Source organism: Litorivita sp. NS0012-18, assembly GCF_040371945.1.
Taxonomy (GTDB): Bacteria; Pseudomonadota; Alphaproteobacteria; order Rhodobacterales; family Rhodobacteraceae; genus Litorivita.
The window spans coordinates 1-57,671 of sequence record NZ_BAABWS010000006.1 but is presented as its reverse complement, the minus strand read 5'-3'; the positions used below and the strand labels follow the sequence as shown (position 1 = coordinate 57,671).

Genomic DNA, 57,671 nt, shown 5'->3' with positions numbered 1-57,671 from the left:
AACCTCGGCGGCAGGGTCTTGCAACAGCGGACGCAGCCGCTCAAAAACCCCAGCTTGATCCAAGATGATATCTTCGAATTTCACCACCTGATAGGGCAGGCCAGCCGCCTCCAACTGTTGGATCAGCACATGGTAGGACGCCAGTTTTTCGGCATAAAGCGCGGCGGGTTTGAGGCTTTTTCGATCAAGATTTTCGCGCCCTGCGGTCTTCCAATCATACTCCAGAAAGGCGCCAAAAGAGGCCGGCCGAGCCGCAAGGTTTTCATAGGGGTTTTTGTATAGCGACAAAAGCCAAGACGCCGGATGGCGCACATTGAACACCACAGGCACCCCGTCAAAGGCAGAAATATCGTCGAAATAGGTGGCAGTATGTTTCCATGCGTGGGTCGGCGGCACCCCGTCAAATACTGCGTCAATCCGGCGTTGAAATTGCCCCTCGAAATAGGGTTTCAATCGCGCGGGTCCATATTTCGAGGCTTTGCGCCATGCCCATGTGCGGCGCATGAAATCAGGATCGTTTTCGCGCACCACCGACGGCAAAACCTTTGAGGCGCTATTTGTCTCGATCAACTTCTTAAGCGCATTGGTCGAGGTATTGCGTTCGCCAAAAATCTTGATCATGGGCGGGCTTTCTATAGGGGCGCCCCCGAAACGGCGGCAGGGCATTTGAAATATTGTCTCGCACAAAGAGGCGGGAGCCAAAGGCCCCTGCTCTTTGGGTCTTTTGCCATGCCGCAGAGCGGGTTGCACGTTTTCTTGGCCGCAGGTGCCGCAATCAACGCAGGACTGTGGCGAAGTGATCAAAATTGCCGCCGTTTCGCTGTGAATTGCCCTGCGTATAAGGATGCTTCGATCTGGCGCGGCAGGGCGCTTACATCCATCAGGCATAGAAAAGGGCCTTCGAGCATCCGCTCAAAGGCCCTCAGATTTTCAATCCGTTGCGGCGCGGGTTACGCCAGTCCGACAATCCCCGTCGCCGTGGTGCCCGTGGCATGGATGCGAATGGCGCGCACGGGAAACGGAATGCCCGCTGCGACAAAGACATCGCCCACATCACCGGCCACGGTTTGCACCCGCACGATGCCCGCCGCCGCCACATTGATGGCGCGGGTCGCCACGGCCAGATCGGCGCCGTCATCCGGCGTGACGGCAAAGACGCGGCTGGCGGGGCTTTGCAGGCTGGCTTGGTGGTTTTGGAAAATATCGGACATCGGGGCAGGCTCCTTGAAGGTTTGGCCGCACGTCTGGGTCGCGCGGCTGCGGCTTGGATTTGGCCCCGAAAATAGGCCGCAAGGGGTTAAGCGTTTCGCCCATCACCGCGCGGTGGCACCGCAAGCCGTCGCAGCAGGTAGAGCGCCGCCATGCTGCACAGCGCGCCCAAGCCCAGCCAGACACCGCCCGATTGCGCCGTATAGACTGCGCCGCTCAACGGATCAAAACACCGGCCGGCCTCGTTGAAGCAGGCGCGCCATTTATAGGAGAGGTGATAAAAGGCGGCAAAACAGCCCGCCGCCGAGAGGGCAAACAGCAAAACCGCGGTTTTGAGTAGGGCGCGCGCCACCGGATCGCGCCCTAGTAATAGCCATAGCCGTAATTGGCGCCATAGGCCCCGCGCGCATAGTTGCATTTGTTGAGAACGACGCCCATCACATTGGTGCTTTCGGCCACTTGGCGTTCCACCACATCGATCTGCGCGATCGAGGTTTTTTCCGCCTCGACGATGATCAAGGCCGCATCGACCTGATGCAAAAATCCGAAACTGTCATCGGCCCCGTGCAGGGGCGGCATGTCAAAGAGCATCAGATCGGGCGCGTAGCTGTCTTCGATCTGTTCCAGAATGTCGACCGTCTGGCGGCTTTGCAGCAATTCGGACGATTGCGTCACCGCCATATTGTTGAGGCCGAAGGCCAGATTGGCCCCAAGGCGGCGGGCGTGATCGGCAAATTCCACCTTGCCGCGCACCACATCGGCCATGTTATGGGCCGAGGCCTGACCCAAGACCTTGCCCAAGGCCGGACGGCGCAAATCGAAATCCAGCGTGATGGTGCGAAAATCATCCTGACGCCCCAAGGCAAAAGACAGGTTCGCCACAGTGGTGGTTTTGCCCGCCGAGGCATTGGGCGAGACCACAGCCACGCGGCGCCAGCCCTGTTCGCGGATCTGCTGCATCACGCGGGTGCGCAGCAAATCGTAAGGCGCGGCTTCCGATCCGCCGCTGACCGCCAGAACCCGTTTGCGCGCCAAGGCCCGCTCGTCCACATCCAGCGCCGTAAGCGCCTCCCATGCGGCCTCTTTGCCGTAAGAGCCGCGCGAGGCGGCCCCTGCGGAAATGCGCGTGCCTGCGGGGGCGGTGCCGTCCTTGCGGCTGGCGCGGGCTTTCTCCAAAGCGATCTGCAAACGTTCCATTTCGTCTATCTCCTGTCGCGCGTCAGCCGCGGAAGCCGATTTTATCCATGATCCGGTCGGCAATCAGATCGAGAGGTTTGTAATAGGTATGCACGCCGTACAGCATGGCGGGGATCAAGGCACAGACCAGCAAGATCGCCATAAGCAGCCGCATCCGGCGCATCGCCTTTTGTTTGCGCGTGCGCAGGTAGGGGATGGTCACAATCGGGGTGATCCCCAATTTGTTGACCAAATCCTCGGGGCGGCGCACCGAGGTGTTCAAAAGTTCGAGCAGGACGATCAACGCGCCCCCCGCGCCAAGCCCCGCAGCAACCCCCATCGCGGACAACAAAACACGGTTGGGTTTGGTTGGCTGGCTCGGCACTGCGGGCTGTTCGATCACCGTCACCCGTTGCCCGCGCGAGAGGGTTTCGATCCGCTCGCCGGTAGAGGCTTTGGCCAAACGCGCCACGGCACCGTTGTATTGGTTCTGCACGTTTTCGAAGTCACGTTGCAAGGCGGCGATGGCAATGGCATTGGCGGGGGTGCGCGACAATCCGTCGGTGATCCGCGCCAATTCCTCGTCGATCGCGGTTTTTTGCTCTTCGAGCAACTGCGTGCGGGTGTCGATCTCGCCGAGCTGCAAATCGAGCATGGCGCGCGCCGGATCGATCTCTTCGGAGGCCTGCGCGGCGGTCTCGTCACCGGAGGGGTCGTTTTGCTTGGCGCGGATTGTCTCTTCAAGCTGGCTGATACGGGCACTCAAAAGCTTCACCGTCGGGTGCTGCTCGGAGAAGACCAGCCGCGCTTCGGCCAGATCGTCCTTGAGCTCTTCGAGCTTGACCTCTTCGCTGCTGCGCAGATCGCGGGTCGTGGTATCGAGCCGCCCCGTGGCCTCATACATCTGTTCGAGGCGCAGGCGCTGCTCGCGCAGGTTGGTGATCTCGCGGTCAAGCTGCAATTGCCGGTCCTGAAGGCTCGATTGCTGGCTGCGCAGATAGTTCTGGTTCTCCGGCAAAGCATCGGCATTTTCGCTTTTGAATTTCAAAATACGCGCCGACTGGATATCCAGCTCGGCGCCAAGCCGCGCCACTTCTTGCTCGAAGAATTCTTGTGTCTGGCTGGCGCGGTCCGAGCGAAATTGCGCATCCTCTTGCAAGATCAAGGTCAGATATTCATTGAGAACCGCCGCCGCCTTTTGCGCCTGCGAAGCCTCAAAGCTCATCGTCATCAAGGTGGCTTTGTTGCGCCCCGAAGAGCTGCGGATCTTGGTGCGCGCGCGCATCCCGTCGACGATTTGGTCAGGGTTCATGTTCTCTTGATCGTCGAGCACATTGAGCCGTTTGGCGATGTCGAGCAGGTTGTTACGAGTCAAAAGCCGCGTTTCGAACAATTGCAATTGCTCTTCGGGCGGAAGTTGCACCGTGCTTTCGGCCAGATCGCCAGGGATTTGCGAGCTTTCCACCACCAACCGCGTCTGGCTGACATAGGCGGGGGGCAAGGTCATCGCCGCCGTGATTGCAAAGCCCGAGATCAGCCCCGCCACGATCAAGGCCAGCGGCAGGCGCCGGACAATGATCGAAAAATAATAATGTATCGTGGTCATCAGCTGTCTTCCTTCACTTCACGCACGGCGCCGAAAAAGACGCCATCGTCGAGCACGCTTTTGATTGTCGCCTCATTCACCACCGGAGTTTCGGCGCTCCATGCATAAAGCATCGACAGATCGCATAACTGGTTGACCAGACGCGGCACCCCGTCGGTATTGGCATAGACCAAGGCGGCGGCCTCGGGGGTAAATTCCGCCCCCGTGCCGCCCGCGGTGCGCAAACGGTGGGCGATATAATCGGCCACGGTGGCCGCATCCATTTCATTGAGATGGAAACTGGCGGCGACACGCTGCGCCAATTGGCGCATTTCGGGTTTGCGCACGATATCGCGCAATTCGGGTTGGCCGACGAGGATCAATTGCACCAACTCATCCTTATTGGCGTTGATATTGGTCAGCATGCGGATTTCTTCCAGACCTTCAACCGAGAGGTTTTGCGCCTCGTCGATGATCAGGACCACGCGCCGTCCGGCGGCATATTCCTCGATCAAGAAGTCCTGAAAGGTCTGGAACATTTTCACATATTCCATGCCCGCGGTTTCGATCCCGAAGGCATTGAGCACCCATTGCAACAATTCGCCCCGCCCGCCTTGGGCGTTGGAGATCAGCCCGACCGTCAGCCCCTCTTCCATCCGCCCCAAAAGCGCCTGTAGCAATGTGGTCTTGCCCGAACCGACCTCGCCGGTGATCAAGGTGATCGGCGCGCGCGACAAGATCCCGAACTCAAGCACCGAAAAGGCGCGCTGGTGTTGTTTGGACCAATATAGAAAGCTGGGATCGGGCAGGAGAGTGAACGGACGTTCGGTCAGACCGAAAAAATCCGCATACATCGCTTCAGTCGCCATAAGTCAATAAGCCTATCCCGGGGCAGAAAATAACCTGCAATTATGGTCATATATACGGGCAGCAGACTTCGGAATAAAGCCCAAGCCCCGCGTAAGAGGCGCAAATGACACCGGTTTCCCTCACCTTTCGCCGCGCTGCGGAAAAAATGCGCCGCATATCGAGATATTGTTGCCCAGATGGCGATCCGCGCGGCGCAACCCCTCTGTGGCCAAGCGGCAACTTACCCCCGCGTCAGAGCGCGAATTGATTCTGTTATTACCCGCCAGAACGACAACAATCTTTGTAAAATTTGAAGATTATGCCCGTAGTCTGCGCATAATGCCTATTTTAGCCGCAGTGCAGCATTTTCCTGAAAACAGCAAAAGATATTATAAATCAAAAACTTGCCGCATTTTTTGCGCAATTTTAGCAAAAGATTTCATTTACATCGCCTTAAATGCGACCTTAACTTGAAGGTGGAACTCGTCTGCTGATGCTGCCAATCCGACTATGACATGTATCCAAACGGCCCTAAGGCGGGCTGGTAGGATCAGTAATGTAAACCGGACCTGTGGTGCCATTGTGCCCATGTTATCATGTAGACACGACCGCTTTTAAAACTGGATACTTTTTATTATGACCCTTCACCTTCGCCAGATGCCTTTGGTGCCGACCAGCTCTACAAAGCTGCTGCCGCGCCGCGCTGGTCAGACCACACCGCCGCATTTTCGGCCCGATCAGGTCTATGCCAAGCGTTACAAACGCATTTTGGATCTCGCATTTATAACTCTTGCCCTTCTGGTCTCCGGCATTGTGCTGCTGCCGCTTATGGCCGTGATCATGCTTGCCATCGCCTTGGATGGCGGCAAGCCGATCTATACCCAAAAACGTCTTGGACGCGGTGGCCGCGTCTATGAGATTTACAAATTCCGCACCATGGTGCGCAACGCCGATGTGGAGTTGGAAAAACACCTCAAGGCCGACCCCGAGGCCCGCGCCGAATGGGATGCGCATCAAAAACTGGTGGTCGATCCGCGCATCACCCGCGTCGGGCGCTTTCTGCGCAAGACCTCGCTCGACGAGCTGCCACAGTTGCTCAATGTGATTAAAGGCGACATGAGCCTTGTTGGACCGCGCCCGATGATGGCCGACCAACGCGCGCTTTATGAGGGCGAGGCCTATTTCGCCATGCGTCCGGGCATCACCGGATCGTGGCAGGTCTCCGATCGCCATGCCTCGCATTTTGCGGACCGTGTCGGCTTTGACGACCAATATCACACCGACCTGAGCCTGAAGACGGATACCAATATCCTGATGCGGACGGTCATGGTGGTGCTGCGCGGCACCGGTTGCTGAACCGGCTGCTGCGGGTCACTTCGCTTTTTGGCTAACGGCTCTGCGCCGCCTTTGTTTCAAGGGCGGCCTTTGCGTATCTGCGGTGCCGCATTGCACCTGAGCGGCGCGATCGGGCGATATGCCGCGAAATCGCCTTTGAATTTGCGCAGTGTCGCTCACAATCAACACACATAATTGCGAAGACATCCCCGCCATTGACCTAAAGACACTCAGGCGCCTGACTGTTATGCTGCGCCTGTCATTCAAAGACTAGGAATATCGATCTTGAAACGCATTCTATCCGCTCCCGCATTGGCACTTGCGCTGACCTTGTCGCTTGCCGCCTGTGATAACGCTGAAACCCGCGCCCAAAAACATTTTGAGGCCGCGCAAGCCTATCTTGCCGAAGGTGATGGCGACCGCGCCTTGGTCGAGCTGCGCAATGTTTTCAAGCTGAACAGCGAACATGCCGAAGCACGCATCTTGATGGCCGAAACCCTGCGCGAGCGGGGCAACCTCAAAGGTGCCTATTCGCAATATCTGCGCTTGGTCGAACAATATCCGTCTAATCTTGCGGGCAATACGGCGCTGGCCGAAATTGCCTTCCAGACCAACAACCCCAACGAGGCGCGTAAATTCCTCGAAGCGGCCACGGCCATCGACCCCGATGTGCCCGCGCTGCAAGCCATCGGCGTGGCGATGGATTACCGCGATGCGATGCGCAATGATGACGGCACCGGCCGCGCCACCGCCATCGCCGCCGCGCGCAAACTGGTCGAGACCGATCCCGCCTTGCTCAATGCGCGGCAGGTTCTGATTGCCGAACTGATCAATGGCCGCGACTGGCGCGGGGCCCTTGGCGAGGTGGATGCAGGGCTTGCCGCTGCGCCGCTGGAGCGCCCCTTGCACGGGCTGCGCATCAAGCTTTTGGATCAATTGGGCGACAAGCCCGCCGTCGAGGCGCAATTGGTGCGCATGACCGAGCTTTTCCCCGAAGACCTCGCCGTGAGCAGCGCTTTGGTGCGCTGGTATATTGCCGAGGGCAAGGCCGACGAGGCCGAGGACTGGCTGCGCGCGCAGATCCAGCCGGACAACGAAGACCCCGGTGCGCGGCTGACCCTGATCCGTTTTCTGGCCGAGATCAAAGGCGGCGAGACCGCTTTGGCCGAACTGGACGCGCTGAGCAAACTGGACCCCAAACCCGTCGATGTGGCCGCCCATCAGGTGACATTCGATGCGCTGCGCGGCGGTTTCATGTTCACCGCCGGTCAGCAGACCGAAGCGCTGAACCTGATGGAAAGCCTCGTTGCGGGGGCCGAACCGAGCGAGGAAATCGACCGGATCAAAGTCACATTGGCCCGTATGCGCGCCACCACCGGCAATCAGGTCGGCGCCCGCCAGTTGATCGAAGAGGTGCTCGAACATGACCCCGGACAGGTCGGGGCGCTGACCATCAAGGGCGCGTGGCTTTTGGAAGACGACAAGACCGACGAGGCGATCATCACCCTGCGCACCGCGCTTGGCGAGGCGCCGCGCAATGCCGATATCATGACGCTTCTGGCCCGTGTGCACGAACGCGAAGGCAATCACGAACTGATCGGCGAGATGCTGTCTTTGGCGGTGGAGGCATCGGGCCGCGCGCCCAAAGAGTCGCTCAACTATGCGCGCTATCTGATGAAAGAGGCCAAATACCGCTCGGCCGAGGATGTGCTTATCGAGGCGCTGCGGTTGCAAAACAACAATGTCGATATCTTGATGCAGCTGACCCGCGTGCACCTTGAAATGCAAGACTGGGCCCGCGCCGAACAAGACATCCGCCGTCTGGGCCAGATCGGCACCGAAGAGGCCAGCGCCGGCGCCACCGAGATGCAGGCACAGCTGTTTGCCCGCCAGGGCAAGGCCGATGACCTGACCAAATTCCTTGAAGACCGCGCCAATACCGGCGAGGGCGGCGACGGGGCCGCGGCGGCGGTGATCCGCTCGCATATCATGGCCGGCCGTGTGGACGAGGCTTTGGCGCGCGCGCGCGAACTGACCGTGCAAAGCCCCAATGATGCAGGGTCGAAATTCGTTCTGGCCTCGGTTTTGAGCCTGTCGGGCAAGACGGCGGAGGCCGAGACCCTGCTTCAAGAAGTGCTCAAGGACGCCCCCAAGAGCGAGCCGGCATGGACCACGCTTTATGAATTGCAAATGCGCCAAGGCCGCACCGATGAGGCCCGCGCCACATTGGACGCGGCGCAGGTCGCGCTGCCCGACAGCGGCACCTTGAAATGGGTGCGCGCCGGTTTCTTGGAGCGCGAAGGCGACATCGAGGGCGCGATTGCGATCTATGAAGGGCTATACGAGGAAAACAGCGGCGTGCCGGTGGTGGCCAATAACCTCGCCAGCCTGCTGTCCACCGCGCGCGATGATCCCGAAAGCCTAGAGCGCGCCTTTGTGGTGGCCCGCCGTTTGCGCGGCACCACCGTGCCCGCCTTCCAAGACACCTTTGGCTGGATCTCCCACCGGCGCGGCGAATATACCGAAGCCCTCGAATATCTCGAACCGGCGGCCAAGGCCTTGCCGCAAGAGCCTTCGGTGCGGTTGCATCTGGGCCTGACCTATCAATCTTTGGGCCGTCTGAATGAGGCGCGGCGCGAAATTGAAGCCGCCCGCGATATTCTGGCCGAAAGCGGGCGCCCCTATCCGGCGCTGCGCGAAGAGGTCAAAGCCGCCATCGCCGCCCTGCCGCCCGCGCAATAGGCCGCAAGACCTAGGGCGCGCGCACGCGCCGCCTGCCATATCTGGCCCGTCCCTTGACCTAGGGGCGGGCCTTTTGCCTTGGCGCGGGCAGGCCAGAGCCGCGCCAAAGAGCCGATGGCGCGAAATTCATGAGGGTTTTCAGTGCGGCTTTCCCGCTGCACCCCAAAAAATACTGGTATGGGCCGTATCGACAGCGTAGAGAATCCCTTAGGATTAACGAAATCTGATTGATCTGACGAAGATAGAGGGACCACCCATGTATAAATTTGTGATCGCACTCGCCGTGGCGGTGCTCGCACTGGCGGGGATGACGGGCGAAGCGGGCGCCAAGTCGCGCTACTCGATCCAGCCGGGCGACATTCTGCAAATTGAAGTTCTGGAAGATAAAACCCTCAACCGCAGCGCCTTGGTTCTGCCCGATGGCACCATCAGCTTTCCGGTCGTTGGCACCGTGCGCGCTTCGGGGCGCACCGTGGACGCCGTGCGCGCCAATCTGACCGCAGGTCTGGCGGGCAATTTCGCCACCACGCCCAATGTCTATGTCAGCGTCGCGCAACTGGGCGAGCGGGCAGGCCCCGCCGCACCGGCGACCATCTCGATCTACGCCATGGGCGAGGTCGCCAAACCGGGCATGTTCGAAGCCGAGCCGGGCACGACCTTGTTGCAGGCTCTCGCTTCGGTGGGCGGCTTTAGCAAATTCGCCGCTGTCAAACGCGTGCAACTGCGCCGCGCCGATCCCAAAACCGGCATCGAGCAGATCTATATCTTCAACTACAAAGGCGGCGGCATCGCCGGCTCAACCCCGCTTCGGGATGGCGATGTGATCGCGGTGCCCGAACGCAAGCTCTTCGAATAGGGGCATATCATGCGGGGGCAGAGCAGCAGCACAGAGCCTGAGAACAGGCCAGCGACCACCAAGAGCAAAACCAAAACAGCAGCGGGCAGATATCTGGCCGCTGGCAGCATCATCACCGCCCTTGCCGCCACCGGCGCGGGCCTGTCGGCGCAAGAGAACGGCGGGCTGGAGATGACCTTTGGCATCCGCTCCGAACTGCGCGCCACGGACAATGCCGAATTGGCCGTCACATCGGCGGGCAATGCGACCTTCTTTGACACAAGGCTCAGCTTTGGCCTGCGCTCGGTCACGCGCCGCTCGGCGCTGGACTTCGATATGTCCGGCGTGGCGCGGTTTGCAGACCTTCCGGCAGGATCCAACGGCGGCAACGGCTTTGAAGCCCCCGCCGTGCGCTTGGCCTATGCGCTCAACAACCAAAACAGCTCGCTCAAATTGGATGCCGATTACCAGCAAGCCGATTTGGCCTATCTGTCGCCGCTCAATGACGATGTTCTGGCCATTGATGACGCGGGCAATCTGGTGCTGGTCAACGATACGGGCACGCGCACCCGCTATAGCTATGGGGCGACCCTCAAAACCGGTATCAACGCGCCCTTGGGTTTGACCCTGTCGCTCAAGCGCAGCGGCTTTGATTACAAAGACACGGTCTCGGCCTCCTATTACGACAGCGATCGCCTCCGTATCGACGGCAAGTTGCGCTTCACCTTGGCGCCCGATACCGATGCGTTCATGCAGCTTGTCCATACGGATTTCGAAGCCGAAAACGCGGTGCAAACCCACCGCAAAAGCAACAACGTCAGCTTTGGCCTCACCCATGAGATGGATGAGATCACCACCGTTGAGGGCAGCCTCGGCTACGGCGAAACCGTCACCGACACCACGGGCGGTCGCAGCACATCGCAGGGCGTCACCGCCCGTGCCAGCATCACCCGCGCCCTTGCGGATGGCAGCATCGGCGCCAGCTACCGCCGCGAAGTCTATGCCAACGGCAACCGCGACAGCCTGCATGTGACCCGCGAGATGGAATTGCCGCGCGGCGCCTTGGCCTTCGACATGGGCGTGAGCAAATCTGATTTTGGCTCCGCGCAACTGGTCGGGTCAATCACCTACAACCACGCCATGGCCATGGGGCAATTCAACCTCGGCGTCACCCGCAGCGCTTCGACCAATGCCGACAACGAAGACCTGATTGCAACGCGGCTCAATGCCGGATGGCAATATGAGCTGAACGAGACGTCCTCCTTGATGCTTAATGCCGGTTATTTCCAAGTCGAAGATGGCGGCGCGGGCAGCTATTCCACCCGCGATCGCACCAATTTGCGCATCGCCTATAATCACGCGCTGACCGAGGATTGGTTGGTGAGCACAGGCGTCGAGCTGCGCAGCAGCCAAACCGCCGGTCAGCCACAGGCCCGCTCCAAAGCGATATTCTTCAGTCTGGAGCGCGAATTCACGATCCGCCGATGAGCAGGCAGGCGCAAAAGCGGGCCGCAGGGGCCCCGCTTGCGCTTTATGTGATCCTTGGGCTGTGCCTGATCCCCGAATTGGCCTTGATGGGTGCGGATAAGGGGCTTTGGGGCACCTCGCTTTGGCGCAACCTCGTTTATCAATACGGTGCCTTCTGGCCCGGCCTCTTGGACAACTGGCGCGCCAATTATCCGCTGCAATCGCTGACCATGTTTCTCAGCTACGGGTTCTTGCACGCGGGCGTCTGGCACTTTGGCCTCAATATGATGACACTGTTTTCGCTCGGCACGCCTTTGGCCAACGACTTTGGTCAAGGGCGGTTTTTGGCGCTTTATGCGGCGGCAATTTTCGGCGGGGCTTTGGGCTATGCGCTCTTGGGTCAAGGCTCCCAACCCATGGTCGGAGCCTCCGGCGCCTTGTTTGGACTGGCCGCCGCTTTCATCCGCCGCGATTGGCGCGCGGCCCCCGAAGGCAAAGCCGTGCAGGCTCTATTCTTGCCTATTTTGGGTCTGATTGCCCTCAATGTCTTGATGTATTGGACCATGGGCGGACGGCTGGCATGGCAAACCCATCTGGGCGGGTTTATCGCAGGATGGATGGCCGCAGTGTTTCTCGCTCCGCCTGCGCGCAGCGACTAACCGCCGTTTGCCGCCCGCACCTGTGCCTGTGTCTGTGTCTGCGGTTCCGGATCAATCCGCGCCGACGACGCCACACCGCCCGGCATCGGATCGCCATCCTTGCCGACACGGCTGCCACTGCCAAGACGCACGTTGAGGTCCACAAAGGCCCGCGCCTGTTGAAACCGCATCTGCGCGCGCAAATCCTCGGCGGCGGACAACTCTTGTTCGGCATCAATCAAATCACTGAGCGTTGCCTCGCCCGCTTCGACAAGGCGGCGGCGCAAGTTCAACGCATCGCCATAAAGCCCCGTCGCACGCGCCGCTGCGGCCAAAGCCTCGGTGCTGGCACGGTAATCGACAAGGGCATTCTCGACCTCCATGATCGCGCCCAAAACCGTCGAAGACCATGCCAGATGCGCTTGGCGCGCCGCCGAATGACGGGCTTCTACGCGCGCCTTGCCCGTCGCGGGCAGGGCGGGGAACTGGATCGCAGGACCAAGGTAATAGCTGGTCGCGCTGGCGCCGCTCGCCAAAGCATTGACGGTGATCGCACCGGTCAGCGACAGCGTCGGATAAAGCGCGGCGCGGGCGACATCAATTTCGGCAATTGCGCCGTAATAGACCCGCTCGCTGATGCGAATATCGGGACGGTTGCGCAGCAAATCGGCGGGAATACCCACCTCGGGCGAGAGGCTCACGCGAGGTTGCGGCGCGCGGCCAACCGACACGGGCAAATGCCCCGGTGCATGACCGGTCAGCACGGCAATCTCGTTTTGGGTCGCGGTGATGGCGGCGCGCGCTTCGGGCAGGCGCGCTTCGATGTCGGCAACACGGGCGCGCGATCGGGTGATGTCGAGCTTGGTCGCCTCGCTGCTTTGCGCCAAGGCGCGGGTCAACCCGAGCGTTCGGCGGCGCATCGATAATTCTTGCTCGCGCAGGCCAAGCACCTCTTGGCGGTAGCGCAGGTTCAAATAGGCATTGGCCAGATTGTAGATCACCAATAGCTGCGCCGCATCGGCTTCGGCAGCGGCAATCTCATAGCTGGCCATCGCGCTTTTGCGGCTGGCCAGATTGCCGCCCCAAGGGTCTAACATCCACGACAGGCCAAGCGTCTCGCTCGCGGTATCCTTGCCGGTTAATTTGCCGTCCAGCGACACCCGCAAAGATCCATCCGGCGCAGGCACTGTACCCAAAGTCGCGCGCGCCTCGACCACTTTTTCGCGCGCCTCGCGCAGGGAATAGTTTTGCTTGAGCGCCTCGGCAATCAATCCGTCCAGAACCGGATCTTGCAACCGCTGCCACCACATCGCATTGCTCAAAAGCACTGGACCCGAACGGCCGAACTTGCCGCCCGCCTTGCCCGCGCGGCCATAACCATCGCCAAATCCGAAACTGGGCGCGGTGTAATTGGTCGGGGCCAAACAGCCCGCCAGAAGCGCCATGGCAGAGCCGGCCAAAAGCAAACGCCCCAAACGCCGCGACGCGCGGCGCAACGCGCGCGTTTGCACGCCGGACACAAAAGCCCGCACAATGGGGGCCCGAAATACGGGGATCTGGATCATGCTTTGCCTCTCACGCCCCGCCTTTACCGACGGTGGCTTTGGCCCGATCCTGCGTGAGTGGGCATAAAAAGCAAGGAAAACCCCAAGATCTGTCACACATCCCGCGCATTTGTGCCCGCTATGCCGCAATACTGCGGCCACGCGCCAACCCGCAAAACCCATACCAGAGGCGATGTCAGGGCAGCACCTCTACCGCACGCTTCGCAATCTGACGGCCCGCAACCAAAGAGGGGTGATCATCGTCGCGGTAAAGCAAATCCGTGCCGTCATATTGCACACATTGTCCCGCAGCCCCCTGAGCGCAGACAATCGGCGCCGGATCGATCATCCGCGCGCCCTGCGCTTCTAAGGCATCCAAAAGCGCATCCGCACCCTTGAGCCGCGCCATCACGCGATCCGCAGGAATGGAAATTGAGCTGACCTCGCCGCCTTCAAACAGCGCTCTCTTTTGCAAGCGCAACGGCACGGACCACCCGGCTTCGGGAAATCCCTTTATCACCACCAACCGGCCCGATTTCGCCAAATCCGCCAAGCTCTGCACCGAGTATCGGATCACATCCGCCTTGCGATCCGGCCCTGTGGCGAAACCATCCGACGTCACCTGCACCGCACCATCCTTGCCCTTTTCAACGCCGCCAACCCCGTTGTCGAACCGTGTTCCGTCAAGGTTCAAAACCCATCTCGAAAACAAAAAGACCGGCGCGTCAGGCCGAGATAGGCTCGCATCATATGCCAGTTGCATCATGTCCTGACACCGCTGCGACACGGGCATGGGCAACCGCCGCGCGCCCAGCACCGGATAGCAGGCAGGATGGCTAAAACTGATCAACTTATAGCCCGCAACCGCCATGGCCTCGCGCATCGGCAACGAAATTGCCCCCGCGTGGGAATCCCCGATCAAGAGCGCCAATTTCTCACCTTGTGCGGAGTGCAAGCAGCGGCTCACACGGGCCGTATCCGGCGTTGTGTCGATGGCGCATTCATCTGTGTCCCGCCATGGCTCCAAGGCCGCTAAAGCCGCGTTAACCCCAGAGGGGACCGGGCGCGGCATCGACAGCATTGCCGCGCCCATCGCCGCAAAAGCAACCAATCCCACCACAGAAAGACCCAAAATGCGCGATTGTGTCAGCGCCAAACCAGGCCTTTGCGCCGCCACGTATCCTGGAGCACGAAATGGCGCTTCGACATAGCGCCACGTCAGGTACGCCAAGGCCAAAGACAAAATTGCCAATCCGCCCATCAAAGTCATGTCCGGCTCGTTAAATGAGCGGATACGCGCAAAAGCAAACAGCGGTTGATGCCACAAATAGGCGCTGTAGCTGATCAACCCGATGAACACCGGCGCGCGCCGAGCCAAAATCCACCCCGCCGCCCGATCCGCATCCGCAAAGAGCAAGATCAATGCCGCGCCCAGCACGGGCACCAAAGTGTAGATCGATGGAAAGGGCGTGTGTTCATCAAAGGCGAAAATCGCGAAAACGATCAATGCCAATCCGGCGCTGGCCAACCACGGGTCTGCTCCGCCCAAGCTCCGGCGGCGGGCGCTGGAGTGCCAAAAGGCGCAAAGCGAACCGGCCAATAGCTCCCAAGCGCGTGTCGGCAGAAGATAGAAATTCGCATCCGGATAATGGCGCGCGGCCCATTCGCACAAAACCAGACTGACCGCTGCGACCGATGCCGTGCCGATCAGGGCCCATTGCCCGCGAAACCGCCATAACAGAGCCAAAAACAGGGGAAAAATGACGTAGTATTGCTCTTCCACCGCAAGGCTCCATGTGTGGAGCAACGGCTTTTCCTCGGCGTCGGCGGCGAAATAGCCGCTTTCGCGCCAAAACAGCACGTTTGATACGAAGACACAGACCGCGATGATGCTGCGCGCGAATTGCTCGAAGGCGGTGGGCAACATCCACGCCCAAGCAAAGGGCAAACAAGCGAGCATCACGGCAAACAGCGCGGGTAAAATCCGCCGCGCGCGCCGCTCGTAGAACTTCAGGATCGAAAACCGGCCCTCTTGCAACTCGCGCAGCAAAATTCCCGTGATCAGATAACCCGAGATGACGAAAAACACGTCCACCCCGACAAAGCCGCCGCTGAAAATACCAAAACCGGCATGAAATAAAATCACCGGCAAAACCGCGACTGAGCGAAGCCCGTCGATCTCTTTTCTATACACGCTCAAATCCTTCTTGGTCTGCGCACAAACCCGCACGCCCCAACTCAAATCCCGAGGCGATCATATGGCAGCCCCCCCGTGAGGCAACGCCTTTCTCTCTCACGAGAGGGCTTTATTCCTCGCGAAAGGCATGGTCGAGATGGCGTGCCAAAGGATCGAGCAGATAGGCCATGGCGCTGCGGGCAGGGCGCTCTAGATAGCCCTCGACCGGAAGGCCAGGGCGCAGGGCATAGCCCTCCAAGAGCGCCAGTTCAGCGGCGGCAACCTCGACCTCGGCGCTATAGTATATTTGGCCGCTCATACGGTCAGTGCTGGTGGTTGGCGCAATCCGCTCAAGCCGCCCTGCAAGCTGCGGCGCTTCGCGCGGAAGGGCCGCGATGACCAAGCGCGCGGGTTGGCCGATCTCGAGCTGGTCGGCTTGACTGGGATCGACCCGCAGGGTGAAAACCAGACCCTGTTCTTGCCCAACCAATTGTAAAACCGTGGCCCCAGGCGCGATGACGCCGCCCAATGTGGCCTCCATTTCATGCACCATGCCGCCAATCGGCGCGCGGATCGACAATTGCGTCAGCCGCGCCATGGTGTTGAGGATTTGCGGGATCAACTCTTCGATTTCGGCATTGGCGGCGCGCAGTTCGGTCGCCACCTGTTCGGCCACTTCGCGCCGCGCTTGCAATGCGGTGATGCGGGCCTCTTGGCGCGATCCCGCAACCTGCGCCGCAGAGCTTTCCAAACCGGCGATCTGACCCAAAATCTCGGCCTCTATGCGTTGCAGTTCCAGCACCTGCGTGCTGCGCGCCAATCCTTGGTCCGCGAGGCTACGGGCATTGTCGATTTGACGGCGCAGGGTGGCAATTTGATCGCGTTTGGCACGGATTTGCCCTGCCAATCCTTGCAATTGCGCGGTGATTTGCACCTCGGCCTCGGCCAATTGCGCATCGCGCCCGTCAAACAGCGCGCGCCGCGCCGCGAAAATCCGGCGCTGTCCTTCTTCTTCGGCGCTCAGATCAGGCAAGGTAAAGGGCAGGGCGGGGATGTCGAAATCCGGCGTGGGCAAACCTTGATGTTCGCTCATCAATCGCGCCCGCAGAGCCAAAGCCGCCCCAAGCCGTGCCCGCGCAACCTCGAGGCTGGCTTGCAACAATGTCGGGTCGAGTTGCACCAAAAGATCGCCTTTTGACACGCGATCACCGGAGCGCACATGCAAGGCCGCAATGGTGCCGCCTTCGAAGCTTTGCACCACGCTGGGTTTGCCGCGCACATCGATTTGGCCACTCGCAACCACGGCGGCCGAGATTGGCACAAAGCTGGCCCAAAAACCGAGCGCAACGAGCAGCACCAAGGCCGCCACCGCGCCGAACCGTGCGAGCAGGCTTAATTCGGTCTGGAGCTGCGGAACATCTGCGGTTTGCATGGGGTCTCCTGTGCGGGTGAAGTGCGGGCGCGGGCATTGATCGAGGCCATTTCCTCGGCCCATCCGGTATCAATACCGCCCGTATCAATGCGGCCCGTTGCGCTCCGCGAAAGCGTTGCGGCAGGGGATTTGGGCACAAAGGACGGCATGGCCGTGCCCGCCGGTGCCGAAACCCCTGCGGGAGCAAAGGGACGCGATGGCGGCTCATGCGGGGCGCTTTGCGGGGTGGGGGCAGGCGCCTTTCCCTGTGCTGGCCCCTGTGCTGCCCCCTGTGCTGACGCAGCGGAGGCGGCCTGCATCTGGGCGGATTTGCCCACTGCAGGTTTCGCCGCACGCGCCGTCAAGGCCGGATGGGCGGGGCCGGACGGGGCGGCATTTGGACGGGTTTGAGGCGAAACAGGGCCTGTTTTTCCCAAAGGCGCGGCGCGCGAAGCAGGGGCAGCCGATGCGTTTCGCGCCCCCGCCTTACCACCGCTCAAGACCTCTTCTTTGGGGCCGAACTGTGCCACTGTGCCGGATTTCAGCACCATCACCTTGTTCACCGCTGCAATCGCCGAGGGGCGGTGCGCCATGACGATCACTGTGGCCTTGCGGGCGCGCAGGGCACGAATGGCCTGCGCCAATGCTTCGTCGCCTGCGGCATCGAGGTTTGAGTTCGGCTCGTCCAACACGACGATATTGGGGTTGCCATAGAGGGCACGGGCCAAGCCCAGCCGCTGGATTTGCCCGCCAGAGAGTGGTGTCGCGGCCCCGCCAACCATGGTCTCATAGCCCTGCGCAAGGGCCAAGATCATCTCATGCACCCCTGCCAGCTTGGCCGCCTCCATCACCGCCTCGCTTTTGCGGTCCGGTTCAAAACGGGCGATGTTTTCCGCAATCGATCCTGGCACCATCACCACCTCTTGCGGCAAATACCCGATGGCGCGGCCCAACTCTTCGCGCGGCCATTGATCGGGCGTGGCCCCATCAAAGCGGATTTCGCCCGCGTCCGGCGCCCAGACCCCCGCCAAAATCCGCGCCAATGATGATTTTCCCGAGGCGCTGTGCCCGATGACCCCAAGCGCATCGCCCGGATCGAGGGAAAAAGCGACCTGCGTGAGCATCCGCGCGCGGTCCGCCGAGGCGCGCACACCGGAGGGGAGCGGTGCGAATTTGGTCAAACCTTTGACGGTGATCGCGCCGCGCGGCGCGGGCAGGGCGACGCTTTGGGCGCGAGGCGCGGCGCAGGCAAACTCTTCGGACAACCGCCGATGCGCCGCCATCGCATGGCCGATGGTCCGCCATTGGCCGATCACTTGATCCACCGGCGCCAAGGCCCGACCCGAGAGGATCGAAGAGGCGACAATCATCCCCGCCGAAATTTCCTGCTGTAGCACCAAATAGGCGCCCATGGTCAGGATCGCCGATTGCAAGAGCATGCGAAACGCGCGGCTGGCGGCGCTGATCTTTTCGCTGGGTCCGGCGGCGTGTTGATGCGCGCCCAATGTGGTGCGGTGATGGGTTTGCCAGACCTGCGCCACGGCCCCGACCATGCCCATGGCATGCAAGGCTTCGGCCCCGCGCCGCGCGCCTTCGGTAAACTCGCGCTCTGCCGCATCATGCCCCGATGCGGCGCGGATCGGGGCGCGTGTGAACAGTTGCGCAAGGCCCGCCAGTACCGCCACAACCATCGCCCCCGCCAAGGTCAACCACCCCAACCATGGATGCACCACAAAGAGGATCGCCAAATAGAACGGCACCCATGGCACGTCCAAAATCCCCGTCATCGCGGGCCCCGACAAAAAGCCGCGCACCATCTCCAGATCGCGCAACCCGCTTGAGGCGCCTTGCCGCCGCACGTCCAATGTTCGCGCAAATACCGTCTCGCCAAGCGATTGATCCAAACGCATTGCCGCGCGCCCCAGAACCCGCGCGCGCAAGAAATCATAAAGCCCCAAGAAGCCGTAAAGCACGACCACAAGGCCAAAGAGCCCCAAAAGCGTCGGCACCGATCCCGATCCGAGCACACGGTCATAGACCTGCAACATATAGATCGATCCGGTGAGCATCAGCAGACCGACCGCCGCGCTGAACAGCCCTGCAAGCCCCAGCGCAGGCCGGATTTTCCGCAGCGCAGCGGGGTAGGAGGACACCGCCGTTTTACCGGCCCCGCCTGCGGTTCGATTTTGTGCCATGCCCGCCCTTTCGCATTGTGCCAGCCCGCAGCCAAGGGCGGCCCCACCCCCGCAAACACGGGGGAATTCATCACCGCGAGCATAGGCTTCAGAGACATTAAATTTGCTAATAGCCGCCGCGCGGCGGGCCGGTTTTTGCCGAAAATTGATTCGTTTAAACCGCGCTCAAAGCCGCAGCGCGGCGGGTAAAGGCGCTCGAATGCCGCTTTTTTGGGCGAAAAAACGGGGGCAAATTGCCGGAAAAACCGTTTCTTTGGTTAATTGGCCCTTAATTTAAAGGGCAAAACCGCTCTGTGATCTTTCTGCACCCGCAAAATAAACTACGCAGCTTTGATGAAATACCCTTTGGCGTGTGTTGCGACCTAGGGTAAAACAAAGGGTAATCGCGCTCACGAGTTTGGAGCGCAGACAGTTTGAACCGCCTCGCTGCCAGAGGCATTGGAGTATGACATGAAGACATTTTTGAAGACTGCCCTCGTCGCCACCGGCATCGCCGCCGCGTCTTCGGCCTCCGCGCTGACCATCACCGATACGGTGTTTGTCGACACCGGCGCCTCGGCCGGCGACCCCGGCACGATTGCCACCATGACCTTCTACGTTGGTGATGGCACCTATAGCATGTACACAATGGGCCCGACCATCGATCCGATCTTGTCGCTCTACGCGGGCGGCACTGCTTCGGGCACTGCGCTTGCCTTTGATGACGACAGCTGCCCCTATTCCCTGTGCGGCCCTGCCGGCTCCTTCAGCAACTCGCTGATTTCGGGCATCTCCCTGTCCGCCGGTCTTTACACATTGGCCGTTGCCGATTTCGGCTCGCCGGATATGTCCGGCGATGTGGTTTTGACGGTCACCGACGAAGACGTAACGCCGACCGTGCCGCTGCCTGCGGGCTTGCCGATGCTGGCCGGTGCTTTGGCTCTGTTCGGCCTGTCGCGTCGCCGCAAGTAAGCCTTCGGGCCGCGCGCCCGTTGCTATGAGATTTCAAACCCCCGCGTCTTTTGGCGCGGGGGTTTGCTTTTGCGGATATCGCCGCGCCGCCATTCGCCTCGTAATGTAGATTATGTAAAACAACTGCGCCCGCGAATGGCGACCCATCACATGATTGGCTTGGCCCAAGGATCATGCACCCCATATGAATTCGCTATTTCATCAAACGAATACAGTAAATTTTATTTACCAAACCCCCAAAATCCCCCTATAGATGGAGAGTGAATATTAAAGCCTTTTCAAATAAATAGACGAGTTTTGCTATCACCCCGCACCGCATGATAGCCAAGGGCACCCCACCTCAATCGCAGGCCCGCATGACGTGGATCGACATGGCCCGAGGCACAGCCATTATCTTGGTTGTTTTTGGGCATGTGTGGCGCGGCTTGTTCGAGAGTGAGATCATCTCGGATCACGACCTCTTTCGACACGTTGATCAGGCGATCTACCTCTTCCACATGCCGGTATTTTTCATCCTGTCCGGTTTTGTCTTTCGCACCGGCAAACGGCAAACAGCCGGCGCATTTATCAAGGGGCGCGCACTGCGTCTGCTCTATCCGCTGGTGATTTGGTATTACGCCTTTGTAGGCGTGAAAATTCTCATGTCCTCCCACGTCAACACGGCCTTTAGCCTCGACCGCTTGCTCAGCTTTCCAGTACCTTTTGGAACCCACTTATGGTTCCTATACGCGCTCTTGCTGATACAGATCATCTGCATGCCTCTCGCCTTTACCCAAACGCGCAGGCAGATACTGACCTTTTCCCTTTTGATAATCACCACTGCGCTACTGGTTAAATACGGGGTAGGATTTTTCAACATCTGGCTCAATCAGTCGATCTCCTACCTTCCCTATTTCCTGGTTGGTGTCGTCATGAAAGAACTCTCGTCCCGGGACCGGCTGCGGGCGATTACGCCAAATGCGCTCATCCTTTTAGGTGGCGGGGCCTTCTGCCTCGCAGAGCTTCTCCGCTTCATCGACGCCCCCATTGCGGCCCCGTTTTTGATCTTGGGGTTGCCTGCTGCGATCGGGTTTATTTTGCTTGTTGCCGGTGTTTGCGCGCGCTACTCGCAAAGCCTTGCCACCGGCGTTCTGACCCGATTGGGGCGCTCCTCAATGGCAATCTATCTCGCGCATATCTTTTTCACGGCTTTCTCCCGAACCGCGCTCGTGGAAACCGGTGTTGAAAACCTATGGTTTCACCTGCTGATCGGCACGTCTGTGGGCGTGCTCGGGCCTATGCTGCTTGAATTCGCGAGCATTAAAATGCGTTTGAACCGCGTTTTGGGCTTCTAAAGTCCGACGGAGAAGACTCCACAAGCACCTGTAATCAAACGACAAAAAGAACACGCTTTAGAATTTCGCGCAGATCCTCGGCCAAAAAGGCAAAACATCTTCGCCAACTCCTGTGCGAATGCTAATATGTTTTTCCCCACGATCGCCCATATTACGTGCCACAAAGGCCATCGAAATGCCAAAGCCATTGCTTAGGCATGCGACACGCGTCATCACAGCGCCCATATGTAGATCCACACCCCCACCAAAACATGAGCAGACGGAAGAGCCACAGATGAAAATTGCAGTTGCTGGTATCGGCTATGTTGGGCTGTCGAACGCCGTTTTACTTGCGCAGACCCATCATGTGACTGCTGTGGATATTTCGGCCGCGCGGGTGGAGATGCTCAATGCGCGGCAATGCCCGATCACCGATCCCGAGTTGGAAGAGTTTTTGGCACATAAGTCGCTGAACCTGACGGCGACCATCGATCCCAGCGAAGCTTATCAAGACGCGCAAATTGTCATTGTCGCCACCCCGACCAACTACGACCCCGACAATAATTATTTTGACACCTCCAGCGTCGAAGCCGTGATCAAAGCCGTTCTGGAGATCAACACAGAGGCCACGATTGTGGTCAAATCCACCGTGCCCGTGGGATTTATTGCGCAGCAACAGGCCCTCTATGGCACCACCCGCGTGATCTTCAGCCCCGAGTTCTTGCGCGAGGGCCGCGCGCTCTATGACAACCTCTACCCCAGCCGGATCATCGTCGGGGACCAATCCGCACGCGGGCGCGCCTTTGCAGATCTGCTGCTGGAAGGGGCGATCAAAAAGGATGTGCCCGTCCTTTTGACCGATGCCAATGAGGCCGAGGCGATCAAGCTTTTTGCCAATACCTACCTTGCGATGCGCGTGGCGTTTTTCAACGAGCTGGACAGCTATGCCATGGCCGGCGGTATGGACAGCCGCCAGATCATCGAAGGCATCGGCCTCGATCCGCGCATCGGCAATCACTACAACAATCCCTCCTTTGGCTATGGCGGCTATTGCCTGCCCAAGGACACCAAACAATTGTTGGCCAACTATTCCGAAGTGCCGCAAAATCTCATTCGCGCGATCGTCGACGCCAACCGCACCCGCAAGGATTTTCTCGCCGACCAGATCATCGCCAAACGGCCAAAGGTGGTCGGCATCTACCGTCTGGTGATGAAAGCGGGCAGCGACAATTTCCGCCAATCCTCGATTCAGGGCATCATGAAACGGCTCAAGGCCAAGGGCATCGAGGTCGTCGTCTATGAGCCGGTGCTCAAGGAGGATGCGTTTTTCGGGTCAAAAGTGATGCGCGATCTGGAGGCGTTCAAATCCGCCTCCGATGTGATCGTCGCCAACCGCGTGACCGAAGACCTCGCAGGCGCCATCGACAAGGTCTTTACCCGCGATCTGTTCGGCGCGGATTAGGCGCGCACCTCGGCCACCTCAAAGGCCCCTGCCCGCAGGATCGCCGCCGACAAGCGCCCCGTCTTATAGGCGCCGGTATCGACGTTGATATGGCCCATCTGCGCGGTGACGCGCGCCGCAATCACATGGCCATGCACGACCCATATGCCGTCGCTGCGCTGCATCCGCCCGTATCCGGTTTGCCCCCAAACCAGCGCCTCGTCGCTTTGGTCGGTGATGGCGCGCGCGGGATCGGCGCCCGCATGGCTGACCGCGACATTGCCGCTTTGAAACAGATGCGGCAGGGCGGCGAGCCAGTCGATCATCTGCGCCCCCATCTTGGCGCGCAAAGCCTCGGCCAGATCCGCAGGCGCCCCCCCTGCCCCGTCGATGCCAAAGCTCGAAAGCGTCTCTAACCCGCCGTAAGTGAGCCATCCGGCATTGTCTTGCGGATCGGCCAGAAACCGCAGCATCATATCCTCGTGGTTGCCTTTGAGGCATAGGGTTCCCGCGCGCTCGGCGCATAGGCTTTGCAAACGGCGCAAGACCGCCGCGCTGCCGCTGCCGCGATCAACATAATCGCCGACAAAGACGATCCGCGCCTCGGTCGGTGTCAGCCGCGCCAGCATCAAATCCAAAAGATCATCGCGCCCGTGGATATCGCCCACCACGGCAAGCGGCTCTTGCGGCGCCATGCCCTCGGCCGCCTGCGCGCCGCGGCGCATAAAGCGCGCCAGAAGGCTCATCTATCCGCGGCCCTGCTGGCGATCCGCCAGTTGCCGCGCCAGATATTTGCCGTAAGCGGTTTTGCCAAAGGTCTCGGCATGGGCCTGCATTTGCGCATCATCGATCCAGCCTTTGACATAGGCGATCTCTTCGGGGCAGCCCGATTGCATCCCTTGGCGTTCGGACAGGGTGCGCACGAAATTGCCCGCATCGAGCAAACTGGCGTGCGTGCCCGTGTCGAGCCACGCATAGCCGCGCCCCATACGCTCCACCGAGAGCGTCCCGTCGGACAGGTAGCTTTCCAACAGCGTGACGATCTCCAACTCGCCGCGCTCCGATGGGGTCACGGCGCGGGCGCGCTTGGGCGCTTCGCCGTCAAGGAAATAAAGCCCCGTCACGGCATAATTGCTCGGCGCGACATCGGGTTTTTCGATGATCTGCTCGACCGTGCCATCGGGCGCGAATTTCACCACACCGTAGCGTTCGGGATCGGCCACATGATAGCCGAAGACCGTGCCGCCCACATCCTTGCCCCCCGCAGAGGCGAGCATTTCGGGCAGGCCGTGGCCAAAGAAGATATTATCGCCCAGAACCATCGCCGAGGGCGCGCCGTCCAGAAAATCCTCGGCCAGAATATAGGCCTGCGCCAAACCGTCCGGCGAGGGTTGCTCGATATAGGTCAAGCTCAGCCCCCATTGGCTGCCATCGCCGAGCAGGCGTTTGAACTGCGGCTGGTCTTGCGGCGTGGTGATCACCGCGATCTCGCGAATGCCCGACAGCATCAGAACCGACAGCGGGTAATAGATCATCGGCTTGTCATAGATCGGCATCAATTGTTTCGACACCGCAATGGTCAGCGGATACAGCCGCGTGCCCGAGCCGCCGGCCAGAATAATGCCTTTGCGCGCTTGTGTTTCGCTCATGAAATGGCTCCCAAGTCTTTCAATACATCGGTGAGGCCCGCGCGCCAATCGGGACGCGCGAGGCCGAAATCGGCAAGGCTGGCGCAGTCCATCCGCGAATTGAGCGGCCGCGCAGCAGGGGTCGGATAGTCGGATGTGGGGATATCGGCGACCTCGCAAGCCATGCCAGATTGCGCGAAAATCTCGCGGGCGAAATCCGCCCAAGAGACATCAGGCGCGCCGCTATAGTGTCTAATCCCGCTCAACTTCGGGTTTTGGATCAATTGCTCTGCCATGGCCGCGCAGGCCCGCGCGATCCCCGCCGCAGGGGTCGGCCCGCCGATCTGGTCGCCGACGACGGTCAGACGGTCCCGCTCGGCCCCCAGCCGCAGCATGGTTTTGACGAAGTTGTTGCCATGGGCGGAAAACACCCAAGAGGTGCGCAAAATGGCATGAATGCCCCCTGCGGCGCGCACGCCCTGCTCGCCCGCCAGTTTCGTGCGCCCGTAGGCGCCCAAAGGCGCGGTGGGATGATCGGGGGCAAAGGGCGCATCGCCCCCGCCATCGAACACATAATCGGTCGAGATATGCACGAAGGGAATGCCCAGATCGGCGCAGGCGCGCGCCATGGCGGCGGGGGCTTCGGCGTTGACCACCATCGCGGCCGCTTCCTCGGTCTCGGCGGCGTCGACGGCGGTCCATGCGGCGGCGTTGATCACGGCGGCGGGCTTATGGGCCGCAATGGCCGCAGCGCAGGCGGCAGGATCGGATAAATCGGCTCTATCCCTGCCCAAAAACACCGCATCGGGCAAAATCCGCGCCAATTCGCGCGCCACCTGTCCGGTTGAGCCAAAGACCAACATCACGCTTTGCCCAAACGTTCACCAACGCCCTCGCGCGCTTGCAAGGCGCGCCACCACGTCTCGTTGGCCAGATACCAGTCGACAGTTTTCTCCAGCCCCTCTTCGACCGTCACCGAAGGCGTCCAGCCCAATTCGCTGCGGATACGGGTGGGATCAATCGCATAGCGCGCATCATGGCCGGGGCGGTCGGTGACAAATGTGATCTGATCGGCGTAGGAGCCGCTCTGTTTGGGGCGTTTGCGGTCGAGAATATCGCACAGCGCCTGCACCAGTTGCAGGTTCGTGCGCTCGTTCTCGCCGCCGACATTATAGCTGCGCCCCAAGACGCCCTTTTGCACCACCAGCAAAAGCGCATCGGCGTGATCCTCGACATAGAGCCAGTCGCGCACGTTCGATCCGTCGCCGTAAATCGGCAGATCCTTGCCCGCCAGCGCGTTCAAAATCACCACGGGGATCAGCTTTTCGGGGAAATGATAGGGGCCGTAATTGTTCGAGCAATTGGTCAAGACGACGGGCAGACCGTAGGTCTCGGCCCAAGCCCGCACCAGATGGTCAGAGGCGGCTTTTGAGGCGGAATAGGGACTGTTTGGCGCATAGGGGGTCTCTTCGGTAAAGAGCCCCGTCGCGCCCAAGGTGCCGTAAACCTCATCGGTGGAAATGTGATGGAAACGGAAGGTCTCGGGCTTGCCTTGCGCCGTCCAATAGGCCCGCGCCGCCTCGAGCATATTATAGGTGCCGGTGACATTGGTTTCGATAAAGGCCCCCGGCCCGTCGATCGAGCGGTCCACATGGCTTTCGGCGGCCAGATGCATCACCGCATCGGGCTTATGCGCCGCAAATGCCGCATCCAGCGCTGCACGGTCGCGGATATCGGCATGGACAAAGGCGTAATCGGGGCTTTGCGCCGCCTCGGCCACATTGTCCAGACAGGCCGCATAGGTCAGCGCATCGAGGTTGACCACCTGATGCCCGCGCGCAATCGCCAAACGCACCACCGCCGATCCGATAAAACCGGCCCCGCCGGTAATGAGCAGCTTCACGCCCCGCCCTCCCATGTAAAGGGGCTGTCGAACGCAGCCAATCCTTGCGCCGCCGCATCCTTGTCCGAAAGCAGGGCCTCGGCCCCTTCGGGCATCGGCCAGTCAATGCCGCAGCTGTCCCAATGCACCGCGCCGTCACATTCGGGCGCATAGTGATCGGTGCATTTATAAACGATCTCGGTGTCATCCGTGAGGGTCATGAAGCCGTGCAAGAACCCCGCAGGGATCCACAATTGCGCGCCGTTCTCGAAACTCAATTCGGCGCCGGTCCATTGCCCGTAGGTGGGCGAGCCTTTGCGCACATCCACCGCCACATCATAAAGCGCACCGCGCCCGCAGCGCACCAATTTGCCCTGCGCATGGGGGGGCGATTGGAAATGCAAGCCGCGCACCGTGCCGGCGCGGGCCGACAGCGAATGGTTGTCTTGGACAAATTCGGGCAACTCGACCCCCGCAGCAAGGAGGGTTTTGCGGTTCCAGCTTTCGCTGAAAAACCCGCGCGCATCGCCAAAACGGCGCGGGGTCAGACGCAAAACACCTGGCAGATTTGTGCGGTCAATATCCATTATCAATCACTTCGTTAAACCGGTCCCATCAGGGGTAACAACCCGATCTAATGCTGTCACGCAGAAAACCCGCCGCAGTGGCGCGCTGTGATCAACGCGCATCGCCTGCGCGGGCGCACAAAGGTAAGGCCCTGACAAAAAAGCACAATTATAGCGGGCCATCGGGCCGGCGGCGGGTAATGCCGCGTTGCGGCAAAATTATGACGATTCGGTGCCGCGACCGCGGCCAATCGGCATTTATTGCGCCGCCGAACGCCAACAATCATCGAAATTTGGCAATATTGGCCGCGCGAAGGAAACAAAATCGCCTGAAAAATCGCCAAAATTAACGATTCCCCCTTTATTTCATGGGTAAAATCGGCGGAGCCTTGCCGATCCACCGCGATGTGGTATCTTGGGTTAAGCTTTTTTTAATTCATTCGAGGTCGCTGCCATGACACTCTTCACGAAAATCATCGCCCCCGCTCTGCTTGCCCTGAGCGCATCTGTTGCAGGGGCCGCCACTGTGACCGACGTCATCGACTTGCGCGGAAGCGGCGGGCTTGACCACTCCTACTCATACACCTCGAGCGAGGGCATGGGCGTCACCGCCACCGGCCATTACCTCAACAGCGACGGTTCGATCGGCACGCAGGCCTTGGTCGGCCAATACAGCCATGGTTTGGGTGTGACCACAGCCGCCACCACCAGCTGCCATTGGTGGCGCTGCAGCCATACGCCGGACGAGCATTATGTCGACAGCTACGGCCCCGACGAGGTCGTGCAATTCGCCTTTGACAGCGCCGTTTCGATCAGCCGCATCTACTTCTCCTATGTCAGCAGCTGGGATGATTTTTCCTTCTCGGTGATCAGCTCGGGCGGCGGCGTCATGTCGTTCAACGGCAATCTCGACATTCTGGGCCATAACTACGGCTATTATGATTTCTCCGGCCCGCTCGCGATCTCGTCGATCTTCGGCATCGGCGCGGCAGGCTATGGCGATTATTTCAAAATCGCCGCCCTCGAGGTGATCTGGGAAGAAGACGAAACGCCCGCAGTGCCATTGCCTGCGAGCGCGCTTTTGATGATCGGGGCCTTTGGCACATTCGGCGCCATGCGCCGTCGCCGCAAAGCCGCTTGAAACTCTCGCTCTTGAGGGCGATCTCAGCCCTCAAGAGAAATCCAATCCCAAACCGGACAGCAGCCCATATGTGGCCCCAGCGGAGACCGCGAGATCAAACGTGATCTCGCCGCTTGCCGGAACGGTGACGGGTTGGAACACCACTTGGTTCGAAGCGGCATCGCTTTGCGGATTAAGGGTCAAAACCTCGCCCTCATTTAACGTCAAATCGCCCAATCGCGCATCCCATGCCGCGCTATGGCCCGCCACCGCTGTGGCCGTGACCGTATCGCCGACGGCCAAACCGCCAATGGTGATGCGCGCCACATTGCTCCCCTGCACGTAGATATATTTCGACAGCATATCCACATCGTGAAAACGGCTGTCGGCAATACGGGCAAACGCATCGGCGCCCGCCCCGTTGCCACCATTGTTAAAGCTCCCCACACGCAGCACAGAATGCCCATCGACCGAGCCGTCCAAGAATTGCGCGCCGGTAAAGACCGGATACCCCGTGCCATTGGCATAGGCGATGATATTGTTGATCGGGGCGATGGTGGTGGTGGGCGCCGCCCCGACAGAGAACCTGTACATCAATGTCTTGCCTGCGCGGCTGTCCTGCGCCCCCTGCCCCAAGGCCCGCGCGGCCACCTTCGACAGGACATAGCGCGCAAAAGCATGGCCCGCGCCATGGACCCCATCTGCGGTCAACAGATCCGGATTACGCTCGATAAACCCGTAAGGATCGACATAGGGCACCTGACCCGCCGCGCGCCAATCAGGCGCATAGGTGTCGATCAAGGGGTAGATGGCATTTTCATTATAGGGCAACGATCCGTATTGATCCGTGTTCGGATCGGTATTGTCCACATCATTGGGATTGGCCGGATACCCCGCCTCGTCAATCCCGTAAAGCCGCTTGGTCAAAGGCAGGGGCACGATTTTATCCGTGGCGGTGATATTGGACAAAAGGGTGGTATATTGGTTGGTAAATTCCGGCTCTCCGCCAGGATAGGGTCGATGGGCGCTGACATTGTTACCGCCGATATGGGCGATATAGAGGTTGCTGCCCTCACTCGCGGCATGATCGGCTTTCGCTGCGGCCGCCTGATCGATGCCCTGCGCGATCCGGTCGCCCGATTGCGCATAGCTGACCACCGTGCCGGTAAAGCCAAGCGCCGCCGCATGGGCCGCGATATTGGCATTCACCACGTTATCGGTTTCAAACGCCGCTTCGGTGATCGACGCGCCGATGATGATCACCTTTTGCGCGTCCAAAATCCCCGCCAGCGGAGCAAGCGGCTGCGGGCCCGAATAGGACACATCCTGCGCCAAACTGCAGGCCGAAAGCGAATAACCGGATCCAATATCCATACGGGCGTCTCCTCAGAAGCTAGAGCGGTCAACCTGTAACACGCTGGTTAACAACACCTCGCCAGCCCGCGCGCCCTCCCCCTGAGCGCCGCGCCGGCGCCAAAGCAAACAGCGCGAAAACCGCCAGCTGCCATTTCGTGTTGCAATGCCGCCGCCCCTGCCATCAACAGCCCCGCAAAACGGCGGTTTCAATTGCCATTTGCGCGCCGATCTTCTTAGTCTGCCGCAACACGGGATGAATGCAGGCGGGACTGGATTTGCTAAATGTATCGATCATCGGGGCGGGCTATGTCGCCGATCTCTACCTGCGCTCCTTCGCGCTCTATCCCGATATCCGCATCAATGGCGTCTATGACATCGATACCGCGCGGCGCGATGCGTTTTGCGACTATTGGAAGCTGACCCCGATCGCGTCTATGCAGGCCCTGTTCGAGGCCACCGATGCGCAGGGCATAATCCTCAACCTGACCAATCCGCACGCCCATTATGACGTAAGCCGTGCCTGCCTTGAGGCGGGGCATCACGTTTATTCGGAAAAACCGCTGGCGATGCAAATGGATCAAGCCCATGAGCTGACCCGATTGGCCGAAACCAAGGGCCTGCGCATCGCATCGGCGCCCTGCAGCCTTTTGAGCGAGACCGCGCAAACCCTTTGGGCCGCCGTGCGCGAAGATGTCGCCGGAAAAATCCGCCTCGTTTACGCGGAAATGGACGATGATTTCATCCCGCAAGCGCCCTATAAAAAATGGACCTCCGACAGCGGCGCACCTTGGCCCTATGCGGATGAATTTCGCGTGGGCTGCACCGTTGAACACGCGGGTTACTACCTTGCATGGCTCTTGCCGATGTTTGGCCCTGTGCGCACTGTGGTTGCCGCCTCGGCCAACCTTGCCGACAAGGAAATCCCCGCCGAAGAATGTGCGCCGGACTTCTCTATTGGCGCGCTGTTTTTTGAAAGCGGCGTTGTCGCGCGGCTGACCTGTTCGATCCTCGCGCCCCATGATCACGAATTACAGATCATCGGCGACAAAGGGGTGATTTCCATCGATGAATGCTGGAAGAACGACACGCCGGTGAAATACCGCAAACGCTTCACCCTGCGCCGCCGGTTGATGCAGGCGCCCTTTGCCAAAAAACTGCGCCTGCCCAAGGGGGAAACCCATGCCAAATTGGGTCGCAAAGGCGCCGCTGCGATGAATTTCGCGCTCGGCCCTGTGGAGATGTTAGAGGCAATCCGCGATGCACGCCCCTGCCGGATGTCGCCCGATCTGGCGCTGCATATCAACGAGGTGACACTGGCGCTTCAAAACGCGGGAGAAACCGCCGGAGCGGTGCAAATGCAAACCCGTTTCGCCCCCGTTGCGCCAATGGCTTGGGCCGAAAAACTCGCCTAGTTCGGGCGTAATAGAGACTGTTTTGAAGGAAGACCGCCCATGACCAAGACCCCCATCGGTATCATTGGCACCGGACGGATGGCCGCCACGATGACCCGCGCGCTGCAGACCAGTGCAGAGTTCGCGCCTGCTGCGGTGCTCTCCGGCGCCCTGCCCCGCGCCACGGCATTCGCGCAGGCCCTAGATTGCGGTCAAGCATTTGATAAAGAAGAAGAGTTTTTATCTTCGAAGATCAAAGCCGTCTATATCGCCAATGCCAACGGCCAGCACGCCGCATTGGCCCGCGCGGCGCTCATGGCAGGGCTGCCGGTCTTGGTCGAAAAACCGCTGACCACCACGGCAACACAGACCGAAGCCCTATGCGCCCTCGCGGCCGAACGCGGCGTGACCTTGATGGAAAACATTTGGACCCTCGCCCTGCCCGCCTATCGCGCCCTGAAGAGCAATCTCGGGCCCGCGGCGGGGACGCAGCGGATGACATTTGATTTCTCGATGCCCGTCGCCCCCGCCGCCATGCCCGGCCTGTTTGATCCGGAAACGGGCGGTGCGATCCTCGATCGCGCGATCTATGGCTTGGCCTATGCGCAAGATCTCTTCGGCCGCGTCGCCGATGTCCAAACCAACCTGCGCCGCGGCGACAAGAGCGTCGATCTGGGCGCGACCTTATTGCTGACCCATGAGAGCGGCGCGCGTAGCATGATCACCGTGGCGCTTGATATGGGCGGGGCGAATAGCCTATCCGTCTCGAACGGCGGGCGGCACCTGTGCCTGGGCAGCGCCTTGGGCGGTGAGCACCTCCAGATCAGAGACTATTTCAGCCCAACATCGCCCCCCGCTGATGGGATTTACGCGGAAGGGAGGCTGGCCAAACTCAAAGCCATGCCCGCCCTGCGCCGCCTCAAAGCCCGCCTTGGCCACGGTATGGGTGCCTATCACGGTTTCGGGGCCAATATGTATCACCCCATCCTCACCGCCTTTGCACAGGCCCTGCCAAGCGGCGGTCAAAGCCCCTTGGTGCCGCATGATCTGTCAATCGCAGTGGCCCGTTTGATCACGGAGGCGCGCAAGGGATGACCACCACATCAACCGGCGCATCAACCGCCACGCCACCGCTCAAAATCGGCTATCTTTTGAACGCCTATCCGATGACCAGCACCACCTTCATCCGCCGCGAAATCCATGCGCTGGAGGCGCAGGGCCATGATGTGACGCGCTATGCGATCCGGCCATGGGACACCGCCTTGGTCGATCCGCAAGACATCGAAGAACAGGCCCGCACCCAGTATCTTTTGTCAGGGCGCACCAAGGCTTTGCTGGCGGATTTCTTTCGCGAAGCCGCCGCCAACCCGCGCGGCCTTCTTTCAGCGATCAAAGCATGGGGCCGGTTGGTCGGCAACGCCCGCGGCGGCGTCATCCGCCACGCCGCCTATCTCCTAGAGGCCATCTCGCTCAAGCGCGCCGCAAAACGCGATGGCATTGCCCATATCCACGCGCATTTTTCCACCAATTCGGCGGCAGTCGCCCTATTGGCCCATCGCCTCGGCGGGCCAGAGTTCAGCTTTATGGTCCACGGGCCCGATGAGCTGATCGATTGGGGCCCTGCCTCCTTGAAGTTCAAAACCCGCGAGGCGCGGTTTGTCGCCGCCATCTCGCATTTTTGCCGCACACAGGTGGCTTTGGCGGCGGGGTATGATCAATGGGACAAGATCCGCATTGTCCATTGCGGCATTGATATGGGCGAATTCCCCGCATCCACCGCCCCCTTTGGCCCCGATGCGCCCTTTGTCTGCGTCGGGCGGCTCTGCCCGCAAAAGGCACAGCTTTTGATCGTTGAAGCAGCGGCAAAAGTGGCTCTAACACACCCTGATATGCGTCTTGAGTTGATCGGTGATGGCGATATCCGCCCGCAAATCGAGGCGCTCATCGCGCAGCACGGCTTGCAAGAAAACGTCACGCTGTTGGGATGGAAAACCAATGCCGAGGTGCGCGCACATCTGGGCGCGGCACGCGCGCTTTTGCTGCCCAGCTTTGCCGAAGGCTTGCCGGTGGTGATCATGGAGGCACTGGCGCTCGGCCGCCCTGCGATCTCGACCTATATCGCCGGGATCCCCGAATTGGTCGACGGCAATGTCGGCTGGATCATCCCCGCCGGATCGGTGGACGACATCGCACAGGCCATGCGCGCCGCGATGGATGCCGCCCCCGAGACCCTCACCAAGATGGGAGCCGAGGGGCGCGCCCGCGTGATGGCGCATCATGATGCCGGTGCCAATGCCGCGCTTTTGGCCGAGCATATCCATGCGGCCATCACCTCGAAAACTTAGGGGAATTCATACGCTGTTTCGGCGCGAAATCGCGCTAGGACAGTAAGGAATAGCCTTTGCCGTGCTGGTAAGCATTCCCCCCTCGCGCCGGAGGCGATGCTTTGGCGGGTATACGCACCCCGAAGAGCGCCAGCCCCGCAATCCGCGACAGGCCCATCGGCGCGGCAAGGGCCCCCCATTGCACCACAACCGGCCCGATCAATCCCGCAGACAGCGCCAGACTCCAGATCAGAGCCACGTCCATATCGGGCCAAATCCGCAACAAAACGATGCGCGTGCCTGCGGTGAAAAACACATGGAACAGGTAGATCGCATAGGAGGCACGGCCCAAACGGGCCATCAACGCCGAGCGTGGCCGCAACAGCATCAACCCGCCGCAGGCCGCCGCCCCCAAAACCAAGGTCATTGCCCGCCGCGCAGGCCCTGCAAGCGTCACCGCCTCCAAGGCGAGGAGCGCGCCCATCAACACAGCCAGAGCCAATATGCCACCGCCCAGCACCCGCCGCGTCGTGCCGCCGCCCAAAAGCGCCTTCAGGCCGCGCCCTGATCGCGCAAGAATAAAGCCGGCAAAGAAGAACGGGCCAATATAGAGTGCATTATTGACCGCAAAAATATTGACCTCGGCCCGCGCGCCCCAAAGCCACAAAAACACCGTCAGGCCAAGCAACGCCGCCCCAACGCGCAACTCGCTGTCGGTGGCCGGTCGCAGGGCAGAGGCCCTGTCTTGGGTCATGTAGATCGCGCCGATCAATACGGCCATCAAAACAAAGGTCGCTTGCAGATACCAAAAATGCGCATAGGGCAGAACCGCGATGTGCCAAAGCGGCCCCTGCGGCCCGACCGTCAGGCTGCGCAGCCACCAAAACAGCGCGCCCACCACCAACATCGGAACAAGCAACCGCCGCGCCTTACCGGCAAGCCGCGCCCCTGCCCCGCGCCCTGCGCCCGAGGCCACAAAAACAAAACCGGAAATGAAGCTGAACAGCGGCATGCGCATGTCGATAAAGGTTTGATTGAGGAGGCTTAGCCAATGCTCGGGCGGCAAATGCAGCCCCGCACCGGAATGGCTGCCGACCACATGGTATGACACCAAAGCAATGCACGCGATGGCCCGCAACGTATCAATATCGTCGCGCCGCGAAGACATGTCCGGACCTGTTGATACAACCAAACCTGATACACCCATCGGGCCTCCTTGCCCCGCGCTTCTTCCATAGAAGACTGATCAAGGGCTCCCCTTCAGGAAGGCCAGAATATGGTTAGCAAAGTGTTAATTAGACACGACACAAACGGCATTTGGCGAAAATGAGCCGTCAAATGCTGTCATATGGTCATATGCAAAAAATGAGGGCAGGGCGGTTTTGCCCTGCCCCATATTATAGGCCCAAATGTTACAAGACGATCTAGTGATTGCTCAAACGCGCAGCCAGCCAGTCACGCAAATCGGCCTCGAATGTCTCGGTCACGCCGGCCCCCGAAATCACCAAGCGCCCTTTGGAACGCTGGAGCTGAACACCTTGGGGCTCTGCGGGTTTTGGCGCCGCATCAACCTTGTTTCGCGGTGAAACAGTCTCTGTTTTGGGCGCATGGGCATCAATGGCCCGCTCGAGCACGGAGATCTCATCGGCGGCACTGGCGGGCGGGGTTTTGCGCAGCCGGTCACGCAAACGCGCAGCAAATTCCTTATCGGCTTCAAGCGCCTTCACCAATGCAAGGCCAAGCCGTTCGGGAATAGCCGAGGCAAAATGCAGCCGATCATCGAGCGCATCATGCAGGCGCAAGAAACTGCCGATTTTCGAGCGTTTGGCACGGCTGGCGCTGGCAAACAGCCCCGAGAGCGCCGCAGAGGTATCTGCAAAGACGCCTTCGGAAGCCGCACGCGCGACGATGCGTGCCCGCTCGTAATAGCTCAGCCCGACGCGGATTTCGTTTTCCTCGACCATGGCGCGGTAGGCGTCCGATGCAGTCTCTGGACGCCGTAATAGAGCCTGAATCGTGCCAAAACGGGCAGGGTCCTCGCGGCTCAATTCGCGCAGCGCGCTCAGCCGCCGCCAGCCGGAAATCAACCCGAAGCGCCCACCGTCCAGCTCCACCACTTCGATCGGGGTCTGCTGGCCGCGCGCGCGCAGGCTCTCCATCAAGGCGGTCATCTCGGAGGCCTCCACCGCGATGCGGTCGCGCACGAGATATCCCTCGTCCACCGTATCAAGGGGCAGGCTTTGCACCAAACGCCCCTCGTCGCGGGCGCGGCGCACATCATCGGCAAGCTCTCGCAAGGCCGCCTCGCTGGCGGCTTGTCCGGCCACATGGGCGATGGGCGGGGTGGCGGCGGGGGCGTGACGGGCCACACCGAGCGGGAAGCCCGATTTGGTCTCCGGCGCGGCGCCCTCAGGGGCAGCGGCGCGGGCAGGGGTCAATCGTTTACGCTTGGCCATCGGGGCCTCCTTTCACCATCTGGGCTCAGCACACAGGGTTGCGCAAAACCGTAAATGTTTCGCACGCGAAACGCGCGGCACTTAAGGCATTGAAAAAATTGATTTTTTTGAGGCGTCCGGCGGAATAGCCATCAGCGAAACAGATCATTGCGCCGCCTCCATGCCCTTGTTTTCCTGTGCCAAAGCCAATTCGTCGCGCCGCCAAATTCCGAGCAAAAGCTCTTTGAAGCTGGCATAGGTCTGGTCGAATGTGGCGCGCCCGCGGGCATAGGTCTCGCGGTTGAAATCGCGGTAATCGGCCTCATAGATGCCGTTCACGCTCTCGCCCGCCTGTCCGATCAGCGCGGTGAAATCCTGACGGTGCGGGGCCAGACGGCGGCCCATATAGGCCTGGATCAATCCGGCCATCTCGGCCTGTTGCGCGCCGTCATAGCGGGTGATCACCGCGCGCACCGCATCCCATTCAAAGGCCAGCTCCTCGCGCCCCAAGGCCCGCGCGGCGATGTTTTCGCCCTCCTCGATGGAGGCGAATGTCGAATGCAGCATGTCAAAAAACCGCCCCGTCGAGTCGAATTCAAGGAAAGAGGCGCCCAGCGGCACCAAAAGGATATCGGCCGCGGCCAGCCCGTTGATCGTCAGATAGCCGAGGGCAGGGGGGGTATCGAGGAAAATCAGGTCATAGTCGTCCAGCACCCCATCGGCCTCCAGAGCCTCCGACAGCGCATCCCACAGCTTCCAGCCGCGCGATTGCATGCGCCAGACGGGGATCTGGAATTCGGACCAATAGAGATTTAGCTGTGCGCCAATGAGATCGATGTTGGGCCAATGGGTCGGGCGGATCACGTCGCGGGCGGTTTTGCCAAGCGCCTCGGTCAATGTATCGTCCATCGGCACCGGTGCCTCGCCGCGATCGACGCGGCGTTGGTTGTCGGCCTGCAGGTGCTGCGCATAATGGCGCGCCAGCAGCGGGAAAACCGTCGACCATTCATCCTCGATCTGCCCGCCGAAAATCGAGGTCATCGAGCCTTGGCTGTCCAGATCGACCATCAGCACCTTATAGCCGTCCAGAGCGGCGCTCATGGCCAGATGGGCGCAGGTCGAGGTCTTGCCCACCCCGCCCTTGAAATTCGCCACGGCGACGATTTTCGCGGGCAGGTCCTTGGGCCGGTAGGGGGCGTAGTTTTTCGCCTTGGACCCTTCGGCGGCGAAATGCGCGCGCAGGCGCAAGACCTCCTCGAAGGTGAACCATTTGGCGCCGCCCTCGGTCTCGCTGGCGCCTTGGGGCAGATCGGGGTTCTGGCGCAGAACGCGGCGGAAATGCGCAGGCGCCACGGGCAGGATGTATTTGGTGATCTCCCAAGTGGAGAAAAGCCGCAGCTTGCGGCTGCCGTCCTCGGAGAGCCCGCGCGAGGCCAGATCATCACGTCCGGCGCGGCAGGCCTCGGCCACTTCGGCAAAGCCGTCGGTGCCCTCTGGCGGGGTCAGATCCTCAAGCGCCAGATCCGGCGAGAGGTTGAAATAGGGGGGAAGGCTGTCGCTGCTCATATCGCGCCTCTTATCCTCAGATGTAACCTGTTTTCGCCAATGTACCACGAAACGCGTTACATGCAACGATTACCGGAACAAACCGGTTTTTTCTAAGCAAATACGGGAGGGATTCGGGCAGGCGATTCCATTTTGGCAGGGAAATCGCCGTGATTTTCGCGCCTGAGCCTTGTGGATTAATAGGCTTTTGCGATTTTTTATCCAAGTTATTTATATGTTATTGGATAGTTACGGGCGAAAACGCTTTTGGATTTTCGATTTAAGGCCTTGTTTTGACTTCTTTTTTTTAGGCGATTTTGAAAAGGGGCGACTCTGATCCCACGATAGGGCGACTCTGAAACCACGCAGGGGCGACTCCGATCCCCCGAAAGCAAAGGCTGGACGCACAGGCGCCGCGCCCTTAGCGTGGGTGTCAATGAAACACCGAAGCCGCATGTGCGGCGGGTGAAGGTTTCTAAATCGAGTTGAGCACAGGTATCGCTTTGACCGGCGCAAGATCGGCGGGCGATAAAATGGACAGGCTATGATGACATTGGCAGGATCCTTGCGGGATCGATGCGTCGCCTCATTCGGGGCAGCGGCGCTATGAGCGCGGCGGCGGGTGATATGGGCGCCTTGCCTGCGGGCGATTTGTTTGTTTGCGATTTCACCGCAGCGATGCCCAAACATGATCTGGCGGCGATGGAGCATCCTTTGTTCTCGCTCTCGACGCGCCCCGACAAACGCATCTTGCATTACGAACACAATGGCGCCGAGATCACCGTCACCCCTTCGGTCAAGGGACGCGCCACGATCTTTGACGCCGATATCTTGATCTTTTGCATCAGCCAGCTTGTGGCGGCGATGAATGCAGGGCGGGCGACGGCGCGCTCGATGACCTTGACGGCGCATGATCTGCTCAAGGCGACGGGGCGCGAGACCTCGGGCGATGGCTACCGGCGGCTGCGCGAGGCCTTCGAGCGTCTCGCCGGCACCCGCATCACCACCAATATCGTCACCGGCGAGAGCGAGACCACCACCGGCTTTGGCTTGATCGAGAGCTGGCAGATCGTGCGGCGCACGCGGGCGGGGCGGATGGTGTCGGTTTCGGTGACGCTGTCCGAATGGCTCTATCGCGCGGTCTTGTCGAAATCGGTCCTGACCTTGAGCAAGGACTATTTCAGCTTGCGCAAGCCTTTGGAGCGGCGGCTGTACGAGTTGGCGCGCAAACATTGCGGACGCCAGCCCGAATGGCGCGTCTCGGTGGAAACGCTGCTCAAGAAATCCGGATCGGCCAGCCCGCGCCGCGTCTTTCGCGCCATGCTGCGCGAGGTGATCAAACGCGGCGGATTGCCCGATTATGCCATGTATGAGGAGGCGGGCGATATCATCCGCTTTGCTCCCCATAGCGAGGCGGCTTTGGTCGAGTTGCCCCAAGCCGCGCCCCTGTCCGACGAGACCCGCGCGCGCGGGCGCGCCATCGCAGAGCCGGGTGCGGATATCTATGCGCTGGAGGCGGAATGGCGCGCCTATTGGGCCCGTTCGGGACGCCCGCATCTGCGCTCGGCCGAGGCGGCATTTTTGGGGTGGCTCAAAAAACGCAAGGTCTGAGGCAGGGGTTATTGCGTCCGGCTTTGGGCGCTACGGGCCTTGAGCCGTCGCCGTGCCCATGCGTGATAGGGGCGCTCCAGATAATGGCTGAGTGCCATGCTGACCCCAAGCGCAGCAGCGAGCATGGCCCACATCGCGGCGCTCGACGACAGCAGATCAAAGCCAAATGCCATATCGGCGGCGCGGATCAGCACGGAAAACAACAACAGATGCCCCAGATACAGCAGGTATGAGGCATCCCCCGCCAACAACACCGAGGCGGGTTGGCGCCCTTTGAGACCCGTTAGCCCGTAGACGATGAAAGCGGCGGGTATGCCGGCGACGATCTCGCGGCTCGCAGTGAGGCCCAAGAGCGTGCCGCTCATCAGATAGTAAATGAACAGCCCCACGCCGAGCAGCAGGGCAGGCAGGCGCAGCGGCGCGCGCCCCGCCAAAACCGCCATGGCGATCAAGATGCCGAACAAAAACTCCAACACTGCGGAATGCAGCAAAAATGCCAAGGGGCGCGGATCAAACATGTCTTGCACCCGCAGGGCAATCGACAATCCCACCCAAATCCCCATGGCCGTCAGCAATCCCGCGCGGCCAAAGCGGAAATAGCTCATGGCAAATATGCCGTAGAAGACCAATTCCATCGCCAGCGTCCAGGCGATGACGATCACATGATCAGGATAGGGCAGAATGAAAACCGAAATCAGCAGGGTTTGCAGATCGGGCAGTTTGGAGGCATCCCCCAGAACTTGCGCCAGCACCACGGCCAATCCGATATAACAGGCCAGCACCGCCCAATAGGGCGGCACAATCCGGTAGAAGCGTGCGGCGAGAAACTGCCGCGCGGTCAGATCGGGTTTTTGCGCCGCGGTGAAATAGATGATGAAACCGCTCAGTACGAAGAACAGATCCACACCGGATTCGCCATGTTCAAACAGGTTGAACACGCCCGTATAGCCGCCATTCAACACCGCCGAGGCATTGAGGTGAAACGCCGCCACCAAAAGCGCCGCCACGGCGCGCAGCATTTGCAGGCTCTCGATTTTGCCACTGGGTTTGTCACTATGAGGTGCGTTTTGCATGGGCGGCCTTGTCTCAACGGGAGGGAGGAGAAGTTCCAACTTTCCAGAACGGCGCGCGGCGCGCCACGGTTTTCGGGCGCTTTGGGCACGGGAAGTCAAATTTTGGGCGAATATGTCACCATCGCCCCCGAGGCGATCACTTTGTCTTGGGGCCGCTGGCGAGACGCGTGTAAATCCTTTATACAGACGCATAAACGCCCAAGAGCTGCCGCCTTTTTGCGGTGATGTTAGCCCAGATTTTATAAACCGGAATTGCCTCATGTCCCTCGCAAGCGATAATCTCCCCCCAACACATGCTTTGTCACGCTATGTGGGGCCGTTTTGGCTCTTGATGGCTGTGATCGCGGCGGCGGTGTTTTTCCAAGAGGGGCTAAACGCACTTTTGGCGGCGTGGCAATTGCCCGAATATAGCCACGGACCGCTTATTCCGGTCTTGTCCGGCCTGTTGTTCTTGCGCCAGTTGAAAACCGAACCCGTCCACCTTGGCGCGCAAAACGACCGCTGGCCGGGATTGCTTTTGCTCGGTGTGGCGCTGGCCTTTGGCGCTTTGGGAAAATTGGCCCAGATCGACGATATCACCGCCTATGCCACCATTCTTTGGGTTGGGGCGGTGCTGTTGATTTCCTTTGGCTGGCAACAGGGTAAACATTTTTGGCCACCGGTTTTGCACCTTGTCTACATGCTGCCCTTGCCCGGCGTGCTGTACTACAAGCTTTCGACATTTTTGCAGGCGGTCTCGTCGGAGCTTGGCGTGTGGTTCTTGCATGTATTGGGTGTGACGGTCTTCCTTGAAGGCAATATCATCGATCTGGGCGTCTATAAGTTGCATGTGGCCGAAGCCTGCTCCGGCCTGCGCTATCTCTTCCCGATCCTGTCGTTTTCCTACATCTTTGCCGTCCTCTATAAGGGGCCGATGTGGCACAAAGCGGTGCTGTTGATTTCTGCGGCGCCGATCACCGTGTTCATGAATTCGGTGCGCATCGCGCTGGCCGGTGTCATTGTCGAACGCTGGGGCCCCGAACATGTCGAAGGGTTTTCGCATTTCTTCGAGGGCTGGGTGATTTTCATGGCCTGCGTGGTGATCTTGTTCTTGCTGGCGTGGTTGATGCTCTTCATCCATCCTGACAAACCCAGCCTGCCCGATGCATTGGATTTGGACACCGATGGGTTGGTGACGCAAATGGCGCGGCTGCGCTTGGTCCAACCGTCGCGCGCGCTGATCCTTGGCACCTTGATGGTGACCGCTGCGGCGGCGGTATGGTATATGCGCCCCGCCGTCGAGACCGTCCAACCGTCGCGTGAACCCTTTGCCCTTTTCCCGCGGCAAATGGGAGAGTGGAAAGCCGGACCGCCCAAACCCCCCCTGAGCGCAGCGGTTGAACAGGTTCTGGGCGCGGATGACTATCATTCGATTGACTTCTTTAGCTCAAAAGAGGCCGCGAAGGTCGAGTTCTTCTCTGCCTTCTATAAGGACCAAACCAAAGGCGGCACCCATTCCCCCGAAATCTGCCTGCCTTCGGCCGGTTGGGAAATCGCATGGCTCGAGCGGGTCGATATCGCCCCCGAGGTCGGGTTTGACGCCCCCTATATGATCAACCGCGCGGTGATCCAAAAAAGCACCAACCGGATGTTGGCCTACTACTGGTTCGAACAACACGGCCGCCACGTCGCATGGGATTTTGCCGCGAAATTCTACCTGCTTTATGACGGGATCACGATGGGGCGCACCGATGGGGCGCTGGTCCGGTTGATCACGCCGATCGCGCGCGGCGAAACCGAAGAAGAGGCCGAAGCGCGGCTCCAGAAGATGTTCAAAGAAACGGTGCAAGTGTTGCCGCGGTTTGTGCCCAATTGAGCCACGATAGAGACGAAAGACCAAAGCCATGAGCACGACCGATCACGGGCTAGAGACATTTGACGGGGTGTTTGTATGCGGCGCGATGCGCTCTGGCACGACGATGTTTCGCCTGATGTTGGACACCCACGGGCAGATCGCCAATCCTGGCGAGGTGGATTTCCTGTTCGATTTTCTGCGCCCTGATCCGTCTCATCCGACGGGGTGGCGTTATGATCTGGGCGGGCTGCGGGTCGACCGGATTTTCCGCTCCAAACAGTTGCAGATCCCCCAAGGCACTGAGGGCCTCGATTTGCTTGCTGATTTTCTGACCCAGTTTCAGGCCCGCACGCCGGATAAAATCCTCAGCTTCAATCTGCATCACAATCTGGCCCGCGCGGCGCGGGTTTTGCCTGCCGCAAAGATGATCCATATGCTGCGTGATCCGCGCGATGTGGCGCGCTCTTCGGTGCCGATGGGATGGGCGGCGCGGCCGTATTACGGGATCGATCACTGGATCGCGACAGAGACAAGCTGGCAGCAGGCCGAGGCACTGGCCGATCCGGCGCGGGTGCATACCCTGCGCTACGAGACCCTGTTTCGCGATATGGACCGCGAATTGAAATCTGTCTGCGGCTTCATCGGTGTGGATTATAATCCGGCGATGTTGACCTATCACGAGCGCAGCAGCTACGCGCCGCCCGATCCCAAATTGGTCGAGCAATGGCGTCATAAATGCTCTGATTACGATATCGCCTTGGTCGAGGGGAAAGCGGGCGATTTGATGCGCGCCTGCGGCTATGCGCCTACGGGCGCGGGCCATGTGCCACGCGGGGTTGAGGCGCTGAAATTGAAGGTCGAGCAAAAGCTCTACCTGTGGCGATTCGGGATGAAACGCTATGGCGGCGCATTGTTCTGGAGCGAAAAGCTCAGCCGTCTGTTCAAGCTGCGCGCGGCAAACACGCGGATCCGGTTGCGGATGAACGACATCCATCAGGCGCAATTGAAATAGGCGCATGACCGTGGCGCGGGCCGAAACCTTGGGCGGCTCCGGCCCCAAGAGCCCCTAGCTGCGGTTATAGATATCCTCGTAGCGTTCGATGTCATCCTCGCCGAAATAGCTGCCGGTTTGCACCTCGATCAGATACATCGGCACTTTTCCGGGGTTGGCCATCCGGTGTTTGGTGCCCAGCGGGATATAGACCGACTGGTTCTCGCTCACCAATTTGACCTCTTCGCCCAAGGTCACCTCGGCGGTGCCTGCCACCACGATCCAATGCTCCGAGCGGTGCACATGCGATTGCAGCGATAGAATACCGCCCGGTTTGACCATGATCCGTTTCACTTGGAACCGTGTGTCGAGGCACAGCGTCTCATACCATCCCCAAGGCCGGTGATAGCGCGGATATTCATCGGCCTGTTTGACGCCTTCGGCGCGCAGGGCCTCGACGGCTTTTTTCACGTCCTGCACGCGGTCCTTGGCGGCGATGAGCACCGCATCGCGGGTGGCCACGGCGACGATATTCTCAAGCCCGACGCCGACCATATGGATATTGCCCTCATCCGAGCGCAGATAGCTGTCGCGGCTGTCGATCACCGTGACGGCGCCGTGGGTGGTCACATCCTTGTCCGGATCACACAGCGCATCCCACGATCCCAGATCGTTCCAGCCGCAGACCATCGGCACGGCGGCGACATGTTCGGCCTTTTCCATCACCGCATAATCGAATGAAATCGCCCGCGCCTCGCCCCATGGGGCAGGGTCCAAACGGAAAAATCCCAAATCCTCGCCGCCGCCGGCAATCGCGGCGCGGCAGGGCGCGACCAGATCGGGCGCGTGCAATTCGAAGGCGGCGATCAAATCAGAGACTGTTGCAAGGAACAGACCCGCATTCCACAGATGCCGCCCCGAGGCGACAAAGCTTTCGGCCGTCACCGCATCGGGCTTTTCGCGAAAACTGTCGAGGGGCCGCGCGCCAGTGCCGCCCGCTTGCGACAATTCCAGATAGCCATAGCCGGTTTCGGGGCGGGTGGGCGGAATGCCGAAGGTGACCAATGTGCCGCCATGGGCGGCCTTGGCCCCCTCGGCCACGGCGGTCAAAAAGGCATCGACATCGCTGATGACGTGATCCGACGGCGCGATCAAAATCTGTGCATCAGGGGTGTCCTCGCACAAAAGCGCCGCCGTCAAAACCGCAGCAGCGGTGTCGCGCGGGCTGGGCTCGATCACCACGCGGGCATCCATCAGCCCCACTTCGGCGGCCTGATCCATGGCGATGAAGCGAAATTCATCGCCCGTCAAAACCAAAGGCGCGGCAAAGCTTTTGGCGGCAAAGCGGCGCAGGGTTGATTGGAACAGGCTCTCGTCCGAGACCAGTGGCAAAAATTGCTTGGGGTAGGATTTGCGTGACAGCGGCCACAGGCGGGTGCCCGAGCCGCCACAAAGAATGGCGGGAATGATCATTTAATAGGTCCTGCGTGTCAAAAACGTCTGGGAGCGATGCTCTTCGAACAAAAAGGTTTTTACGTGGCGAGTAAAGCGGTTCTATCTGTGAATATGGACTGTCCCGCCGCAGCGCCGCAATTGCAGGGTTTTTGCCACAGCCGCCCCGTGGTATCGCAAGCCCGCCGGTTCGAGCGGTTTTGTTTTAGACTTAAAGTCACTAGACTTTTTTACCACGGGCCCTTTGATACGGGCTTTTTATATGCCCCTTTTAGACGTGCTTTTGACGTAGACTATCGGAAATGACCCCCATGCAGGCGACAGCCTCTCAAGACCCCACCGCCAAGGCCAGCACGCTCTTTATGGGGGTCGAGTTCACGGTGGATACCCCCGCCGATTGGCGTGCGCGGATTTTGTCCTTCGGGCGCGGTGCATTTGCCTATGTGGTCACGCCAAATGTGGATCATGTGGTGCAGCTCAATAAAAACCCTGAATTGCGCGGCATCTATACCGGCGCCGATTGGTTGATGTGCGACAGCCGGATTTTGAACCGTCTGGCACGGATGAGCGGCTTGGATTTGCTGCCCTATCCGGGGTCGGACCTGACCCGTGATCTATTGGAAGACGCGGATGCGCGCGGCAAAGAGATTGCGGTGATCGGTCCCGATGATGCGGCCTTTGCCGATCTGGCCGCGCTTTATCCCGACTTGGCGCTGCGCCATATTACCGCGCCGATGATGACGCGCGGCAGCGCCGCATGGCAGGCAACCTTAGAGGCCGCCGAGGCCACCCGTTTCGATATTTTGCTGATCTGCATTTCCTTTCCCAAGCAAGAATATTTTGCCGCCGATCTCAAATCGCGCGGGACGGCGCGCGGCATTGCATTGTGTGTCGGGGCCAGCGTTGATTTTCTCACCAATCGCCAAAACCGTGCGCCGCAGGTCATGCGCGACAACGGGCTCGAATGGCTGCACCGTTTGGCCAGCAACCCGCGCCGGATGTTTCGCCGTTACCTGATCGACGGGCCGCGAATTTTCTGGCTCTATCTGAAGCAAAAACCATGAGCGAAGCGGAGATGATGCCACAGCGGATCGACCTGTCAGACCATCCGGTGCACAGCGCCCCGCCCGTCGGCGCGCCCTATGTTTTGGGCCGTTGGCACAAGGATCGTGTCTCGCTCAGGGGCTATCTGCGCGAGGCGCAGATTTTCGTCAAAAGCCGCGGCAAGACCCATGACCCCAAACGCTTCATCATCCTCGGGCGGCCACGGTCCGGCACCACGCTTTTGGTGCAATTGCTCAATCAGGTGGCCGGTGTCGATTGCCGCGGTGAAGAGTTGCATTACGCGATGTGCAACCCTTCGGGGTTTTTGCTCAATATGGCCCGCAGTCGCAGCGCCGATGTCGCAGTTTACGGCACCAAGATCATCACCTATCAAATGTTCGAAGTGCAAAGGCTGCGCGACCAGCACGCCTTTCTGTCCCGTCTCGCCGACAGCGGTTTTCGCTTCATCCATATGCGCCGCAATACTTTTGATCAGTGTCTATCGCTGAGTGTCGCGCAGCAGACCCAGACCTATCATTTGCAAAAGGGCAGTGCGGCAAAGACCCTCGATATTGCGGTTGAACCTGCGATCATGGAGGCGCAATTGCGGTGGAATTTGGCGATGCTCGACTATGAGGACCAGCTTCTTGCACCTTTCGCGCCGCTGACCTTGAATTATAGCACCGCCTTCTCGGGCACCGAAATGCATCAACCCAGCATCGATCGCATTTGCGATTGGCTTGGCCATGCGCGCGCTCCGGTCAAGGCGGCGCTCAAACGCACCTCGGCGCGCACTAATATCACCAACCGCGCCGCATTAGAGACGCTTGCGCAAGATTTGGGCATGGGGAGCGCGCTGCATGACGGATAGCCCCCTTGCCGTGATCATCCCCGCCAATAATGAAGCGGGCTATATCACGCCTTGCCTTGAGGCGCTCTTGGCGCAGGTCAGCTGCCCGCCGATGGTTGTCGTGGTGTCCGCCAATGCCTGCACCGATGCGACCGTGCCCCAGACGCAGGCACAGACCGCGCGTTTTGCCGCCCTCGGCCACACGCTTATATGCATCGACAGCCTTGAGGGTGGAAAAACCGCCGCATTGGATCGTGCCGAGGCGGTGCTTGTCGAGATGGGGCAGGGCGCCGCGCCGCGCGTCTATCTGGATGCCGATGTGATTTGCGACACAGATTTGTTAGGGCAAGTGGCGCGGGCCTTGGCCGCCGATGCGCCGCTTTATGCAACCGGCCGTCTATGTGTTGCGCCCGCGCAAAGCCGCTTTACCCGTCTTTATGCGCGTTTTTGGCAAAGCCTGCCCTTTGTCAAAGGCGGCGCGGTGGGGGCGGGGTTCTTTGCGGTGAACGCTTTGGGCCGCGCCCGTTGGGGCGGTTTTCCACGTATCATTTCGGATGATACATTCGTGCGGCTGAACTTCGCGCCCCATGAGCGCATCGAAGTGCCTGCGCGCTATCACTGGCCGATGATCGAAGGCTTTGCCGCGTTGACCCGCGTGCGGCGGCGTCAGGATGCGGGCGTTGCCGAATTGGCCGCGCTTTATCCGGAGCTGATGGGGAATGAGGCCAAAGCGCCCCTGACCCGCACGCATCTGCTGCACCTTGCCGCGCGTATGCCCTTTGGGTTTGCGGCTTATATGTCGGTGCATCTGGCGGTGCGGCTCAAACCGGCAGGCAAGGATTGGAGCCGTGGCCGATGATGTGCCTGACACCTCGCACCCTAAGGATGTGCCTATGACCTTGACCGACCCGCTTTTCGCCCGAACCCGCATCAGCACGCCGCAAACCGACAATGCGCCGGTGATTGTGGTGGGCTTGCCGCGCTCTGGTTCGTCCTTCTTGAGCCATGTTTTGTCGCAGATCGGCGATTGGTATGTGTTTGACGATCTTTATATCCAAGACAAAGCCTATGAGATCGGCCTGTCTGATCATCAAACCCCGAGCGCCGAACAGTTAGAGACATTGCTGCATTTCATGGGGTGGCAAATTCGCGCGCGGTTGCGCCACACCACCTATGCCATCCCGAAGATGCGCGAAGATGAGGTGGATGCGATGAACGACGCGTTGCGCGCCTGCTTTTCAGGGCAAGACTACACTTGGCTTGAATTGCAAAAAGAATGGATGATGCGGCTCGCCGCGCGGTCAGGGTCGGCGCAATGGGGCTATAAATTGCCCAAAGCCTTTCGCAACCTGCCCGCTTTGCGCGCGGCCTATCCAGACGCCCGTATCGTCTATTTGCTGCGCCAACCCCATGAGGTGCTGCGTTCGTATAAATTCATCCCCGAAACCTCCGAAGACGGCCATCCGGGGCGGTATCATCCGCTGTTCTATGCGCTCTATTGGCGCGTGGCGGCCAAAAGCTATCGCACCGAAGCGGCGAAAGGGGCAGGCGACGTGACATTGGTGCGGTTCCACGACCTGACCCGTGACAGCCAAGAGACGGCCAAAGGATTGGCGGCGTTTTTGGGTGAGGATTTGGACAGCGAGATCACCAAACCCGAGCGGCCCAATTCCTCCTTCTCCGATCAGGGACCCAAACAGGATCTGACGGGATTGGAATATTGGCTGATCAACCGGCTTTGCAATGCGCAGATCGACGCGCTCGGGTTCGAGCGGCGCCGCAAACCGGTGCGGATTGGGGATTTCGTCGATATCCTGCGCGTCACGGGGCGGTTCATCATGTTCAAAATCCGAAACCGGAAGAAAATATAGAGCGGCGCATGAAAATCACCTTTATCCTGCCCTATGCGGGTTTGTCGGGCGGTATTCGTGTGGCGGCGGTTTATGCCTCTATGTTGGCGCAGCGTGGCCATGAGGTGCGCGTGATCTCGCGCCCGCCGCGCAAAGCGCCGATCAGGCGGCGTATCAAAGACGCCTTTCGCGGGCGTAGACAAAAGACATTGCCCGCCACGCCGCTTTTGCAGCCCTTGGGCGCGCATCATAAAATACTGGAACGTTTTCGTCCGGTCACGGCGGAGGATGTGGAGGACGGCGATGTGGTGATTGCCACATGGTGGGACACTGCCGAAGCGGTTGCCGCCTTGCCCGCATCAAAGGGGCGCAAATATTATCTTTTGCAAGACTACGAGAATTTCGCCCATCTGCCGCAAAATCGCGTCGCGCAGAGCTATGGTTTGGGGCTCAACATGCTGGCGGTCTCTGAGTATATCCAAGACGAGATACAGCGCCATCACGGAGTAAAATCCATTCGCCTGCTGCCCAACGGGGTGGACACGGCGCAATTCACAGCCCCACAGCGGGCCAAGGCCGCCTCATTGACGGTGGGGTTTCTCTATCAACATGCGCCGCGCAAGAACCTTGGCCTGGCGCTGGAGGCGCTGATCCAAGCGCGCCGCGTGATCCCGAACCTGCGGGTGATTGCCTTTGGACGCCATCCGTTGAAACCGGATATGCCGCAAGTCGAAGGCATGGAATACGAGATCGCGCCGCCGCAAGACCGCATCCCGCAGATTTACGCCAGCTGTGACGCGTGGCTCTTTACCAGCAGCCATGAAGGCTTCGGCTTGCCGATCCTTGAAGCCATGGCCTGCCGCACGCCGGTTCTGGCCACACCCGCAGGGGCCGCGCCGCAGATCATCCGCGAGGGCGAGAACGGGCATCTGTTGCCCTTCGAGGCCGGGGCTTTTGTGGAGAGGCTGACACAGATGCAGGCCATGTCAGCGCCACAATGGCAACAGATGTCCCAATCTGCCTACGAGACTGCGCAAGCGTGGAATTGGCAGCGGGCCTGTGATCGCTTGGAGCATATTTTGATCACTGACCTGACCTAGGGGAGCCGTGATTGACCCGTGGCCACAGGCATTGCGGCGGATTTCGGCAATATTTTGCGCACTGGGGAAACAGAGGGCTTCAGAATGCACTATTGTTGGAGTATCCGGCCTTGCTTTGAGTATATTTGGACCGAATGAGCACGTTTTTGCCTCATATAAGGCCTAGGAATTCCGCATTTTTAAAGGATTTTGCTTCGTGAAGAATAACCGATTTTTTGTGCAGGGCCTGAAGCCACCGATAGCGAGATTGCTTCGCTTTACATGGCTCCTTGTTTTTTCCTGCATTATGGAGATGCCAATTATGACGACGCAAGCCACGGCCGCCACAGGCAACGACAATCCAACTCTCGCTTATAACCTCGTAGGGATTTCCAGCTGGAACAGCGCGGAGCCTTTCTTGGACCTGATGAAGACCATGCGCGATTGGAATGGTGGCGTCACGGGTGATTGGAGCGCGACCATCCGCCATGCGGATTTGGCAGAAAGCGGTGTGTTCGACGACGACGGTTGGCCGACGGAAATTCCTGACGGGCTCTATGTTCAAACCGTATTTTCTTGGAGCCCCAGCAGCAATGCCGACCCACTTCTCGCCGAGCAGCGCAGCGGCACCTATGTACTCGACTATGAAGGCACCGGCACGATTGAGTTGACCGGCAATGCGACGATCTTGTCTCAAGAAGACGGTAAGATCATTTTCCGCAATGACACAGGCGGGACCTTCTCGGTCAAGATCACAGAGACGGACCCTGAAGGCACGGGTGATTATATCCGCGATATTTCTGTCGTGCCGCAAGAATATTACGACCTCTACGAGGCCGGTGCGACATTCAACCCGCAATGGATCAATATCATCGACGATGCCCGCGAGATCCGATTCATGAATTGGATGGAGACCAACAATTCCGATGTGATGACATGGGATGATATGCCGACAGCCGATGATCGCGGTTTTTCCAATATGGCCTCGATCGAGGATATGGTGGCGCTGGCCAACCAGATCGGCGCCGATCCGTGGTTCAACATGCCGCATCTGGCCGATGATGATTTCATCCGCCAGTTCGCGACCTATGTGCGTGACAACCTCGACCCCGATCTGACCATCAAGATCGAATATTCCAATGAGGTTTGGAACCCCGCCTTCCAGCAATTCCACTGGCTTAAAAACCAGAGCATCGAAGAATGGGGCCAAGGCGCCAGCATCGAATATTACACCAAAATGGCGGTGAATATGGCTCAGATCTGGGCCGAGGTCTTTGGCGACGAAGCCGAAGCACGGATCGTCAATGTTTTGGCACCGCGCGGCAATGAATGGAATATTGAGCGGGCCTTGACCGCGCCTACATGGGCTGAGAACGAGCCCGATGCTTGGGTTGATCCGACCACCGTCTTTGATGCGATTGCTGTGGCCGACTATTTCGGCGGCAAGACCATCCGCGATGCGGATATGCGCAGCGAGCTTTTGCAGATGATCGCAGATCCGCAGGTTGACGCGACCCAATGGCTTCACGACAAGATGCTGGACCCTGATTACGCAGGGTCCATCGCAGCCAATGCGATCCAGTGGCAAGAGCAAAAAGCTCTGATCTCAAGCTATGGCATGGACATGATTGCCTATGAAGGCGGCCAGCACGTGCACCATAGTTTCTCTGTTCGCGATTTGACGGCAGAGCAATCCGCCGCTTTGACCGAATTCATGATCGATTTTGTACGCAGCGATGCGATGGGCGATCTGTACCAACATCTTTGGGAGGCATGGTCAGCAGCCTCTGATGGTCCAATGATGATCCTCACGGAGGCGGGTATCGCCAACAAATGGGGCTCTTGGGGCACTTATGCCAGCTTGCTGGACGAAAACCCGCGCGCCGAACTTCTCGAAGAGATGAACGCCGTGACCGAAGCATGGTGGGACGGCGCGGAAGCGGGCGAGCATTATCAACAAGGCATTTTGGTGCAAGGCACCGCCGAGAGCGAATTGATCATTGGCACGGCGCAAGAGGATTACCTCACCGGCGGCGGCGGCGATGATGTCTTTGTCGCGGGTGCGGGCGACGACGGCATGAATGGGGGCGACGGGTTTGATACCGTACGCCTTACCGGGTCGCAGAGTGATTATTCCCTCTCACATCAAGGCGACGGCTACTTGCTCGAAGGGATCGAAGGATCGGATTACCTCTTCAACATCGAAGCTTTGGAATTTGAAGATGGTAGCATTTGGGAAATCGAGAACGGCACCTTTGGTGTGGTAGATGCCCAAGAAGAGACCTCCAATGTCACAGGCGTGTCGAGCCGCGACACGGCCGCGCTCATGCCAATGCGCAACAAGCCCGTTGATATTCTGGCTCAGGAATTGATTGATGCCTCGGACGCAGAGTCCGCTGTGCATATCGCCAAAATCAACCCCTTCTCCAATTTGGGGCAGGCGCTTGGCGATGACGTAAACAACACCTATTTTGTGGCCGCGCGAGATGCGACAATCGAAGTGAATGGCGAGGACATCGGCATCTCTTACTGGTCCGTCAATATGGACCGCACAGATCGCAATGGTGACACAATCACTGGCGATGCACAGCAGACCGCAGAGCTTTTGGGTGATCTGGTGCAAGGCGCGACGACCATCTACGGATCGGAATATGACGATGCTATCTATCTGGCCGATCTGGGGGGCAGCGTCTATGCGGGCGGCGGAAGTGACAAACTCAACGGTGGTGTCGGCTCTGACATCCTATCGGGCGATGATGGCAACGACTGGATTGATGGCGGCGCGGGCGATGATGTGCTGATCGGCGGTCTGGGCAATGATACCTTCACCGTGGGTGACGGCAACGATGTGATCCTCGACTTCACCGCAGATGACCGCCTCCGCTTTGGCAATTTCTTTGCCGGCGAAGAGGATATTGCCGACTATGCGGTCGCCACAGATAAGGGGCTCGAATTTAGCAACGGCGATGACAGCTTCATGCTCGTGGGATTGGGGATGGACGATCTGGATTGGATTTTCTAATCCGCCGCGACGGACCACGGCGCGGGTCGGTCATACCCGAGCCCGCATCATTTGGTTCGATGCCGTGGTGAACTTGCCTGTTCTTCATATCTTGACGGAGCGCTCCATAGCGCCCCCATAGGGTGCCCGTGATCAACCATAAAGGCGGGACCAGAGAAGAGTTCGGGATCAAGTCGATCAATCCTGCGGCCAGAACAAGCATGAGACCGATATCATAGTTGCTAGGATTCAGTTGTGTGCGGCGCAGCATCAGACGGATCGGGATCAGACACAGCAAGCCGAACACGCATAAGTAACCGATCCAACCATGGTTGCCGAAGAAAATAATCCAAGTGCCGTCGGTGACAGAGAGGTCCTCTCCGGTCTCGGTGTCATAGACCCGTGCGCGTCCCCATGCCCCCCAGCCAGCTATTGGCTTTTGCATCGCGCGTTCCAGTAGCACGTTTTCCTGCTGAATTCGGAAATTCAAAGACTGGGCGCGCTCTGGGTTCACTTTTGCCGCCCACTCCACCAAAGCGGTGGTTGGCACAACATCGACCGCCCGCGCCATTGGATAAAACAACACCACGGCGCTGATGGTCGCCGCAAAGAGCAACTTCAGTCTTTGCGGCATCAAGAACACCGCGCCGAGCATCAAAACGGTGATGCCTGTTGCGCCAAGGTTCTTTGACACCAAAAGGGTGAGCAACAAGAACCCCGTCGCCAGCCCCCAGAGCATCCGCGCCCGCGATGTTTCTTCCAGCCGCATCAGCGAGGCCGCAGCCAGAACCGCAAAGCTCAGGTAAATTCCGACACGCAAGCCATGGGCCAAAAAAACGATGGGGCGAAACCCACCAGCGCGCAGGTGCTGACGCCAGCCATGCGGGAAAAATCCATAAAGCCATGTGTTGAGCTGCGGGGCCATCCGGACTTCGAAGAGCACAAGGCAGGCATAGGCAACGCCGGTCAACGCGAGCATCCGCAAAAGCGTTCGGCTCGCCTCGGGGCGGCGTAAGTATCGCCAGCCGATCCAAAACGGCAACAACATGATGACAAAATTCAACATCATCGCGGGCATGTCATAGGGCCGGATCGCAGGTAGCCGCAAAGGCCCGTAGGTCAATCCGCTACGGTTGGTCAGAAAGGTGATGATGGTACTGAACAGCAATATCCCAATGAGCAGATAGGCGAGTTTGTCGCTGGGCGTTTTTGCCATCAGCATGGAGCTTGGCGAGGTCACCGGGCGCGCATTGGGGGCGGCCTTGCGATGCGCGGTTTGTGCATTGCGTTGCTGCGCAGCCGCACGTGAGGGTGCGGCACGGCGGCCCAAAGGCGTTGTGTCTTCTTCTCTTTCGGCAACGACGCTCACATCCGCCGCGCCGCGCCGTATCGCCAAACGGCGTTCGGTTTTCATCTTGAGCGCGGCAAAGATCAGCGCACAGATCGCGGGCATGCTTTTTTTGTCGATTGTTGGCAGAACGGGCAGGTTCACGCCGGTTTTCTCGGGCAAAAATAGATAGCCGATCAGGACCGTTAGAACCGCCGCCTGCAACAAAGTGAAACGGCGAAACAGCAAGGCAGCGACCAGCGGGAACCCGAACAGGGCGATATATGCAATGGCATTAGGCATCAGGGGCTTATGAGTGACACTATTGGGTTTTATTAAAAGATACGCGTATCCCTCTCATAGCATTCCCAAACCGGATATGCGAAACTAAAGCCACATTTTTCGCCAAAGATATGCGCATTGCCCGCGCCGCGTGCTGTGACAGAATAGATAGATCAAAGCTGACCATGACCGAGGTTGAATACCCCCCCGCTGCGCCGCTGGATCTGGTGGTGTCGATCATCAATTTCCGCACCGCCCAAATGACCATCGATTGCGTGCAATCGGTGCTGGATGATATCGGCGATCTACGTGCGCATGTGGTGATTGTCGAAAACGGATCGGGCGATGGCTCTGATGTGGTTTTGGCCGATTGGCTGACCGCCGCACGCGCCGAAAAACCCGACATCGCCGTCAGCCTTGTTGTCTCGGCCGAGAACACCGGATTTTCCGGCGGTCATAATCAAGGCATAGGCGCGATGAAAGCGCGGTTCTATTTCGTGCTCAATTCCGACGCGGTGGTGCACAAGGGGTGCCTTGCGGCGCTTTTGGCCGATGCCGAGGCCCATCCCGAAACGGGTCTGTTTGCCGCCCGCCTCGAATATGACGATGGCACGCGGCAGATCAGCTGTTTTCGCTTTCCCACCCCCGGCTCTGAAATGATCCGCGGGGCGCAAAGCGGGCCGGTGACTCGGCTCCTCAAACGCTATGATATTCCGCTCGATATGCCCCCTGCGCAGGATCAAATCGAATGGGCCAGCTTTGCCGCGATCATGCTGCGCGGCGACATGATCGACGCGATCGGCGTGATGGACGAGGGCTATTTCCTGTATTTTGAGGACACCGAATATTGCCTGCGCGCGCGCCGCGCCGGATGGGGCACCCGTTACGTTGAAAGCGCACGTGCGATCCATTTTCGCGGCGGCAGCGCACCTGTTAAATCTTTGGCCAAAGCGCGCAAACGCCTGCCCGCTTATTACTACGCCTCGCGCACGCGGCTGATGTATCAATCCCACGGCCGCATTGGTCTCTTGGCTGCCAATCTCGCGTGGTATCTGGGCACGGGGGTGACCTATGTGCGGCTCTTGCTGACCCGCAAGGTCAACACTTTGCCCGTTGAACGCGAAATGCGCGATATCTGGACCAATTTCATGCATCCCCTTGGCGACAGGCGCGCCCCCAAATGAGTAAAGCCAACCCTGATTTCATCCTGATCGGTGCAATGAAATGCGGCACGACGACTTTGGCGGCGCAGCTTGGCGCACAAAGCGGCATCTTTATCACCACTCCAAAAGAGCCGAATTTCTTTTCCGACGATGCCATTTATGCGCGCGGTGTGGATTGGTATGGCGCGCTTTATAAGGGTGCGGGCGCCGGTGATTTGACCGGCGAGGCCAGCACGCATTACACCAAATTGCCCACCTACCCACAGACGATTGCGCGGCTGCAATCTGCGCGGATCGCACCGCGATTGATCTATATGATCCGCGACCCTCTGGACCGGCTGATCTCTCACTACATCCACGAATGGACCCAAGGCGTGATCTCTTGCCCGCTGGATGAAGCGCTCGAAAAGCATCCAGAGCTATGCGCTTACAGCCGTTATGGCGAACAGATCGCACCGTGGTGCGATGCCTTCGGTGCGCAAAATATCCTTGTGATGACGATGGAAGAAATGAAGCAAGATCCGCAACGTGTTTTGGACAAAGCCGCCGCGCATTTGGGGCAGGCGGGGCTGACATGGTGCGATGATTTGCAGCAGATGAATGTCTCGGCCGAACGCATCCGCCGCTTGCCGCTACACGGGGTGATTTTCGACAACCCGCTGGCCAGATGGCTGCGCCGCGCGCTGGTGCCGCAATCGGTGCGCGACCGTCTCAAAGCAGGGCGGCAAATGCAAAACCGCCCGAAATTGAGCCCCGAAGACCGCGCCCGCCTGACAGCCGGTTTTCGCGCCGATCAATCGCGCCTCAAGGCGCTGTTTCCAGACAATGACAGCCTCGATATGGCTTACAAGAAATTCGCGCCCTAGGCGCACCGGACGGAGCCGACACCCGATATGAGCACTGCCCCTCTTTGCGATTTCTTCATCATCGGTGCTGCTAAGGCTGGCACCACCAGCTTGCATGCGCGGTTGCAGGCGCATCCGGACCTGTTCCTGACCGAACCAAAAGAGCCGGAGTTTTTCGCCCGCGATGATCGTTATGATGCGGGGATCGACAGCTATGCCGCCCTATTTGACGACGCAAAGCCGGACCAATTGCGCGGCGACGCCTCGACGCTCTATAGCCTTGCGCCGCTGTTTCCCAAAACGGCCGAACGTATCAAGACCCACTGCCCCGAGGCCAAATTCATCTACATGCTGCGCGAGCCGGTGAAACGCAGCTATTCCTACTACGGGCAATTGGTCAAAAACCGCCAGAACGCCACCCAAGATTTCGAAGTCCGCCGCAGTTTCGAGGACTTCCTTTACGGTGATCGAGCGGCGCTATGCCCGCGCGATGATTTCTTTGCGCCTTTTGATACCCACTTTCCCGATGTGCCCGAGGTCCTCACAGCAGGCAGCCACTATTGCAGGCAAATCGACGCCTACTTCGCGCATTTCGCACCCGAAAAATTTCTGTTTCTGGCTTTTGAAGATTTCATCAAGGACCAAGACGCCGCCACGGCCAAAGTCCTTGAATTTCTTGGGGTGGATCCCGCCAAGATGCCGCGCCAAGAAGCAACATCGGTGAACCGCGCGGTCGATCACAATCGCACCGTTGCGCAATCTCGACAAGTGCGCGGCCTGATGCGCCGCCTTGGGCCGGTGGCCGCGCTGCGCCATCTGTTGCCGGACGGATTGCGGCAAAAACTGCGCAGGCGGGCCTTGGCGCGGATGCCGCAAGACACCGCCAATACCCATGTGCCGCCGCCGATGCACCCCCAGACCGCCGCGAAATTGGCCGCAGAGTTTTACGCCGATTTTGACCGGCTCGAAACCTTGACAGGGCTGGACCTGAAAACCGCATGGGGCAGGGGCGCCAATGGATAATTCCGCACATATTGCCGCCATTGCCATTGGCCGCAACGAAGGCGAACGCCTGCGTATCTGCCTTGCGTCTTTAGGGCAAGCGGCGCGGGTGATCTATGTGGACAGCGGATCAACCGATGGCTCGCCCGCCTTGGCGCGCGCGCTTGGCGCCGAAGTGGTGGATCTCGATATGAGCCAGCCGTTCACCGCTGCCCGTGCTCGCAACACCGGATTGGAGGCCCTGCGCGCCGCAGGCACGCGGCCCGAGTTTGTGACCTTCATCGACGGGGATTGTGAATTGCAGGCGGAGTTTGTGCCGCAGGCCATAGCCAAGATGCAAGCCGAGCCTCGCGCTGCCGTGGTCTGCGGGCGCCGCCGCGAGCGCCATCCTCAAGCCTCGGTCTATAACGCACAATGCGACCGTGAATGGGACACGCCCGTGGGCGAGGCGCTGGCTTGCGGCGGCGATGCCTTGATGCGGATGGCCGCGCTCGATGAGGTCGGCGGATATGATCCCAGCCTGATCGCGGGCGAGGAGCCGGAGATGTGTGTGCGGCTGCGCGCATGTGGTTGGAGCATTTGGCGCATTGATGCCGAGATGACGTTGCATGATGCGGCCATGACCACCTTCGGGCAATTTTGGAAACGCACGCGGCGGGCAGGTCATGCCTTTGCCGAGGGGGCCTATATGCACGGGGCCGCGCCCGAACACCATTTTGTGGCCGAAACCAAACGCGCGGCGGCATGGGGGTTGGCCTTGCCGGTGGTGAGTGTCTTGCTGCTTTTGGCGGCTCCGGCGTTGGGGGTCTTGGCACTGTTGCTTTATCCTGTGCAGATTGCCCGTCTGGCTCTGCGCGCGGGCGGGGATCGCGCCGCATGGCAGAATGCCGCGCTGCTGACTGTGGGCAAACTGGCCGAGGGCCAAGGCGTCGCCGAGTTCCACCTGCGTCGCCTTTTGGGCCGCCGCGCTGGCCTGATCGAATACAAGTGAGACCGTCATGAGCGCGCCAAAATCGCTCGGTCGCCGCGCGGCCACAGCAAGCGGCTGGAACCTGATCTGGGTGGTGGGGGAGAACGCGCTGCGGCTCGGATCGAACCTGATCATGACGCGGATTTTGCTGCCCGAAGCCTTTGCGATGATGATGATCGCAAT

The 57,671-nt window shown here is 59.8% G+C and carries 47 protein-coding genes (1 of these 47 running past the window's edge); 25 read left to right on the top strand and 22 right to left on the bottom strand.

Translation table 11 applies throughout. The features are described from left to right. From ABWV64_RS15425 to ABWV64_RS15400, 6 genes are all read right to left on the bottom strand, one after another. On the bottom strand, window positions 1-621 hold the 5' portion of the coding sequence (locus tag ABWV64_RS15425; RefSeq protein ID WP_353346883.1) for a hypothetical protein. It extends 162 nt beyond the left edge of the window; the window shows 621 of its 783 coding nt (coding positions 1-621); the start codon lies at window positions 619-621; the stop codon falls past the left edge of the window. A gap of 329 nt (window positions 622-950) precedes the next feature. Beyond that, a complete protein-coding gene (locus ABWV64_RS15420) occupies window positions 951-1,211 on the bottom strand; it encodes a spike base protein, RCAP_Rcc01079 family (protein ID WP_353346882.1) in 261 nt (86 codons plus the stop codon). Between the two features lie 86 nt (window positions 1,212-1,297). Beyond that, window positions 1,298-1,561, bottom strand: coding sequence for a hypothetical protein (locus ABWV64_RS15415; protein WP_353346880.1), 264 nt, complete (start codon window positions 1,559-1,561; stop codon window positions 1,298-1,300). Between the two features lie 11 nt (window positions 1,562-1,572). Next, window positions 1,573-2,406, bottom strand: a complete 834-nt coding sequence (locus ABWV64_RS15410; protein ID WP_353346878.1) for a CpsD/CapB family tyrosine-protein kinase — start codon at window positions 2,404-2,406, stop codon at window positions 1,573-1,575. 22 nt (window positions 2,407-2,428) lie between these two features. Continuing rightward, complete coding sequence (locus tag ABWV64_RS15405) at window positions 2,429-3,991, bottom strand: GumC family protein (RefSeq protein WP_353346876.1); 1,563 nt, start codon at window positions 3,989-3,991, stop codon at window positions 2,429-2,431. Beyond that, a complete protein-coding gene (locus tag ABWV64_RS15400; RefSeq protein ID WP_353346874.1) occupies window positions 3,991-4,839 on the bottom strand; it encodes an ExeA family protein in 849 nt (282 codons plus the stop codon). The genes ABWV64_RS15405 and ABWV64_RS15400 overlap by 1 nt, the downstream gene beginning before the upstream one ends. Before the next feature lie 616 nt (window positions 4,840-5,455). Between ABWV64_RS15400 and ABWV64_RS15395 the strand changes: the two genes are divergently transcribed. The 5 genes from ABWV64_RS15395 (at window position 5,456) to ABWV64_RS15375 (ending at window position 11,857) form a co-directional block, all read left to right on the top strand. After that, window positions 5,456-6,175, top strand: coding sequence for a sugar transferase (locus ABWV64_RS15395; RefSeq protein ID WP_353346872.1), 720 nt, complete (start codon window positions 5,456-5,458; stop codon window positions 6,173-6,175). A 264-nt stretch (window positions 6,176-6,439) separates the two neighbouring features. Beyond that, complete coding sequence (locus tag ABWV64_RS15390; RefSeq protein WP_353346870.1) at window positions 6,440-8,896, top strand: tetratricopeptide repeat protein; 2,457 nt, start codon at window positions 6,440-6,442, stop codon at window positions 8,894-8,896. A 256-nt stretch (window positions 8,897-9,152) separates the two neighbouring features. Next, on the top strand, window positions 9,153-9,752 hold the full coding sequence (locus tag ABWV64_RS15385) for a polysaccharide biosynthesis/export family protein (RefSeq protein ID WP_353346868.1): 600 nt from the start codon (window positions 9,153-9,155) through the stop codon (window positions 9,750-9,752). Between the two features lie 9 nt (window positions 9,753-9,761). Next, window positions 9,762-11,219: a hypothetical protein gene (locus ABWV64_RS15380; RefSeq protein WP_353346866.1), complete on the top strand. Its 1,458-nt coding sequence runs from the start codon at window positions 9,762-9,764 to the stop codon at window positions 11,217-11,219. Further along, window positions 11,216-11,857 (top strand): rhomboid family intramembrane serine protease, encoded by a 642-nt coding sequence (locus tag ABWV64_RS15375; RefSeq protein ID WP_353346864.1) that lies wholly within the window; start codon window positions 11,216-11,218, stop codon window positions 11,855-11,857. The genes ABWV64_RS15380 and ABWV64_RS15375 overlap by 4 nt, the downstream gene beginning before the upstream one ends. On the opposite strand, the gene ABWV64_RS15370 is transcribed toward ABWV64_RS15375, so the two are convergent. The 4 genes from ABWV64_RS15370 to ABWV64_RS15355 all read right to left on the bottom strand — a co-directional run bounded on the left by ABWV64_RS15370 (window position 11,854) and on the right by ABWV64_RS15355 (window position 19,162). Further along, a complete protein-coding gene (locus ABWV64_RS15370) occupies window positions 11,854-13,401 on the bottom strand; it encodes an efflux transporter outer membrane subunit (RefSeq protein WP_353346862.1) in 1,548 nt (515 codons plus the stop codon). The genes ABWV64_RS15375 and ABWV64_RS15370 overlap by 4 nt on opposite strands. 175 nt (window positions 13,402-13,576) lie before the next feature. Further along, the gene (locus ABWV64_RS15365; protein WP_353346860.1) at window positions 13,577-15,574 is read right to left on the bottom strand and encodes an acyltransferase family protein; all 1,998 of its coding nucleotides are present in this window, start codon (window positions 15,572-15,574) and stop codon (window positions 13,577-13,579) included. A gap of 112 nt (window positions 15,575-15,686) precedes the next feature. Next, window positions 15,687-16,988 (bottom strand): HlyD family type I secretion periplasmic adaptor subunit, encoded by a 1,302-nt coding sequence (locus ABWV64_RS15360; protein ID WP_353346858.1) that lies wholly within the window; start codon window positions 16,986-16,988, stop codon window positions 15,687-15,689. After that, window positions 16,949-19,162, bottom strand: a complete 2,214-nt coding sequence (locus ABWV64_RS15355) for a type I secretion system permease/ATPase (RefSeq protein WP_353346856.1) — start codon at window positions 19,160-19,162, stop codon at window positions 16,949-16,951. Before ABWV64_RS15355 ends, ABWV64_RS15360 begins: the two co-directional genes overlap by 40 nt. Window positions 19,163-19,612: 450 nt before the next feature. Here ABWV64_RS15355 and ABWV64_RS15350 point away from each other — a divergent pair, with 450 nt between their 5' ends. From ABWV64_RS15350 to ABWV64_RS15340, 3 genes are all read left to right on the top strand, one after another. Continuing rightward, window positions 19,613-20,113 carry a DVUA0089 family protein gene (locus ABWV64_RS15350; RefSeq protein WP_353346854.1) on the top strand — a complete coding sequence of 167 codons (501 nt, stop codon included), beginning with the start codon at window positions 19,613-19,615 and terminating at the stop codon, window positions 20,111-20,113. Window positions 20,114-20,469: 356 nt separating this feature from the next. Then, window positions 20,470-21,447: an acyltransferase family protein gene (locus ABWV64_RS15345; RefSeq protein ID WP_353346852.1), complete on the top strand. Its 978-nt coding sequence runs from the start codon at window positions 20,470-20,472 to the stop codon at window positions 21,445-21,447. A 274-nt stretch (window positions 21,448-21,721) separates the two neighbouring features. Further along, window positions 21,722-22,888 carry a nucleotide sugar dehydrogenase gene (locus tag ABWV64_RS15340; RefSeq protein WP_353346849.1) on the top strand — a complete coding sequence of 389 codons (1,167 nt, stop codon included), beginning with the start codon at window positions 21,722-21,724 and terminating at the stop codon, window positions 22,886-22,888. Here ABWV64_RS15340 and ABWV64_RS15335 read toward each other — a convergent pair. From ABWV64_RS15335 to rfbC, 5 genes are read right to left on the bottom strand one after another with little or no spacing between them, the layout of a single operon-like run. Next, window positions 22,885-23,613: a metallophosphoesterase gene (locus ABWV64_RS15335; RefSeq protein WP_353346847.1), complete on the bottom strand. Its 729-nt coding sequence runs from the start codon at window positions 23,611-23,613 to the stop codon at window positions 22,885-22,887. The genes ABWV64_RS15340 and ABWV64_RS15335 overlap by 4 nt on opposite strands. Then, window positions 23,614-24,516: a glucose-1-phosphate thymidylyltransferase RfbA gene (gene rfbA, locus ABWV64_RS15330; RefSeq protein ID WP_353346845.1), complete on the bottom strand. Its 903-nt coding sequence runs from the start codon at window positions 24,514-24,516 to the stop codon at window positions 23,614-23,616. It abuts the gene before it with no gap. Continuing rightward, complete coding sequence (rfbD, locus tag ABWV64_RS15325) at window positions 24,513-25,361, bottom strand: dTDP-4-dehydrorhamnose reductase (RefSeq protein ID WP_353346843.1); 849 nt, start codon at window positions 25,359-25,361, stop codon at window positions 24,513-24,515. The genes rfbA and rfbD overlap by 4 nt, the downstream gene beginning before the upstream one ends. Further along, on the bottom strand, window positions 25,358-26,398 hold the full coding sequence (gene rfbB, locus ABWV64_RS15320) for a dTDP-glucose 4,6-dehydratase (RefSeq protein ID WP_353346841.1): 1,041 nt from the start codon (window positions 26,396-26,398) through the stop codon (window positions 25,358-25,360). The genes rfbD and rfbB overlap by 4 nt, the downstream gene beginning before the upstream one ends. After that, complete coding sequence (rfbC, locus tag ABWV64_RS15315; protein ID WP_353346839.1) at window positions 26,395-26,964, bottom strand: dTDP-4-dehydrorhamnose 3,5-epimerase; 570 nt, start codon at window positions 26,962-26,964, stop codon at window positions 26,395-26,397. Before rfbC ends, rfbB begins: the two co-directional genes overlap by 4 nt. A 433-nt stretch (window positions 26,965-27,397) precedes the next feature. Here rfbC and ABWV64_RS15310 point away from each other — a divergent pair, with 433 nt between their 5' ends. Further along, entirely contained in the window at window positions 27,398-28,084 is a 687-nt protein-coding gene (locus tag ABWV64_RS15310; protein ID WP_353346837.1) for a VPLPA-CTERM sorting domain-containing protein, read from the top strand. A 30-nt stretch (window positions 28,085-28,114) separates the two neighbouring features. On the opposite strand, the gene ABWV64_RS15305 is transcribed toward ABWV64_RS15310, so the two are convergent. After that, entirely contained in the window at window positions 28,115-29,437 is a 1,323-nt protein-coding gene (locus tag ABWV64_RS15305; RefSeq protein ID WP_353346835.1) for an SGNH/GDSL hydrolase family protein, read from the bottom strand. Between the two features lie 257 nt (window positions 29,438-29,694). On the opposite strand from ABWV64_RS15305, the gene ABWV64_RS15300 reads away from it, so the two are divergent. From ABWV64_RS15300 to ABWV64_RS15290, 3 genes are read left to right on the top strand one after another with little or no spacing between them, the layout of a single operon-like run. Beyond that, window positions 29,695-30,831, top strand: a complete 1,137-nt coding sequence (locus ABWV64_RS15300; protein WP_353346833.1) for a Gfo/Idh/MocA family protein — start codon at window positions 29,695-29,697, stop codon at window positions 30,829-30,831. A gap of 39 nt (window positions 30,832-30,870) precedes the next feature. Then, a complete protein-coding gene (locus tag ABWV64_RS15295; RefSeq protein WP_353346831.1) occupies window positions 30,871-31,905 on the top strand; it encodes a Gfo/Idh/MocA family protein in 1,035 nt (344 codons plus the stop codon). After that, a complete protein-coding gene (locus tag ABWV64_RS15290) occupies window positions 31,902-33,155 on the top strand; it encodes a glycosyltransferase (protein WP_353346829.1) in 1,254 nt (417 codons plus the stop codon). Before ABWV64_RS15295 ends, ABWV64_RS15290 begins: the two co-directional genes overlap by 4 nt. 34 nt (window positions 33,156-33,189) lie before the next feature. Here ABWV64_RS15290 and ABWV64_RS15285 read toward each other — a convergent pair whose 3' ends face one another. The 3 genes from ABWV64_RS15285 to ABWV64_RS15275 all read right to left on the bottom strand — a co-directional run bounded on the left by ABWV64_RS15285 (window position 33,190) and on the right by ABWV64_RS15275 (window position 37,135). Beyond that, window positions 33,190-34,302, bottom strand: coding sequence for an acyltransferase family protein (locus tag ABWV64_RS15285; protein ID WP_353346827.1), 1,113 nt, complete (start codon window positions 34,300-34,302; stop codon window positions 33,190-33,192). Window positions 34,303-34,558: 256 nt separating this feature from the next. After that, entirely contained in the window at window positions 34,559-35,590 is a 1,032-nt protein-coding gene (locus ABWV64_RS15280) for a ParB/RepB/Spo0J family partition protein (protein ID WP_353346825.1), read from the bottom strand. A 144-nt stretch (window positions 35,591-35,734) separates the two neighbouring features. Continuing rightward, window positions 35,735-37,135: an AAA family ATPase gene (locus ABWV64_RS15275; RefSeq protein WP_353346823.1), complete on the bottom strand. Its 1,401-nt coding sequence runs from the start codon at window positions 37,133-37,135 to the stop codon at window positions 35,735-35,737. Between the two features lie 585 nt (window positions 37,136-37,720). On the opposite strand from ABWV64_RS15275, the gene ABWV64_RS15270 reads away from it, so the two are divergent. Continuing rightward, the gene (locus ABWV64_RS15270; RefSeq protein WP_353346821.1) at window positions 37,721-38,725 is read left to right on the top strand and encodes a replication initiator protein A; all 1,005 of its coding nucleotides are present in this window, start codon (window positions 37,721-37,723) and stop codon (window positions 38,723-38,725) included. An 8-nt stretch (window positions 38,726-38,733) separates the two neighbouring features. On the opposite strand, the gene ABWV64_RS15265 is transcribed toward ABWV64_RS15270, so the two are convergent. Beyond that, on the bottom strand, window positions 38,734-39,798 hold the full coding sequence (locus ABWV64_RS15265) for an acyltransferase family protein (RefSeq protein ID WP_353346819.1): 1,065 nt from the start codon (window positions 39,796-39,798) through the stop codon (window positions 38,734-38,736). Window positions 39,799-40,096: 298 nt separating this feature from the next. Here ABWV64_RS15265 and xrtD point away from each other — a divergent pair, with 298 nt between their 5' ends. Both xrtD and ABWV64_RS15255 read left to right on the top strand, forming a co-directional pair. After that, window positions 40,097-41,653, top strand: coding sequence for a VPLPA-CTERM-specific exosortase XrtD (gene xrtD, locus ABWV64_RS15260; RefSeq protein ID WP_353346817.1), 1,557 nt, complete (start codon window positions 40,097-40,099; stop codon window positions 41,651-41,653). 28 nt (window positions 41,654-41,681) lie between these two features. Further along, a complete protein-coding gene (locus ABWV64_RS15255) occupies window positions 41,682-42,644 on the top strand; it encodes a sulfotransferase family protein (RefSeq protein WP_353346815.1) in 963 nt (320 codons plus the stop codon). A gap of 54 nt (window positions 42,645-42,698) precedes the next feature. Here ABWV64_RS15255 and ABWV64_RS15250 read toward each other — a convergent pair whose 3' ends face one another. Next, window positions 42,699-44,096, bottom strand: coding sequence for a mannose-1-phosphate guanylyltransferase/mannose-6-phosphate isomerase (locus ABWV64_RS15250; RefSeq protein WP_353346813.1), 1,398 nt, complete (start codon window positions 44,094-44,096; stop codon window positions 42,699-42,701). Between the two features lie 290 nt (window positions 44,097-44,386). Here ABWV64_RS15250 and ABWV64_RS15245 point away from each other — a divergent pair, with 290 nt between their 5' ends. The 6 genes from ABWV64_RS15245 (at window position 44,387) to ABWV64_RS15220 (ending at window position 51,920) form a co-directional block, all read left to right on the top strand. Next, entirely contained in the window at window positions 44,387-45,139 is a 753-nt protein-coding gene (locus tag ABWV64_RS15245; RefSeq protein ID WP_353346811.1) for a WecB/TagA/CpsF family glycosyltransferase, read from the top strand. Continuing rightward, a complete protein-coding gene (locus ABWV64_RS15240) occupies window positions 45,136-45,990 on the top strand; it encodes a hypothetical protein (protein ID WP_353346809.1) in 855 nt (284 codons plus the stop codon). Before ABWV64_RS15245 ends, ABWV64_RS15240 begins: the two co-directional genes overlap by 4 nt. Next, window positions 45,980-46,828, top strand: a complete 849-nt coding sequence (locus tag ABWV64_RS15235) for a glycosyltransferase family 2 protein (RefSeq protein ID WP_353346807.1) — start codon at window positions 45,980-45,982, stop codon at window positions 46,826-46,828. Before ABWV64_RS15240 ends, ABWV64_RS15235 begins: the two co-directional genes overlap by 11 nt. A gap of 34 nt (window positions 46,829-46,862) precedes the next feature. Further along, a complete protein-coding gene (locus ABWV64_RS15230) occupies window positions 46,863-47,840 on the top strand; it encodes a sulfotransferase family protein (RefSeq protein WP_353346805.1) in 978 nt (325 codons plus the stop codon). An 8-nt stretch (window positions 47,841-47,848) separates the two neighbouring features. Beyond that, window positions 47,849-48,919 (top strand): glycosyltransferase family 4 protein, encoded by a 1,071-nt coding sequence (locus ABWV64_RS15225; protein ID WP_353346803.1) that lies wholly within the window; start codon window positions 47,849-47,851, stop codon window positions 48,917-48,919. 301 nt (window positions 48,920-49,220) lie between these two features. Next, a complete protein-coding gene (locus tag ABWV64_RS15220; RefSeq protein ID WP_353346801.1) occupies window positions 49,221-51,920 on the top strand; it encodes a calcium-binding protein in 2,700 nt (899 codons plus the stop codon). Here the strand turns inward: ABWV64_RS15220 and ABWV64_RS15215 are convergent. After that, window positions 51,874-53,229 (bottom strand): O-antigen ligase family protein, encoded by a 1,356-nt coding sequence (locus ABWV64_RS15215; protein ID WP_353346799.1) that lies wholly within the window; start codon window positions 53,227-53,229, stop codon window positions 51,874-51,876. The genes ABWV64_RS15220 and ABWV64_RS15215 overlap by 47 nt on opposite strands. Window positions 53,230-53,693: 464 nt before the next feature. Between ABWV64_RS15215 and ABWV64_RS15210 the strand changes: the two genes are divergently transcribed. The 4 genes from ABWV64_RS15210 to ABWV64_RS15195 are packed head-to-tail and all read left to right on the top strand — an operon-like array spanning window position 53,694 to window position 57,509. Beyond that, a complete protein-coding gene (locus ABWV64_RS15210; RefSeq protein ID WP_353346797.1) occupies window positions 53,694-54,692 on the top strand; it encodes a glycosyltransferase family 2 protein in 999 nt (332 codons plus the stop codon). Then, on the top strand, window positions 54,689-55,537 hold the full coding sequence (locus ABWV64_RS15205) for a sulfotransferase family protein (RefSeq protein ID WP_353346795.1): 849 nt from the start codon (window positions 54,689-54,691) through the stop codon (window positions 55,535-55,537). Before ABWV64_RS15210 ends, ABWV64_RS15205 begins: the two co-directional genes overlap by 4 nt. Before the next feature lie 27 nt (window positions 55,538-55,564). After that, window positions 55,565-56,539: a sulfotransferase family protein gene (locus ABWV64_RS15200; protein ID WP_353346793.1), complete on the top strand. Its 975-nt coding sequence runs from the start codon at window positions 55,565-55,567 to the stop codon at window positions 56,537-56,539. After that, window positions 56,532-57,509, top strand: coding sequence for a glycosyltransferase family 2 protein (locus tag ABWV64_RS15195; RefSeq protein WP_353346791.1), 978 nt, complete (start codon window positions 56,532-56,534; stop codon window positions 57,507-57,509). The genes ABWV64_RS15200 and ABWV64_RS15195 overlap by 8 nt, the downstream gene beginning before the upstream one ends. Window positions 57,510-57,671: the final 162 nt, after the last annotated feature.

Excerpts from the sequence above, each read along its gene's own strand:
- ABWV64_RS15340 (WP_353346849.1), top strand. The coding sequence starts at position 21,722 with ATGAAAATTGCAGTTGCTGGTATCGGCTATGTTGGGCTGTCGAACGCC.
- ABWV64_RS15405 (WP_353346876.1), bottom strand. The coding sequence starts at position 3,991 with ATGACCACGATACATTATTATTTTTCGATCATTGTCCGGCGCCTGCCG.
- ABWV64_RS15240 (WP_353346809.1), top strand. The coding sequence starts at position 45,136 with ATGAGCGAAGCGGAGATGATGCCACAGCGGATCGACCTGTCAGACCAT.
- ABWV64_RS15270 (WP_353346821.1), top strand. The coding sequence starts at position 37,721 with ATGAGCGCGGCGGCGGGTGATATGGGCGCCTTGCCTGCGGGCGATTTG.
- ABWV64_RS15250 (WP_353346813.1), bottom strand. The coding sequence starts at position 44,096 with ATGATCATTCCCGCCATTCTTTGTGGCGGCTCGGGCACCCGCCTGTGG.
- ABWV64_RS15220 (WP_353346801.1), top strand. The coding sequence starts at position 49,221 with ATGACGACGCAAGCCACGGCCGCCACAGGCAACGACAATCCAACTCTC.
- ABWV64_RS15205 (WP_353346795.1), top strand. The coding sequence starts at position 54,689 with ATGAGTAAAGCCAACCCTGATTTCATCCTGATCGGTGCAATGAAATGC.
- ABWV64_RS15210 (WP_353346797.1), top strand. The coding sequence starts at position 53,694 with ATGACCGAGGTTGAATACCCCCCCGCTGCGCCGCTGGATCTGGTGGTG.
- ABWV64_RS15280 (WP_353346825.1), bottom strand. The coding sequence starts at position 35,590 with ATGGCCAAGCGTAAACGATTGACCCCTGCCCGCGCCGCTGCCCCTGAG.
- ABWV64_RS15380 (WP_353346866.1), top strand. The coding sequence starts at position 9,762 with ATGCGGGGGCAGAGCAGCAGCACAGAGCCTGAGAACAGGCCAGCGACC.
- ABWV64_RS15345 (WP_353346852.1), top strand. The coding sequence starts at position 20,470 with ATGACGTGGATCGACATGGCCCGAGGCACAGCCATTATCTTGGTTGTT.
- ABWV64_RS15370 (WP_353346862.1), bottom strand. The coding sequence starts at position 13,401 with ATGATCCAGATCCCCGTATTTCGGGCCCCCATTGTGCGGGCTTTTGTG.
- ABWV64_RS15200 (WP_353346793.1), top strand. The coding sequence starts at position 55,565 with ATGAGCACTGCCCCTCTTTGCGATTTCTTCATCATCGGTGCTGCTAAG.
- ABWV64_RS15360 (WP_353346858.1), bottom strand. The coding sequence starts at position 16,988 with ATGCAAACCGCAGATGTTCCGCAGCTCCAGACCGAATTAAGCCTGCTC.
- ABWV64_RS15355 (WP_353346856.1), bottom strand. The coding sequence starts at position 19,162 with ATGGCACAAAATCGAACCGCAGGCGGGGCCGGTAAAACGGCGGTGTCC.
- ABWV64_RS15225 (WP_353346803.1), top strand. The coding sequence starts at position 47,849 with ATGAAAATCACCTTTATCCTGCCCTATGCGGGTTTGTCGGGCGGTATT.
- rfbC (WP_353346839.1), bottom strand. The coding sequence starts at position 26,964 with ATGGATATTGACCGCACAAATCTGCCAGGTGTTTTGCGTCTGACCCCG.
- ABWV64_RS15400 (WP_353346874.1), bottom strand. The coding sequence starts at position 4,839 with ATGGCGACTGAAGCGATGTATGCGGATTTTTTCGGTCTGACCGAACGT.
- ABWV64_RS15230 (WP_353346805.1), top strand. The coding sequence starts at position 46,863 with ATGACCTTGACCGACCCGCTTTTCGCCCGAACCCGCATCAGCACGCCG.
- ABWV64_RS15235 (WP_353346807.1), top strand. The coding sequence starts at position 45,980 with ATGACGGATAGCCCCCTTGCCGTGATCATCCCCGCCAATAATGAAGCG.
- ABWV64_RS15375 (WP_353346864.1), top strand. The coding sequence starts at position 11,216 with ATGAGCAGGCAGGCGCAAAAGCGGGCCGCAGGGGCCCCGCTTGCGCTT.
- ABWV64_RS15420 (WP_353346882.1), bottom strand. The coding sequence starts at position 1,211 with ATGTCCGATATTTTCCAAAACCACCAAGCCAGCCTGCAAAGCCCCGCC.
- ABWV64_RS15265 (WP_353346819.1), bottom strand. The coding sequence starts at position 39,798 with ATGCAAAACGCACCTCATAGTGACAAACCCAGTGGCAAAATCGAGAGC.
- ABWV64_RS15335 (WP_353346847.1), bottom strand. The coding sequence starts at position 23,613 with ATGAGCCTTCTGGCGCGCTTTATGCGCCGCGGCGCGCAGGCGGCCGAG.
- ABWV64_RS15285 (WP_353346827.1), bottom strand. The coding sequence starts at position 34,302 with ATGTCTTCGCGGCGCGACGATATTGATACGTTGCGGGCCATCGCGTGC.
- ABWV64_RS15410 (WP_353346878.1), bottom strand. The coding sequence starts at position 2,406 with ATGGAACGTTTGCAGATCGCTTTGGAGAAAGCCCGCGCCAGCCGCAAG.
- ABWV64_RS15385 (WP_353346868.1), top strand. The coding sequence starts at position 9,153 with ATGTATAAATTTGTGATCGCACTCGCCGTGGCGGTGCTCGCACTGGCG.
- ABWV64_RS15310 (WP_353346837.1), top strand. The coding sequence starts at position 27,398 with ATGACACTCTTCACGAAAATCATCGCCCCCGCTCTGCTTGCCCTGAGC.
- ABWV64_RS15255 (WP_353346815.1), top strand. The coding sequence starts at position 41,682 with ATGAGCACGACCGATCACGGGCTAGAGACATTTGACGGGGTGTTTGTA.
- ABWV64_RS15350 (WP_353346854.1), top strand. The coding sequence starts at position 19,613 with ATGAAGACATTTTTGAAGACTGCCCTCGTCGCCACCGGCATCGCCGCC.
- ABWV64_RS15275 (WP_353346823.1), bottom strand. The coding sequence starts at position 37,135 with ATGAGCAGCGACAGCCTTCCCCCCTATTTCAACCTCTCGCCGGATCTG.
- ABWV64_RS15195 (WP_353346791.1), top strand. The coding sequence starts at position 56,532 with ATGGATAATTCCGCACATATTGCCGCCATTGCCATTGGCCGCAACGAA.
- ABWV64_RS15245 (WP_353346811.1), top strand. The coding sequence starts at position 44,387 with ATGCAGGCGACAGCCTCTCAAGACCCCACCGCCAAGGCCAGCACGCTC.
- ABWV64_RS15305 (WP_353346835.1), bottom strand. The coding sequence starts at position 29,437 with ATGGATATTGGATCCGGTTATTCGCTTTCGGCCTGCAGTTTGGCGCAG.
- ABWV64_RS15395 (WP_353346872.1), top strand. The coding sequence starts at position 5,456 with ATGACCCTTCACCTTCGCCAGATGCCTTTGGTGCCGACCAGCTCTACA.
- rfbA (WP_353346845.1), bottom strand. The coding sequence starts at position 24,516 with ATGAGCGAAACACAAGCGCGCAAAGGCATTATTCTGGCCGGCGGCTCG.
- ABWV64_RS15290 (WP_353346829.1), top strand. The coding sequence starts at position 31,902 with ATGACCACCACATCAACCGGCGCATCAACCGCCACGCCACCGCTCAAA.
- ABWV64_RS15295 (WP_353346831.1), top strand. The coding sequence starts at position 30,871 with ATGACCAAGACCCCCATCGGTATCATTGGCACCGGACGGATGGCCGCC.